Source organism: Micromonospora globbae, from assembly GCF_036184225.1.
GTDB classification, from domain to species: Bacteria; Actinomycetota; Actinomycetes; order Mycobacteriales; family Micromonosporaceae; genus Micromonospora; species Micromonospora globbae.
Genome location: NZ_CP108084.1, coordinates 2,579,533 through 2,635,189, shown reverse-complemented (window position 1 = coordinate 2,635,189; position 55,657 = coordinate 2,579,533). Strand labels below are relative to the sequence as shown.

Sequence of the window (55,657 nt, the reverse complement as noted above, 5' to 3'; positions counted from 1 at the left end):
GCCGGCAGTACCTGAAGGGAAGCCGCTGATGCGCCGGATGCACCTGTGGCACCTGCTGCTGATCCCGCTCTGCCTGGCCTGGATCTATCCCTTCGTCTGGATGATCTCCACGGCCTTCAAATCCGAGCGGGAGGTCTTCCTCGGCGGCCTGTCGGTGCTACCGAAGGAGTGGACCCTCGACAACTTCACCCGCGCCTGGGACACCGCCCACTTCGGCACCTACCTGTCCAACACCGTCGTCTTCTCGGTCACCACCGTCGCCATCGTCCTGCTGGTCTCCGCCACCTCCGGATACGCCCTCGGCCGCGGCAGCCTGCCGGGCAAGAAGGTCATCGTCGGACTGCTCATCGCCACCATGTTCATCCCGCACGGCTACACGATCATCCCGATCTTCAAACTGGTCGACGGGCTCGGACTGAACAACGGCCTGCTCGGCGCGGTACTGGCCACCGCGGGCCCCGCGCACGTCGTACCCATCCTGCTGTTCATGGGGTACTTCGCCGGGATGCCCCAGGAGCTGGAGGACGCCGCGCGCATGGACGGCGCCAGCTATCCGCGAATCTTCTTCCGCATCATGCTGCCGCTGGCCAAGCCGGTAATCGGCACCGTGGCGCTGTTCAACTTCATGGCCGCGTGGAACGCCTTCTTCATCCCCCTGGTGTTCACCCTGGGCCGACCGGAGCTGCGCACACTCGGCGTCGGCATGTACAGCTTCTTCGGACAGGAGGCGACCGACTGGGGCGGTCTGGCCGCCGCGGCAACGATCAGCCTGCTTCCGATCATCGCGATCTTCCTGTTCCTGCAACGCACGTTCGTCGAGGGGATCGCGGGTGCGGTCAAGTCCTGACATCCTGTGGGCGCGCCCGATCTCCGCCGAGCGCTACGAGCTCGGCGAGGGGCCGCGGCTGGACCCGCGTACCGGCGAACTGCTGTGGGTGGACATCCGCGTCGGCCGGTTGTGGCGGGGACGGCTCACCGCCGACCGCATCGACGTCCTGGCCGGCCACGACATCGGGGCGGCGACCGGGTCGGTGGCGCCGCTGGCCGCCGACGGCGCCGGCTGGATCGTCGCAGCCGGGCGCGGATTCCGGCACGTGACGGCCGACGGCCACGTACGCCCGCTCCGCGACGTCGCCGCGCCCGGCACCCAGATGAACGACGGCGCCTGTGACCCGTCCGGCCGGTTCCTCGCCGGCAGCCAGGTCATCGCCGGCGGCGAACCCTATTCCGGCGGGCTCTACCGACTGGAGCCCGACGGTGCCGTGGCGACGGTGCTGACCGGGATCGGCTGCGCGAACGGGCTCGGGTTCGACCCGGCCGGCCAGACGATGTACCACGTGGACAGCCGCCGACGGCGGCTCACCAGCTACCGCTACGACCAGGCCACCGGAGAGGCCGCAGACCCGCGCGTGCTGGTCGAGTTCGACGACGCCACCCCCGACGGACTCTGCGTCGACGCCGAAGGCTGCCTCTGGGTGGCGATGTGGGACGGCTGGAACGTCCGCCGGCTCACCCCCGACGGCGTCGAACTGGCCCGGGTCCAGCTGCCGGTACCCCGACCAACCGCCGTCTGCCTGGCAGCCGGCACCCTCCTGGTGACCACGGCCTGGATCGGACTGGACGAGGGCGCCCGCCGGGCCGCACCGGACAGCGGCCGCATCTTCGCCGCCGACGTCGGCGTCGACGCGGCCCCCACGCACACCTGGGGGACAGGATGAGGATTACCGGGCTGGAGCTGCTGACCGTGCCGCAGGGCGCGAGCGCCATGCTCCTGGTTCTCGTGCACACCGACGACGGGCAGTACGGCGTGGGCGAGGTCGGCATGCGCTCGCGGTGGCGCGCCGTCCGTGGCGCGGTGGAGGACTTCGCCGAGGAGTTGGCCGGCGCCGACCCGAGCCGCATCGAACATCTCGGACAGCTGCTCGCCCGGTCGGGATTCTTCCCGGCCACCGGCGTGCTCGCCGCCGTACGCGCCGCCATCGACGTGGCGCTGTGGGACCTGCGCGGCAAGGCACTGGGCGTCCCGCTCTACGAGGTGTTCGGCGGCGCCTCCCGCGACCACATCGAGTGCTACGTGCACGTGCCGGGCGACGCCGTCAGAGACCCGGAGGCGATGGTCGCCGCCGCCGAGCGGCTCGTCGCGGCCGGCTGGCGCTACCTGCGGGTACCGGCGAACAGCCCGAACGGCGCCGAGTACGACCAGCGCGCAGCCCTGCGGCACACCATCGCGACCATGGAGCGCCTCCGCACCGTACTCGGCGACGAGGTCGAGCTGCTGCTCGACGTACACACCCGGTTCGAACCCGCCCAGGCGGTGACGCTCTGCCGGGAACTGGAGCCGACGCGCCCCTACTTCGTCGAGGACCCGCTGCGCAGCGAGCACCTCGACGGCTACCGCACGCTGCGCCAGCGCACCGGCGTCCCGCTCGCCGCAGGCGAACAGCTCGGCACGAAGTGGGAGTTCCGGCCGCTGATCGAGGGGGAACTGATCGACCACGCCCGGATCGACGTGGCCAACACCGGACTGACCGAGGCCCGCAAGATCGCCGCGATGGCCGAGGTCCACCACATCAACCTGGCCACCCACAACCCGCTCGGACCGATCACCGCCGCCGCGTCCGCGCACCTGAACCTGGTCCTGCCCAACGTGTCCGTGCAGGAACAGCCCTGGCCGGAGCTGACACTCCCGCCCGTGATCACCGCCGGACCCGAGCTGACGCCCGGCCGGATCAGACCGGCCGAGCGACCCGGCCTCGGCATCGAACTGGACCTCGCCGCCGCGCGCCGGCTCGACCACCGCGGCCCGGCACCCCTGCCCCTCTATCACCGCCCCGACGGCTCCTTCACGAACTGGTGACCGGAATGCGCGTACTGGTAACCGGCGCCGCCGGCGGAGTCGGCACCCTGCTACTGCCGCAACTCGCCGGTGACCACCACCTCCGGCTGACCGACCTGCGACCGCCCGAACACGCCGAGGGACACGAGGTGATGCTCGGCGACCTCGCTGACCCGGCATTCACCGAGCGGCTCTGCACCGACGTAGACGCAGTCGTGCACCTCGCCGCGAACCCGCGCCCCGGAGACGACTGGGACCAGCTACTCGGCCCCAACCTCGACGTGCCAGCCCGCATCCTGTCCGCCGCCGCCCGGACGGGCGTACGTCGCGTCGTTCTCGCCAGCTCCGTCCACGCCCTCGGCGGCTACCACCCGCCGTCCGCCCGTCCCGACTGCGGCCCGATCCGCGACACGTGGCCACCCCACCCGTGCTGCCGCTACGGCGCCACCAAGGTCTTCGGTGAGGCGGCCGCCCGGGTGTACGCGGACTCCGGTGCCTTCTCCGTCGTCTGTCTGCGGCTCGGCGGCTGCCAGCCCGTGCCGCCGACGCGCGGCTGGTGCGACACCTGGCTGGGACCAGCAGACCTCGGGCAGGCGGTACGCCTGGCGTTGCGGGCCGACGTCCGGTTCGGCACGTACACGATCACCTCGGCGACCAGCGCGGCTGTCTTCGACCTCGACGCCGCCCGCCGCGACCTCGGCTACGCACCGATCCAGAGCTGCGACACCTACCGGGACGCCATTCCCGACGGCCCATCGACGATGTGCCGAGCTCGGCGTCCGTGACAGTTCGACGGCGTGATGGCGAGCTTGCCGGCGGTGCGGGTGCGGGCGCCCGCCCGGCGGCAACCGTCCGTCGCAGATCGCCTGCCGGAGGTGGGCGTGGAGCTGCGTGCTCAGGAGTGCGCCAGTCGGGGAGTGGCGACGGGGAAGGTATCGACGGGTAGCGAAGGCTGCCGCCCGGCCTGCTCCAGCCAGGTGGCGCCGTCCTGACGCTAGGGTAGGCCGGTGACGAGGCAGGCGTCCGATGCCGGTGTGGCACGAGCCAGCGCCCTGCTGGAAGTCGGCCGGATCGATGCCGCACGGCGGGAGATCGCGGCCGTGCTGGCCGACGATCCGGACAATGCCGAGGCGCTGTACGTCCTGGCCCGCTCGCATCAGGCGGAGGACGAGTTCGCCGCCATGTTGGACGCGGCGGCCCGGGCCGTCGCGGTCGCGCCCGGACAGCACGAGGGCCACGTGTTGCTCGCGTTCGCCCAGATCGGCGTGGGCAACCCGGCGGAGGCACGAGCCAGCGCGTGCGAGGCCGTCCGTCTCGCGCCCGAGGACTGGCGCGGGCACGCCGCGCTGGCGCTCGCCCGGCTCAACCTCGGACAGCCGCGCCGCGCGTTCCAGACGATCAAGCAGGCGGTGAATCTGGCCCCCGAGTCGGCCGGCCCGCACCACATCCGGGCACTCATGTTCCACTCAATCGGCTGGCACCTGTTCGCCACGCGGTCGTACCGTCGCGCGCTGACGCTCGACCCGGAGCACCGGCCGGCGCTCACCGGGCTCGGTAGCATCGCCGCCACCCGAGGGTGGCTGACAGCCGCCGCCGGACACCTCAGCGCGGTACTGACCGCGGAACCAACAAACCACGCGGCACGCACCGAACTGGATCGGGTGGTCATCGCCGGCGTCGGCGGTTGGGCGGTCATCTCGGTCTGGACGGCCGGCTTCCTCGGCATGTTCGCGATGCTTCCGTGGATGTGGCTGGTGGCGCTGCTGCCGCCCCCACTGTGGCTGCTGTGGGCCGCCCGGACCTGGCGCGCCCTCACCCCGGGCGCGCGGGTCTACGCCGGACACGTCGCCCGCACGGACACCCGCGCACGTGTGCGACTGTTCGGGCTGGCGCTGTGCACGCTCACCGCGACCGGGCTGGTCATCACCGCGCTGCGCCAGGATGCGGATCGGCCGCCGGCGGCCCCCATGGTGGTCATGATGGTGGCACACGTCGTTGCGCTGCTTGCCACCGCAGCGGCGATCGTCATCACCGATCGCAAGGCCACCAGCCCACGTGCCGCCGACCCCAGATCCTCCTCCGAGTAGGGCACTCCCCGCCGGGTCCACGTGGGGCAGGTCGCCCAGGGTTCGCGCAGCCTCCGCACTCGCCCCACCCCAGCGATCTCAGGGCGTCGCCCCCCGACGTGGTAACCGACGACAACATCTAGCGGTGAAGAACTGCCCCATGCAGGCCCCGGCCGACCAAGTGGCGGGCCAGGTAATGCCTGAGGTGGCGGCGGCAGGGTCAGAGATATGACCCTTGGGTGGTTATCGGCTGGATCGGGTGACAGTGATAAAGTCAGATCTTTAGTGCAAGCCGCGCCCGACATCAGGCCGCCCTGACGCGCATCGGCATCGGAGGAAAGCCGTGGGCTACAAGGAACGACGGGCCAAGATGATCGCCGAACAGGCGGCGCCGTATCTGGAGCCCGGCGAGCAAATCCAGACGGGATTCATCACGGTGACCGGTTCGGGGATCTTCACGGTGCCGGCGGAGACGATCGTGGTCACCGACCGCGCGATCCTCGTCGTGGGCCGCGGCAAGGTACAGCGCCATCCGCGTGACTTCTGGTTCGGCAAGCCGACCGGGCTGTACCACAAGATCGAACTCGACCGCACCTACAAGGTGCACCGGCAGTGGTACCAGGAAATCGCCGCCGCCGACGAGGCGCTGCGCGAAGCGCAGACCCACGACGACCCGGCGGTCGGCGAGCAGTGAACCAGGCGATAGCGTCGCCGCGGCTCGCTTGCGCCACCGCGGCAGTATCCAGGGCAGTCATCGCCTCGTTGCGCGAGGGCGCGGGGAGGTTCGCCACGGACCCCGACCACTACGACTGCGACTGCTGGCCGGCGAGGCAGGCGCGGCGCCCGCTCGACCCTCAGGCTGTGGCGGGGCCGTAGGCGGCGAGGAACACCTCGACGGCGGAGTGGGCGATACGCTTCAGCTCGCGCGCCGACGGCAGGCCATCCGACCCGGCGAACATCGCCTGGTTCATCGGCTGGTACATCACGAGGCCCGCGAACTGGTACGCCGCTCGCCGCGGGTCGTCGAGGGACCGCAACAGCCCACGGCCCGCCATCTCCTGTAGCGAGTCGCCGAGGATCACCAGCGCTCGATCGAACCCCCGCTCGAACCAGGCTCGCCCCACCTCAGGGAATCGGTCCGCCTCCGCGATGACGAGACGTCGCAGGCGGAGCACGTCCGCCGCGAGCAGCCCGCGCAGCCAGCCCTCCGCAACCATGCGCAACGCCGCCCGGGCGTCGTTCGACCGTTCGAGCAGGCTCACGGTGGACGCGAGCCGCTCGACCGTGCCCAGCGTCGTTTCCAGGATCACCTCGGCGAAGAGCTTCTGCTTGTCGCCGTACATCTTGTAGACCGTCTGCTTCGACACGGCCGCGAGCGCGGCGATCTCGTCCGTGGTCGCCCCGACGTAACCGTTGCGCATGAAGACGTCCGCGGCGGCAGTCATGATCGCCTGGCGCTGCCGGGTGGTCCGGTCGGGCACGGCGCGTTGCTTGGCCCCCATGTGGTCTCCAACTGTTCCGGGGCGGCGGGGTGGACACGCTCGCCCGTTTGCGCCTAGCGTACCAAGCAGTACTACGAGTACTGATCGGTACTATGGGCGGCGCTCGCGGTGCTGCACCGGGCCAACACCGTCCCTGCTGAACAGGAGATCCGCATGGGTGAGATCAAAGCTGGTCTGTTCGTGTCGCTCGACGGGGTCACCGAGGCTCCCGAGACATGGCACTTCCCGTACTTCGACGACGAGATGGGCGCGGCCGTCGGTGCGTTGATGGCCACCGACGCCACGCTCTTCGGCCGGGTGACCTACACCGAGATGGCCGAATACTGGCCGAACGCCGACCCCGCCGATCCGACGACGGCGATGATGAACGGCGCCCGCAAGTACGTCGTCTCCAACACCCTCACGTCCGCGGACTGGGAGAACACCACGCTGATTCGCGGGGACGCCGCCGCTGAGGAGCTCGCCAAGCTCAAGCAGGACAGCCGGATCGGTGTCACCGGAAGCGTCACTCTGGTGCGCTGGCTGCTCGAGCAGCGGCTCCTCGACGAACTTCACCTGCTGGTGCACCCGATCGTGGTCGGGCACGGGAAGCGGCTCTTCCAGGACGGCCCCACGGTTCCCCTGAAGCTGGTGTCGTCCACCGCGTTCGCCAGCGGTGTGCTCCACCTGGTCTACGCCGCCGCCGACGAACCGGCTGAGGGTTGAGCTTCGGCGACACAGCCCGCCCGCCGGGTCGGATTGAGACGCAAGCCGGCAAACCGGCCCGGCGAGCCGACGTGAGTGGGTGCGTTCGGCATCGCCAGCCTCGCGCGGAGGAATGCGTGGCGTGCGAGGTGGTGGTGTGGGTGGGGTGGTAGGACGCCCCTGGAGTACCTATAGGGGGTATGCCTCGCACCGCACCGTAGCATACCCCCGAGGGGTACGGTACCCTGGTGTCATGACCACACCCACTCCGATCCGCGGATACACCGCCAGCAAGGATCAGCTGCTCGCGCGGCTCCGCCGCGTCGAGGGGCAGGTCCGCGGCGTCGAGAAGATGGTCGACGACGACCGGTACTGCATCGACGTGCTCACCCAGATCTCCGCAATCCAGGCCGCCCTGGACAAGGTCGCCCTCGGACTGCTCGATGGGCACGCCCGGCACTGCATGCACGAAGGCGCCGCCGAGGGCCGCGCCGACGAGATGGCCACCGAAATGATGGCCGCCGTCGGCCGGCTCATGAAGCGAGGCTGACACAGCCGCCGGTGGATCGACCGGTGACCGTACGGATGCTGGCCGTCACGCCAGCCCAGCCCGGGGAGTCAGCTCCTGTGCCGCTTCCCCTTCTCGTCGGGCGACAGCCAGCGCAGCTCTGACCGGTGCGTGCGCCGGCCGCCTCACGCCTCGCACGCCCAGAACGACTCAATGCCGGCCGATCACGTATCGGCCGGCATTGCCGCATCAGCCCCGCCAAAACCCTCGGGCGGCCGGCTCCGGGACCGGCCGCCCGACGGCGGGTTCTCGTTGTCTGTCAGGTTGCGTCGCACCCCAGCCGTGGCGGTGTCCGCCTCGTCATGACGACTTGTCCCGATGGACATCGGGCTGACGTTCGGGGTTCGGTCCGCTCATGTCAGCCGACCTGGACGTTCTCGGGCTCCGTCGCGCTCTGTGCATCGGAGGTGCGGGTGCGCAGGGTTACCGCGGCGGTGACGGCTCCGATGGCGGCGATGGCCGCGGCGCCGACGAAGGCGGCGGAGAAGCCGTCGGTGAGCGCCGGCAGGTCACCGACCCGATCCGCGCCGTACGAGGCGGCGACCGCCGTCATCGCGGCCAGGCCCAGCGCGGAACCGACCTGATAGCTGGTGTTGACGATCCCGGACGCAAGGCCGCCCTCCTCGGGTCGGGCGCTGGAGATGGCCGTGCCCAGCGACGGGATGAACGCCAGTGACATACCCAGCGCCGCGACGAGCGATGCGGGCAGGACGTCCACGGCGTAGCTGCCGCCGGGCCGGACGAGGGCCAACCATCCCAGCCCTGCGGCCAGTACGGTGAGTCCCGCCACCACCATCGGCTTCGGGCCGAACCGGTTGATCGCGCGCGGCGCCAGTGCGACCATCCCCACCATGATGAGGACCGTCATCGGAAGCAGCGCAGCGCCGCTGGGGAAGGCGCTGTAGCCGAGCACCTGCTGCAGGTAGAGGTTGAGGTAGAACCACATCGGGATCCACGCCGCCCCCAGTAGGAGCTGAGCGACGTTGGCCGCGGCGAGATTCGGCGTGCGGAAGATCGACAGCCGCATCAGCGGATCCCTGCGGGCGGCCTGGATGGCCACGAACGCCACCAGTGCGGCGACCGCACCGGCCAGGACGAGCCAGGTCTGCCCGGAGGCCCACCCCACTTCGGGGGCCCGGACGATCGCGTAGACCGCCGCCGCGAGACCGGCGGTGACGGTGAGCGCCCCGGCGACGTCGAGGGAACCGCGGCGGGCGCCGCCGGCGGGCATCAGCGCCGGGGCGGCCAGTACCGCGATCAGAGCGATCGGGATGTTGATGTAGAACACCCACGGCCAGCTGAGGTACTCGGTGATGACCCCGCCGAGGAAGACGCCGGCAGTACCGCCCGCCGGTGCCGCCGCACCGTAGAGCGCGAGCGCCGTGGTTAGTTCTCGCGGCTGGGCGCCGAAGAGCATCATCAACAGCGTCAGCGCCGACGGTGCGATCAGGGCGGCGCCGGCGCCCTGCGCGGCGCGGGCAGCCAGTTCCACCGCGACGCTGTCAGCCAGCCCGGCGGCCGCTGATCCGGCCAGCAGGATCAGCCACCCGGCGGTGAAGACGCGCCGCGCGCCGAACAGGTCCGACAGCCGGCCGCCGAGCAACAGCAGTCCCCCGAAGGCCACGACGTAGGCGTTGAACACCCACGACAGGTTCTCGGGTGAGAACCCGAGGTCGTCCTGCATACGCGGAAGGGCCACGCCGATGATCGAGGTGTCCATGATGACCATGAACTGAGCGAGCGCGATGAGCCCGAGGCCCCACCAGCGCTTGGATCCCTGTGACATCTCCACCACTCCTAAATGCCCCTAGGGGGTATGGGTAAGTGGGAGAATGTGTACCCCCTAGGGGTATCGCCTGTCAAGGGAGACCCTTGGCCGGCCTTAGGCTTTCGCGCTCTCGTGCGCACCTCATTGATCCCTCTACCCCCTATGGGTATATTCATCGTCCATGGGGCCGCGCTGGCTCCCGGGCCAACCGGCTGCCTGCCGGTTCCGTCCGGCGCGGCAGGGCGCCAGCCAGCGCCCCCCTTGGTCGAGAGGAGAGAGTTCATGTGCACCACTGGGACCAGTTGCGGCTGCGGCACGGCCACGGCCGACAGCACGCCGGCCGCGGTTGAGGCCGTCGACGGCGTACGCACCACCTACACCGTGTCGGGTATGACCTGCACCGGCTGCGCCAACAACGTGAGCAAGCAGATCCGCACGGTCGAGGGCGTGACCGGCGTCGAGATCGACGTGGCCTCAGGCACCGTCGCGGTCTCCAGCGCCGCGCCGCTGGAGATCGCCGACGTCCGCGCGGCCGTCGAGAAGGCCGGTTACCAGCTCGTGAGCTGAGCGGAGGTGATCCGCCGCGACCGACCGGCGACTCTGGAGCGGTCGCGGCGGATCAGTTCTTGTCGGTGTCCCACCGCGCGGCCTGGTCGTTCTATTCGGCGACGCCTGGCCTGAAGGTGATCCAGCCGCAGCAGCACGTCCGCGCCCGCCATCGACAGGGCGCATTCCTGCGGCGCCAGCCGCCTTCACCGGGCACGACGATACGTTCTTCGTGGCCACCGCGGACGCCGCGCGCTGCCCAGCACCGGCGCCGGCCCCCGTCTGGGCAACCCGGGCGACCTGTCGCGGCCCTCGCCCAATCGGGGGCGCTCCTCGTGACAGGGAGACCTGCGATGCATCCACAGCTCCTCGGGGCAGGTGGTGGCGGCGGCCCGGGCTGGGCCGCCGCCACACCGTGTTCAGGTCCCCGGGGCCAGGCGGACCCGCCTCAGCAGCTGGGCGTTGAGCGCCACGACGATCGTGGAGACCGACATGAGCACTGCGCCGACGGCCGGGCTGAGGCTGATCCCCGCCCAGGCGAGGACGCCGGCGGCGAGCGGGATCGCCACGACGTTGTAGCCGGCGGCCCAGGCCAGGTTCTGGATCATCTTTCGGTACGAGGCCCGGGACAGGCGGATGACGCCGGTGACACCACGCGGGTCGGAGGAGGCGAGGATGACCCCGGCGGACTCGATCGCGACGTCCGTGCCGGCACCGATCGCCAGTCCGACGTCGGCGCGGGCCAGGGCCGGCGCGTCGTTGACCCCGTCGCCGACCATCGCGACCGTGTATCCGCGGGCCTGCAGGTCGGCCACCGCCTCGTCCTTGTCGGCGGGCAGCACCTCGGCGAAGACCTCGTCGACGCCGGGGCGGAAGCCAAGGTCCGCGGCGACGGCTTCGGCGACCGGCCGCGCGTCACCCGTGATCATGACGATCTTCCGCACGCCCTGCTCGCGCAGCACCGCGATGGCCTCCCGGGCCTCGGGACGGACCTCGTCCTCCAACGCGAACGCCCCGATCGCCTCCGCGTGCCCACCCCCGACGAGGCGGACCAGGTGGAGCACGGCAGCCCCGCGGGCCGACCAGACGTGCGCTGCCCGGACCAGTTCGTCCGGCACCGCCGCCGCCATTTCCCGCAGCAGAGCCGGCCCACCCACTGCGTAGGTCGTACCGTCGACGACAGCCTGCACGCCGCGACCGGTCAGCGAGCGGAAGTCGCGCGCGGTGGCCTGCAGTCCCCGATCCTGTGCGACGGCCACCAGCGCCTTGGCCAGAGGATGCTCGCTGTCCGCCTCGACCGCGCCGGCGACGCGCAACACCTCGTCCTCGGTGACGCCGGCCGCGGCGGCCATGTCGGTGACCGTGTGCGCGCCCTTGGTCAGCGTGCCGGTCTTGTCGAACAGCACCGCATCGACGATGCGCATCCGCTCCAGCGCGAGGCGGTCCTTGACGAGGACGCCCGCCTTCGCCGACACGGCGGTCGAGAGCGCGATCACCAGCGGGATGGCCAACCCGAGGGCGTGCGGGCAGGCGATCACGAGGACCGTCACCGTGCGGACGACCGACTGGTCGAGGTCACCGAGCGCCCACCAGGCGCCGAAGGTGACCACCGCGGCGGCAGCGGCGACGTAGAACAGCATCGCCGCGAACCGGTCGGCGAGCACCTGAGCCCTGCCGCTGGAGGCCTGCGCCTGGGCGACGAGCCGCCCGATGCCGGCCAGTGCGGTATCCTCGCCGACCGCGTCGACGCGTACCCGCAAGGCGGAGTCGGTCGCCACGGTGCCGGCCACCACGCGGTCTCCCACGCCGCGCGGGACCGGGCGGGATTCGCCCGTGATCATCGACTCGTCCAGTTCCGCGGCGCCGTCGACGACGCGCCCGTCGGCGGGCACCCGACCGCCGGAGCGGACCAGGACGACGTCGCCGACCCGCAGTTCGCCCACCGGCACGCGGTGCGGCTCACCGTTGTCGTCGAGCCGTTCGGCGTCGTCGGGCAACAGCGCCGCCAGCGCGGCGAGCGCGCCCTGGGCCTGGCCGATCGCCTTCATCTCCTGCCAGTGACCGAGCAGCATGATGGTCACCAGCGCGGCGAGCTCCCACCAGAAGTCCAGGTCGAACGCGCCGAAGCTGGTGGCCAGGGAAGCCAGGTACGCCACGGTGATCGCCATGGAGATCAGCAGCATCATCCCCGGCGCCCGGTCGCGGACCTCGCGGACGCCGCCGACCAGGAACGGCCAGCCGCCGTAGAAGAAGACCACCGATCCGAGGACCGGACCGACCAGGCCCCTGCCCGGGAAGTCCAGGGAGTAACCGAACCAGTCCATCACCATGTGACTGGTCGCCACGATCGGCAGTGTCAGGGCGAGGCTGAGCCAGAACTTGCGGCGGAACTGCTCAGGATCATGTCCGGCGTGCTTGTCGTGCCCACCGTGTCCCCCGTGACCCGCGTGGTCGCCGTGGCCTGGGTGGTGGTGACCGCTAGCAGCCTCACCGCGCCGGCCCTGGTGCGCCGCACCGGCGTGGGAGGCGTCGTGTTCGTGGTGCTCTGCCGGGGGTTTTGGCGTGGACGGGCCCGGGGCCGGACCGTGGTGTGGTGCCCTATGGTCGTGGCCCTCGTGGGAGTGCGGTGGCACCGCCGCCTCGCCCATGCCGTTCGCCTTCTCGTGTGCCGTGTGGTTGTTGCTCATACCGTCCACCTCCACACAGCACCATATACCCCCCGGGGGTACATGACAAACCTCTACCCCGAACCGGTATAGCTCGTGACGCGGGCGTTCATGGGGCCCATGATCAGCCGTGCCGGTTGCGGGGTGCGGTCGCGGGCGGCCGGTAAGGAGTGGCCTCCGCCAGCCGAGACGAACCGGGGGCCATCCAACCAAGCGGGCGACGGCTACGGCACCACACGGGCGCGGACAGCTACACGGTCCACGCCCACCTCGGCCAATACGTTCGTTGCGGGATCGGTGCGGTCACCATCCAGGAGCCCGGCCAGCAGGTGGACGACGGCGATCCGACGTGCGCCGGTGCGTCGGGCTACGGCGAGGGCCCTGGACAGGGTGGCCTTCGCGCCGGACGTGAACGGCAACCGTGTCGACGATTCCGTGATCGTGGCCCGCTCGACGCCACGGGCGTCGATGCCGATGGCGGCAAGGGCCGCCTCGTCCAGAGCGGCGAGCGCGGACCGTGCTGTCTCGATGTCGACGCCGAGCGTCTGGGCCGCCTCTACGTCATGCAGCACGCCGAGGAGCAGATGCTCCGTGCCGACGCGCCGGTCGCCGCGCCTCCGCGCCTCCGTCGGTGCGTGCACCGTAACCGCGGCTCGGGCGCCAGCCGTGAATCGTTCGAACATGGCGACTCACTTTCCATGCTTGGTGTGGGCGGACTGGCGGGAGACACCGAGCGCGTCGCCGATCTGCTCCCAGGTCCAACCTTCGGCTCGGGCGCGGGCCACCGCCGCAGCCTCGACCTGCTCGGCGAGCCGGTGCAGGGCACCGACGGCGCGAAGCAACACGGCCGGATCATGCGACCGCAACCGCGCGACCAGTGGGGACTCCTCCATGCCTGTCAGTTTGGGTTGACAAGCACCCCTTGTCAACCCAGACTGACAGCCCTCGACGACGCTGGAGGTCTCCATGTCCAAGGCCCCACTCATCTGCGGTACCGCCGCCGGCCCGCTGTTCGTGCTCAGCCTCCTGATCCAGGGCGCCACCCGCGACGGTTACGATCCGCTGCGCCATCCGGTCAGTTCCCTCGCCCTCGGCCACCACGGCTGGGTGCAGACCGCAACGTTCCTGGTCGCCGGCGTGTTGACCGCCGTACTCGCCGTCGGGCTCCGGCGGACTCTGCCCCGAGGACCCGGCCGGCTGTGGGGCCCGCTGTTCGTCGGCGTGTGGGCGCTCGGCCTCGTCGGCGCCGGCCTCTTCACCACCGACCCGGTCAGCGGTTACCCACCCGGCAGCCCGGACCGGTTGCCTGCCTACAGCAGCACCCACGCGGCCCTGCACGACGGCGTATCACTGCTCGCCTTCATCGCAATCATGGGAGCCTGCATCGTGTTCACCCTTCGGTTCGTCGCCGGCAACCAGTGGCGCTGGGCGTTCTACTCGGCCACGACCGCCGCCGTCGTCCTCGTCGCGCTCGGGCTGTCGAACGCCGCCTTCGCCCAATCGCAGAACCTCGTAGCGTTCGGTGGCCTGTTTCAGCGGATCATGATCGTCGTTGCCTGGTTGTGGCTGACCCTGCTCGCCTGGAAGACGTACCGCAGCGACGAGCGGTCAAGGCCAGGCGCCCGCGTCGGCTAGTACCGCACCGGCAGTTGTGGATGGCCTGTAGTGGTCCCGGCGGGCAGAGCCATGGGCTCCAGTGCGCCACTCCCTGTCCTCGGGCTGCCGCCGGGTTCCCAGGGTTACCGGGACGCGAGTCGGGCCTGTCGGAGCAGGTATTCGCGTTCGGGGACGCTCGCCGTCTGCTGTGCGGCGGCGTGGTACTGGGCGGCGGCTGCCTGGTGATCACCGGCTTGGTCGAGGAGGTGGGCGCGTACGGCGGCGAGGCGGTGGTTGCCCGTCATCCGAGGGTCGGAGTCGAGCGTTTCCAGCAGTGCCAGGCCGGCCCGGGGTCCGTGGACCATGGCGGTGGCGACGGCGCGGTTGAGGGTGACGACGGGGGTGTCGTCGAGACGCTGGAGCATGTCGTACAGGTTGAGGATGTGCCGCCAGTCGGTGTCCTCGGCGCGGGCGGCCTGGTCGTGCGCCGCGGCGATCGCCGCCTGGATCTGGTAGGGGCCCGGTCGACGGCGCGCCAGTGCGGCGGTGAGCAGCGTGATGCCTTGGTGGATGAGGCGGCGATCCCACCGGCCACGGTCTTGCTCTGCCAGCGGCACCAGTTCACCGGAGGGGCCGGTGCGCGCTGCCCGGCGGGCGTCGGTGAGGAGCAGCAGGGCGAGCAGGCCGGCGGCCTCGGCGTCGTCGGGGCGAGCCTGGTGGAGGGTACGGGCGAGCCGGATCGCCTCGGCGGCCAGATCCGTACGCTGGAGGGCGACGCCCGAGCTCGCCGTGTGGCCTTCGTTGAAGATGAGGTAGAGCACGTGCAGTACCGCCCGCAACCGACGGTCGTAGTCGTCCGGGGTGGGGGGTTCGAATCTGGCGCCGGCGTCCTTGATGCGCTGCTTGGCGCGGCTGATCCGCTGTGCCAGCGTCGCCTCGGGCACGAGCAGCGCGTGGGCGATCTCCGCCGTGGTCAGTCCGCCCACCGCTCGCAGTGTCAGCGCGATCTGCGAGGCCGCGGTGAGCGCGGGATGACAGCACAGGAACAGCAGCGTCAGGGTGTCGTCGGACGGCGTGTCGCCGATGTCGGCTGGCGGAGCCAACCAGTCCGCGGGCGGTACCTGCGCCGCGAGCGCCGTCTCGCGGCGCAGACGGGACTGCTCGCTGCGCAGGTGGTCGATCAGGCGTCGGGAGGCGACGCGGATCAGCCAGCCGCGCGGGTTGTCTGGTACGCCCTCGGCGGGCCACTGCGTGCTCGCGGCCAACAGGGCCTCCTGGGTGGCGTCCTCGGCCTCGTCGAAGTGCCCGTAGCGGCGCGTCACCGCGGCCAGGACCTTGGGCGCCAGTTCGCGCAGCAGGTCGGCGCTCATCCGTACACGGGTCGTAGTTCGACGCGGGTGGACACGACGCCGGCGAACCGGGCTGCCAACTCGATCGCCCGTTCGTGGGTCGCCACGTCGATGATGCCGAACCCGGCGAGGAACTCCTTGGTCTCGGCGTAGGGCCCGTCGGAGACCACGGGAGTGCCGCCGTGGATGTCGACCGTCTGCGCGGATGCCGGCTCGGACAGCCCGAAGGCGGTGACCAGCTCGCCGGTGGCGGCCAGTTCCTCGTGCAGCGCCTGCATCGCTTCGAAGTGAGCGGCGATCTCCGCGGGTGACATCGCGTTCGGGCCGGTACCGGCCAGCGCTTCCCAGTCCGATGGGCCGCCGTAGGTCATCACCATGTACTTCACCGTCACCTCCGCGTCCGCCCGGTCGGACATTGATACCAGATGACAGGAGCCGGTTCCGTCCGGCGACCGCGACGTGCCGTCATCGCGGAGCAGCAAAAAATCTTCAAAAGAATCTCGACCGGCGTGTAGAGAGCCGGTGGTCGGCTCCGACGTCTCGGGCACAGCAACGACGATCCGACGAGGAGAGCCCGATGACCGCCACCGTCACCACCCGTTCCACCAGCCGCTCGACCGCGCTGCGCCGCGCCGCATCGATGGGCCGATGGGTACTGCAGGTGTTCCTCGCCGTGCAGATCGCCTCGGGCGGGGTGCTCAAGCTCATCGGCGACGCGCGAATGGTCGACCTGTTCACCGACATCGGGATGGGGCAGTGGCTGCGCTACCTCGTCGGCGTCTGCGAGGTGGCCGCCGCCGTCGGCCTGCTGGTTCCGCGGCTGGCCGCGCTGGCCGCTCTCAGCCTCAGTGGGCTCATGGCCGGGGCCGTGGTCACCAACCTGCTCATCGGTGTCAACCCCGCGATGCCAGCCGCGTTCCTGCTGGTCGCCGGCGTGATCGTCTACAGCCGCCGCACCCAGCTGCGCCCACTCGTCACCCGCACCCGCTGACAACCCGACCGCTCACCCACCTCATTCGCTGAAGGGAACCACCACCATGACCGACGAGATCCTCGGCGGCGCCCCGTCCGCCAACACCCCCCACCCGGCCCTGAGGACCCTCGACGTGCTGGTCGGCACGTGGCACGTGTCCGGGCCCGGACACCACGGCACCGTCACCTACGAGTGGATGCCGGGCGGTCACTTCCTGGTCCAGCACGTCGACCTGAGCCAGGACGGCGGGTCCACCACCGGCGTCGAGTACATCGGATACGACGCCGACAGCGGCACCCTGAGATCACACTTCTTCGGCAGTACGGGAGACATCCTGGAGTACGTGTACGAAGTGGTCGACCGGGAGTTGACCATCTGGTTCGGCCAGCCGGGCTCGCCGGCCCGGTACCGCGGCACCTTCGACGCGCAGGGCACCAGCGCCACCGGGGCGTGGGCGTGGCCCGGCGGCGGCTACGAGTCCACCATGACCCGCGTCCGGCCCTGAACCCCGGCAACGCTCGGCGGCTCGACACCCTGCCCGGGTGTCGAGCCGCCACGTGGCGGAAGACCGACGCGCCCCACCCACGTCGTATGCCGCCGGCCGTCCACGGACGCGGGCCCGGTTTAGGAATGCTCGTTCTTGACTGATCGTTCCTAAACCGGTTACGGTCTTCCGGTGGGTCGACCGAGAGCGTTCGACGAGACCGCGGTGATCAAGGCTGCGGCGAGCCTGTTCGCCAGCCGGGCGTACGACGGCATCTCCGTCGACGACCTGGTGACGCACCTCGGCGTGCACCGCAACAGCCTGTACAAGGTCTTCGGCAGCAAGCGCGGGCTGTACCTGGCCGCCCTGCGGTGGCACCTGGAGCATCAGGTCCGGCCACTGCTGGCGAAGATCAACGCGGCCCCCGACCCGACACGGGCATTGAGGGACATGTTCGTGGCCGACACCGCCGGCCACGACCTGGATTTGCTGCTCCTGGCCGTGGCCGAACGCGCGCCCGTGGACTCCGAGGTGGCTGAGGAAGTGGCTCGCACCATGCGCGACTTCGACACGGCCATCGCTCGCACCTTGGGCGGCGGTGCGGCGACCGCCGACGACGGGCCGTCGCCCCTGGCCTACGCGCTCACCTCGGCGATCCTCGGCCTGCGCCTGCGCATCCGCACCGGCGTCGAGGCCGTCGACGCCGGCACGGTCCTGTTCGAGCGGATCCACCAACCGCGACACTGAGGGAGCCCTGATGGCGAAGGTACGCGTCGACAACGACAGGCTCATCGTCGAGATCGAAGGACTGGACAAGCTCTGGGCCCTCCGGAGCCGCCTGGAGGTTCCGCTGCTCAACGTCCGGGGCATCACCGCCGACCCCGGCATCGTCAAGGAGCCCAAGGGCATCCGCGCGCCCGGCACCCACCTACCCGGCGTCATCACCGCCGGCACTTTCCACATCGACGGCGAGCGTGTCTTCTGGGACGTCCGCGACCCCGCAAAGGCCGTCGTCATCGAGCTACGCGACGAGCGCTACGCCCGTGTCGTCGTCCAGGTCGCGGACCCCCGGGCCACCGTAACCCTCGTCGAGCGCGCCATCGCCCGCTCCGCCGCCTGATCCAACGGCAGCCACCGCCGCGGCATGATGATGGGCGGCCAGTTGTCTCCCCCCCAACCGGTCTACCGGAGCGCCCGCACGTGCAGGGGGCAGCCGAGCCCGTCGCCGGGGTCGATCCGCCGGTACGGCTCGCCCCGCATTCGGGGCGAGCCGTACCAGCGTCCCGCAGCGCGGCCGAGAGGTCTGCGGTCGCTCTCGCACGTGCAGGGCGCGCGGGCGGCGTAGCGCCCCCGGCTCCACACCACCCATCACCAGGTTGACCAACGTCCCTCGGCAGTAAGCGAGGTCCAGTCCGGTGGATCATGTTCGGGGAGGGCTCGGTAGGTTGGCGGCATGCCATCTGCACTAGTTGTCGGTTACGACCCGCAAGCGATACCTGGCGTCGACACGGAGGCGCTTCGTGCGGCGCTCGATGCGGATCTGGCCCGGTTCGGTGAGCAGGGCATCGACGCGGCCATGACGCTGATCGTGTTCGACGGGACGGCCGAATCCACCCTCGTCGCATCGCTGACCAAGCAGCCGTGGGATGTCGTGGTCGTCGGCGCCGGGATCCGCAAGACCGAGTCGCTGCTTCCGCTCTTCGAACAGATCGTGAACCTGATCCGGCGCCATGCGCCCCAGGCCGCGATCGCGTTCAACACCAGTGTCGGAGACAGCGTCGAGGCGGCACAGCGGTGGCTCTGAATCGCGGCTGCCTGATCACGTCCTGAGCCACAGTCGGATCACGGCAGTGGGCGTCCTGGTGGACCTTGCTGGGATCCACGCTCGGATCCCACACCAGCGTAGGTGGGCTTCGAGACACTGCCTGGGTTCCGGCGGTGGCGGCTGGATCCACCGGCATACGCCGCGGTGCCTTCCCCGGACGCCATCGACGGGTGGCAGCCGTTGAAGGCACCGCGGAGTGGGCTGGGTGGCCTACCGCGCCTGGCGTCCGGGTAGACGGAACGCGAGGAGGGCGCCGGCGCCGACCACGGCTGCTCCGGTGGCGACCGCGGGCACCATGCCGTCGGTGAAGGCGGTCCCGCTGCTGTAGTCGCCGTTGCCCGCGAAGACTGAGGCGAGCACCGCGACCCCGATCGCGACGCCGAGCTCGCGGAGGGTGTTGAGGGTGCCGGAGGCGACGCCCTGGGATTCCATCGACACGCTGGCCAGAGCGACGGTGCTGGTGGGGGCGAAGGTCAGGCCCATGCCGACACCGGCGAGCAGGAACGGGGGGACCATCGAGGAGTAGGCGACGTCAGCGGTGCTGATCAGCGCCATCCAGCCCAGGGCGGTGGCGAGCAGGGCCTGCCCGGTGACGATCAGGGCGCGGGCGCCGATCCGGTTGATGATGAGGCCGGCGATGGGGGCGACCACCATCGGTGCCATGGTCCAGGGCATGGTGCGCAGTCCGGACCCCAGCGGGCTCTGCCCCTGGACGATCTGGAAGAACTGCGCGAGCAGGAAGACCGAGCCGAATACGCCGACCGAGAAGGCCAGGGTCACTGCGTTGACGTTGCGGAAGGCCCGGGAGCGGAACAGCCGCATCGGGAGCATGGGGGAGGTGGTGTGTCGCTCCCAGGCGACGAACAGCGCGAGCAGCACACCGGCCCCGATCAGCATCGTCAGGGTCAGTCCGGTCGTCCATCCGTGGTCCTGACCCCGGATGACCCCCCAGACCAGGGCGAGGACCCCGGACGCGGAGAGGAGGAGCCCCAGAGGATCCAGCCGGGTCTCGTCGCGTCGCGACTCGCGAAGAACGCCCGTGGCGAGCACGATCGCGATCAGCCCGATCGGCACGTTCAGCCAGAAAATCCAGGACCAGTGCAGGCCCTCCACCACGGCGCCGCCGACGAGCGGGCCGACGGCGACCCCGAGACCACTGATCCCACCCCAGATCCCGATCGCCGCGGGACGTAGCCGACCGGGTACGGCCGCGGCGAGCAGGGTGAGCGACAGGGGCATCACGGCGGCGCCACCAACGCCCTGCAGCGCCCGCGCGGCGATCAGCATCCAGGGTGCGGTCGCCATCGCGCACGCCGCGGAGGCGAGAGTGAACAGGGCGATCCCGGCGACGAAGAGCCTGCGGCGGCCGATCCGGTCGCCGAGCGCGGCGGCGGTGAGCAGCAGCGCGGCGAACGGGAGCGTGTACGCGTTGACGAACCACTGCAGGTGACTCAACGAGGCACCGAGCTCGTGCCTGATCACCGGCAGTGCCGTCGTGACGACCAGGTTGTCCAGCGTGACCATGAACATCGGGATGCTGACTGCCGCGAGTACGGCCGCGAGCGGTCGGTTCGGCTGCAGAACCGGCCGCGGGGCCAGGGGAGGTCCGGGTCGGGCATCGAGGATGGTCATGGATGTCTCCTTCAGGCAGGCCTCGGCTAGTTGCTATCGACTGATAACTAGCTACCACTGTACGCTAGTTATCGACTGATAACTTGTCCAGAAGGAGGGCGCGCATGGCGCGAACCCGGCTGACCGCCAGCGAACGGGGTGCACAACTGGTCGCCGCCGCCGTCCAGGCGTTCGCCGCCACCGGCTACGCCGGCACCAGCACCGACGACGTGGCCCGCCTCGCGGGAGTGTCGCAGCCCTACGTCATTCGACTCTTCGGCTCCAAGCAGCGACTCTTCATCGCCGCGATCGAGCACGCCACCGACCAGATCGAGACCATCTTCCGCGAGGCCGCGGCGCAGCAGGCCGCCCTGTCCGCCCTGGGTGACGCCTACGACCGGCTCCTCGCTCGGCGCGATCTGCCTGTCCTGCTGCTGCAGGGCTTCGCTGCGAGCAGCGACCCGGCGATCGGCGTGGTGGTCCGCGAGCGCTTCGGCCGGATATATCAGTTGGTTCGAGAGCTCACCGGCGCCGACCCGAGCGCCGCGAGGCACTTCCTGGGCCAGGGGATGCTCCTGACCGTACTGGCCGCGATGCGGGCCCTCGAACCCGGCGCCGCGCCCCAGGAAGCCTGGGTGGCCGAGATCGCCGACGCCATCAAGGGTCAGTAGCTGCTGGAGGGTTCGCGCTGTTGCCAGCGGCGGTCCCAGGTCGATGGTTGGCCGTCGGTGACGTGGGCGCTGTCAACCAGGATCGAGCTACTCCCGTTCTGCCGAGGTGCGTCGGTAGCTGGCCGTCCCGGAGACGAGCGCAGGCGCACCGAGGACAATGACCTGCGCCGCACGTATGGTCAGGGCCGGTCAGGTTGGGTCGAGCGGGCCATGGGGGAGTCGACGCGGCGATCCTGGCGTCAGGACCGCCCATGGTGGGCCGACGACAGTTTGCCGCCGGCCCACCATGCGTCCTGGCTACCGAACCCGCAGATGCTGGTGGACTGCCGCGTCGGGAGCGTAGGTCGGGTCACCGGAGTACGCGACGTGAACGGGGTACACCCCTGAGGCCAGTCCGGCGGTCGGCAGCGTGACGACCGCCGTGCCGTCGGTCAGCGACACCACCTGCGTGGTGCCGCCGAAGGTGACGGCGATCTCACCGGTCACCGTCGGAGCCGTCCGGTGCTGGGACTGTGCCCTCACGTCGACGTTCAGCGTGAACGTGCCACCACCGACGATCGACGCCGGTGCGGCGTTCGCCTTCACCACGGTTCGTGCCGTGCCCGCAGGCGTCAGGGCGACCTGGGCCGAGCCTGCCTTGGTCGGGTCGACCACCGACGTCGCCACGACGGTGAGCGACGACGCGGTCTCGTCAGCGGCCACCGAGAGCCGACCATCCGCGGAGATGGTCGTGCCCGCCGAGGTCGCACCCTTGACCGCCCACGTCACCGCCTTGCTGACGCCGTCGTTCGTGGTCACGTCGGCGCGGAACTGCCTCACCCAGTTCCAGCCCTGCGTGAGGTTCGCGGACGCAGGCGTCACCGACACGGAGTCGACGCCCGTCCACAGGTGGTCCCGGGCGAAGATCGTGAACAGCTGACCCGCCGTCATCGAGTCGTGCGCGCCGGGGACCTGGGTCGTCTCGGCGGCGAACCCTCGGGCCCTGAAGTTGTTCGCGATGGTGTTCTGGGCGTTGAGGTTGCCTTCGAAGACACCGTTGCCGAGAAACACGAAGAGGTCGTCGTCGCCGACCGCGGCTGCGATGTTGTCGTAGTCCTGGGTGGTGAGGGACGGATTGCCGGAGAAGTGTGCGTAGAACCCGAACGTAGTCGGGTAGTTCCGGATGACGACGCCGCCCGTCATGCCGCCGTACGAGAACCCGCCGTAGGCGCGGCCCTCGCGCGTGGTGGAGACGTTGTAGTTCTTCTCGATGAAGGGGAGGATGACCTGGACCAGGTTGTTGGCGGCGTTGGTCTGGTTGTAGGAGGCGGCGCCGAGGCTGGTGCCCGTGAAGTGGTTCCCCATGGTGACGACCACGGTCGGCTCGATCTCACCCTTGGCGATCATGTTGTCGAGGATGTTCGGGACGTTTCCGGGAACCATGAAGTCGGTCTCGTCGCCGAAGATGCCGTGGGCGAGGTACACGACCTTGTAGGGCTCGGCGCGGTCGGGGTCGTAGTTGGCCGGCAGGTAGACGCCGAGGTAGTGGCCACTGTCGCCCAGGATCGTGGTGTAGGGCACGTACTGGACGGTGCCCCGCTGCGACGGGTCCGCCACGGGTAGCTCGTACTCCGCGCGGGCCTTCAGCACCGGGTCGTTCTGCTTCTCGGCGTACGGCACGTAGACGGCGTCGAGAACGTCGTTGTTCCTGACGCGGAACGAGGACTGGCCGGCGGGTCGAGGCTTCGTCGACGCGGGATCCCAGATGCGCTTGTTCACCCAGCCCTGCGTCGGGTCCCAGACCCGGTACCAGTAGCTGAGGCCTCCGGCGTGGAGCGGAAGCGAGATGGACCAGTATCCATTCGAATCCTTCGTCATGTCCCTGAGGAACTCGGTACCTCCAGAGTGGTACCGCCCCGTCTGCCACGCTTCCGGCTGATACCGCGTGGTGCCGGTATCGACGTCGAGCAGAGTCAGGTCTCCGGCGAGGCGGACCTGAGTGGCATTGGGATTGCGGTAGACAAACGTGACGGTGTATCCGGTCGGCGAGTCGTTATCCGCCGTGACGGTCGCACCTTCCACGATCGCGGGTTCGGCCGCCACGGCGGCTGGTGCGGAGACGACGGCGCCCATACCGAGTGACATGAACGCGAGCAACGAGATCGTACGCCTGAGCCTGCGCCTTACGATCGCCTTCGTCATCTGACGATGCTCTCCCTTGGTTTCCTTGTCGTGGATTCACTAGGGCTGCCGGCTCCTATTCGGACGCCGGCAACTGAGGTGCCTCCGAGCCTGCGTGGGTTTGACGGTCAGTGGGTCAAGGTCACTGGGACAGAAGCCACTGCAGGATGGTCTTGTCCTCGTAGGTGGGGGCCGCGGCGAGGTGGCGGTCCGGTTCGTAGAAGGCCGAGTCGGCGTACTCGGTGTACTTGACCAGAGCGTTCGCCTGGGCGGGGGTTTTCCCGAGCGCCATGTAGGCGTTCCAGATGCGGTTGTAGGAGGTCTGGCCGGTGGTGACCACGTTGAGGAGGTGGTCACCGGTGCCGTGGGTGATCCATACCGGCGTCCCGGAGGCGGCGATGGCGGTTGCCTGTGCTGCGCTGGCGGCGAAGCCTCCGGTGATCAGGGCGCCGTCGAAGAGTCCGGGGTGGGTGGCGAGTGCGGCCCAGGCGAGCGTCGAGCCGTACGAGACAGTGGATGCGTAGATCCTGTCCTGGTCCACCGAGAATTCGCGCGCGAACGCATTCAGGAGCTCGACCATGACGTCCGCCTGCGCGGCCGCGGTACCGACCCGCTGGTTCTGGGGGGCCAGGACGATCACGTCCTCGTCGGTGCCCGTCCACTTCGGCTGCAGCCATGCGGTCGCGGGGATGTCCGCCGCTACCTGCACCCCTTCGTTGGAGCCGTTGAATCCCATGCCCTGTCCGGGCAGGATCACGACGACGGGGTACTTCTTGGCGGCGTCGTAGCCGTCGGGCAGGTGGTAGGCGTAGGGGATCATCGTGCCGGTGGTCGTCGTGAACCTCTTGTACACGAAGTCGTCGACCAGGAGGTTGACCGCGGGCTTGGTGGGCCGGTACGCCTCGTCGGACGCGGCGGCCAACCGGGGGCCGCGGCCTTGTCCCTTCCCGGGCTGGGCGTAGACGTCCTCGTTCTGCACGACCTGCGTCTGCAGGTCAGGGTTGACGGTGACGTAGTTGCCCGTGGCCATGACGGTGTTGCCGCCGGGATCCCTCGGATCGAGTTCGATGATGACGAAGGTGCCCGGGTCGGACTGCTTGGTCGCGTTAAGGGCCGGCGCATCGTTGGTGTAGACCGCGGTGACGGTCCGGTTGGCTCGTTTCGTCGGGTCGGTGATGTCGCCGACCGGGTTGAAGCGGAAGTTGTAGAGGCTGTCCGAGACCGTGTAGGTATCGCGGTCCAGAGTCCGCGGGTTCACCTCTGACGAGTACTCGACGGCCACGGCCGTGACCTTCTGCCCGAAGGCCAACACCTGCGTGATCGGGATGACGTTCTGGACTCCACCGCCACCGGGCGGCTCGGCGGTGGCGGGGCCAGGGGCGATCAAGACCGCGCCGATGAGGACGGCCGCCGCGGCCAGGGATGTTCGCTTCGACACTGGTTGTCCCTCCGATCGGTGCGCGCCGCGTCACCAGCGGGCGCCCTGGCACGGACGCTACGCAACGCCCCTGAAACAATCAATAGACGAAAACAAGCCAGCCCAGTACGGTCTTTATGACCAGTCCGGCGTAAATCCAGGTCCACATTGCGCTGACGCAGTCCCGACACCGACGGAGGAGCTCCGCCTCTGGCGCGGTTATGACAAAACAGCTATAAATAACGGCCATGTCCACGACTGCCGACCCTGGCCTCGACAGTGGTCTCACCGGCACAGAGCGAGCCGTCCTCCGGGCCCTGTCCGATGGTCAGCGGCGTACCGTCGCCGAGGTCTGCGCCGAGCTGTCAGCGGCTCGCAGCAGCGTCGTGCACGCGCTGAACCGCCTCCGGGCCGCGGGCGTCGTCGTGGAACATCCCTCACAGCGTTCGGCGAGGGGGAGGCCGGCCCGGGGTTGGTCTCTCACGGCGTCGCCCGGCCTGCTCGCCGTGGTCGTGGCTGCGGCCCATGGCCTCCTCGCCGGCGTGGTACGACCCGACGGCGAGATCCTGGCAGCGGTGCACGGCACAACGGACGTCACCGCACCCACCGGGGCCTTGGCGCTGCTCGATCGTGCGACCGCCCAAGCCGAGGTGACCCACCGGGACATCGAACTCGCCGTCCTCGGGCTGCCGGGCCCATCCCTGTTCGCGCGAACTCCCGGCCCAGACTCACTCGGAGGGTCACATCTGCGGCGGTTCCGGGAATGGGACGGGCGACCGGCCGCAGACGTCGTGGGCGAGCATCTCGATCGCCCCGTCTTCTGCGAGAACGACGCGAATCTGGCAGCGCTCGGCGAGGCCGTCTACGGGAACGCGGCCGATGCCGCAACCGTGCTCCACGTATCCCTCACGCACGGGACCGGCGCCGGCCTGGTCATCGGTGGCAAACTCCACCGTGGCGGCTCACGGCTGGCGGGCGAGATCGGACACCTCCATGTGGACGACGGGGGACAGCTCTGCGAGTGCGGCGCGCGCGGCTGCTTCTGGCAGACCACGAGCATCCCGGCGCTGCTCGACGAACTGGCCATGGCTCACGGAAGGACCTTCAGCGTGAGCGACCTCGACGCTGCGGCCGCCTCTGGCGAGCTCGAGATCATACGCGCACTCAGCGGATTCGGCCGCTCCCTCGGCCGTCGCATCGCCGACTTCGTCGTGTTCTTCGACCCCCAGGCCATCGTCGTGGACTCCACACTCGGCGCCGCCTCCCACGTCATCGCAGACGGCATTCGCGCGGCGGTCGACCAGTACGCCCCGCCGCAACTGGCGGCATCGGTCCAGATCTCGTCCGGATCCCTCGGTGTGTCGGCACATCTGAAGGGGGCGGCAGCCCTGGTCCGCTCGGAGAACCTCCTCGACGACGTCAGGCATGGCTCGAGCACACTCCACCTCAGCGGCGCGGGCCTGAGGTGAACCTCTGCCGCCTCACCCACCGCTGCATCTGCCATCCGATCATCTGCCGAACGTCAGGCGGTGCTCAACCTGGGCGGCGTCCCCATGCCGAGATCAGCGGCGCGAGGGTGAGGTCGAGCTCGCCGGCATCGAGGGCGGCCAGATGCGCGTCGATCTCGATGTCGCTGGCCAGCCCCGCGGCGAGCAACTCGGCGCGGACCATGCGCACCGTGGCGGTCTCCAGCCGGTCGCAGGCCACCCCGCCGACCGGGAAGTAGCCGGCCGCCGCGACATCGACCAGGCCCGCCGCGCGCAACGCCCGCGGCAGCGTACGTCCGTAGCGCAGATCGGCGCCGCGACGGGTCATCAACTCCCGAACGGCCTGCCGGAGCCGATTGGCGCGCCGCTGCGCCGGGCCAACCTCATCGAGGCAGGCCAGCGGCTGCAGCTCGGTGTCGGCATCCTCCACCAACAGCCAGCCGCCGGGCCGGAGCGCCGCCACCATCGTCGCCAACGCCCGGGCACGGTCGGGCACGTGAACGAGCACGAGCCGCGCGTGTACCAGGTCGAACGTGCCTGGCTGCGGCGGCGGGTCCCCGACGATGTCGTGCCGGAGCACCTCGTACTCGCCGTGCGGGTCCAACCAGGCCGGATTGATGTCCGTGGCCAGCACGTAACCGGTTGGTCCGACGGCCGTGGCGAGTGCCTCGGGAATGCTGGGGCCTCCGGCCCCGACTTCCCAGCAGCGCCAGCCCGCCTGCACTCCGAGTCGGTCGACGTGCCCGCGCGTGACACCGTCGAACAGCTCGGCCAGCCAGGTGAACCGCTCACCGGCCTCCACCCGGGCGTTGTCGAGCAGGTAGCCGTGTTCCGGCGAAGATCCGGGGGAGTCCGGCGATGGGTGCCCGGACCGCGGGGTGTTCACCGATCCGCCCGTGGTCGGGTCCGGCTCGGGCCCGGGGTCGGCGCCGGGCCGCGATGAACTCATGCCCACATCCTCACGCCCGACCGCGCGCTGTGTCAGCGCGACACGGGATGAAACCGGACACAGCCCTGGTTCCCGCCAACCATGCCGACCCTGCGCGCTCGACACGATGACGTCGAGCTGCTAGACGATGTTCGCCGATGCCGCCGAGAGGTCGCGCAGTTCGTTCAGGACGACCTGGCTCGCGGCGGTGAGGGTCGAGCGGCTGCGGACGGCCGCGTAGATGTGACGGGTCAACGGCCGGCGCAGCGGCCGGGTGGTGACGCGGTAGCGGCGGTCCACGGCCAGTTCGGGCAGGAGTGACACGGACAGTCCGGCCTCGACATGCGCCAGAAGCACCTCGTAACTGGCGAAGCGGCCGGCCACGACCGGCTCGAAGCCGGCCTGCCGACAGGTGCTCGTCACCAGGTTCGACAGGTACGTGCCGGGCATGTCGATGGACCAGGCCGCCTCGGCGAAGTCGGCCAGGTCCGCCGGTGTCTCCGACCCGGTCTGTGACCGCGGCGTCACGAGCACGATGTCGTCGGTGAGCAGGGGGATGGTCTGCACGTCGGGGTGCAGCGGCATGGACCCGTCGATGAAGTCCGCGGTCACGATGATGTCGTAGTCGCCGCGGCGCAGGGCCGGAAGGCTGGCCTGCGGGTCCAGTTCGGCGACCTCGAGGGCGATCCCTGGATGCGCCGTGCGCAGCCGCGCGGCGAGCGGGATGACGGCGGCGCGGACGGCGCTGGAGAAGGCCGCGAGGCGTACCGGACCCGTTGCCCGCCCGGAGAGGCCCCGCAGGTCCGCCTCGGCGGCCCTGATCTGGTCGAGGATGACGCGGGCGTGCCGGGCGAGGGTACGCCCAGCGGTCGTGAGCTGGACGCGGCGGCCGGTACGCCGCAGGAGCTCGGTGCGGGTCTCCGCCTCCAGGACCGCCAGCTGCGCCGAGACTGCCGACGGGCTCAGGTGCAGGGCCGTGGCGACCGCGCGCATGGTGCCGAGGCTGTCCAGCAGGCTGAGCATCTCCAGGCGTGCGGTGTTCAGCCGCATCGCAACCCTCCTGTGCAGGATTTCCGCACAGCGTAGCCACAAACTTCAGCTTTTCGTGCACTCCGAAGCGGGCCTACCGTGAGGCGCATGACGTTGACTACCGAGCAGAGCACCGCTGGGCAGTTCTGGTCTGACGTCGACCGCCATCTGGTGCGCTACGGCGGCTGGTTCACGCCCGAGATCATCGACCGCGCGGCGGGCAGCTTCGTGTACACCGCCGACGGCCGGCAGATCCTGGACTTCACCTCAGGCCAGATGAGCGCCATTCTCGGGCACTGCCATCCCGCGATCGTCGCCACGGTTCAGCGGGAGATCGCGAGGCTGGATCACCTGTTCAGCGGCATGCTGTCGCGCTCGGTCGTCGACCTCGCGCGCCGGCTCGCCGAGTCGCTGCCCGCGCCGCTGGAGAAGGCGCTGCTGCTGACCACCGGCGCCGAGTCGAACGAGGCGGCCATCCGGATGGCCAAGCTCGTGACGGGCCGGCACGAGATCGTCGCCTTCGCCCGGTCGTGGCACGGCATGACCCACGCCGCGGCCGCCGCGACGTACAGCGCCGGCCACCACGGCTACGGGCCCACGCCGCCGGGAAACTTCGCGATCCCCACGCCCAACCCGTACCGCCCCGACTTCACCACCCCGGACGGCGAGCTGGACTGGCAGCGGCAGCTCGACTACGCGTTCGCCCTCGTCGACGCACAGTCGTCGGGGAGTCTCGCGGCATGCATCGTCGAGCCGATCCTCAGCTCGGGCGGCATCATCGAGCCACCGCCGGGCTACTTCGCCGCGCTGGCGGCCAAGTGCCGCGAACGCGGCATGCTGCTGATCGTCGACGAGGCGCAGACCGGCCTGTGCCGCACCGGCACCTGGTACGCCTTCCAACGCGACGGCATCGTGCCCGACATCCTCACGCTCTCCAAGACGCTGGGCGCCGGCCTCCCACTCGCCGCGGTGATCACGACCGCGGAGATCGAGCAACGGGCCCACGAGCGGGGGTACCTCTTCTACACCACCCACGTGTCCGACCCCCTCGTCGCCGCCGTCGGCAACACCGTGCTCGACGTCCTCCAGCAGGAGCAGATGGACGTACGGGCACGGGAACTGGGCGACGTCCTGCGAGCGGGCCTGCTCGACATCAAGGACCGGCACGACGTGGTGGGAGACGTACGAGGACGCGGCCTGATGCAGGGGATCGAACTCGTCCTCGACCGCACGACACGAGAAGGCGCTGACGCCCTCGGCGCCCAGGTCACCCGCCGCTGCCTCGAACTCGGCCTCCATATGAACGTCGTGCAGCTGCCCGGCATGGGAAGCACCTTCCGGATCGCACCACCTCTCACCATCACGCGAGAGGAACTAGCCCTCGGCCTGGAGATCCTCGACCAGGCGATCGGCGAAGCGGCGCCGGCCTGATCGGCATCGTCGAGGTCTCCGGTAGAGGGTTCATCGACCAAGAAGAACCTGACTACCGGGGGTCTCGCGGCCACCACAGCGGTGACGAGGCGGCACGACGGCCCAGGTCACCGAGGCGAACGCGCTTCGTTCCGGCCCGGCGACGAAAGAGAAGAGCCGGCCGCTGGCCATCTAGGTGCTGCCGATCGTGCGGGTGTGGCCGGTCGCCGGCGTCCAGGTCAGACTCTGGCCGGAGGTGTGGCTGGGGACGACGTGACCGCGCGCAGCTCGGCGGCCGTCTCGGCGATCAGATCGGCGAGGGAGGCGTCGTTGCCGGGCGCGACCCATCGGGCGAACGCCACCCGGAAGACCGTGACGCCTGACTCGGTGGCGAGGGTGGCGGTGGTCTCGCCGACGCCCTTGGCGCGCAGGGCCGCGGCGACCGTGGCCGCCAGCCCGTTCGTCTTACGCAGTTCCCGTTCCTGCAGTTCGGGGCTGGCGTCGATGATGGTTTGGCGCACCCGGACCAGGTCGAGGCGGTCGGCGAAGATCTCGTCCGCCACCTGGCGGAACGCGGTGACGACCGTCTCGAAGGGGTCGGCGTCCGTCTCGGCGACCGCCTTGACCAGGACCTCCTCCAACCGGCTGCCGCCGCTGAACAGCACCTCGCGCTTGTCGCCGAAGAGCCGGTAGAACGTGCGCTTGTCGAGGCCGGCGCGGGCCGCGATGTCGGTGACGGTCGTCTGCTCGAAGCCGCGCTCGTTGAACAGCGCCAGGGCGGCCGCCTCCAGGCGGCCGCGTGCGTCCGGTTGCCAGCGGGCCATGGGGGCAATGCTATCCGATGTCACTGAGTGACATGTCACGAGCGAGGTCATGTCGCATGGTGACATCAGAGGTGTACGGTGATGTCACACGATGACATCGGCCCTTGGGAAGGAACCACGATGCGTGTATTCGTCACCGGCGCCTCCGGCCACCTCGGCTCCGCGGTCGTACCGGAACTGCTCTCCGCCGGACACCGGGTCGTCGGCCTGGCCCGCTCCGAGACCTCGGCCGCCGCGGTGGAGAAGCTCGGCGCCCAGGTACGCCGCGGCGACCTGTCCGACCTCGCCGTGCTGCGCGAGGAGGCGGCCGCCTCCGACGGCGTGATCCACCTCGCGTACCGCCACGACCTCCTGCTGACCGGCGACCTGGCCGCTGCCGCGGAGGCCGACCTGGTCGCCCTCAAAGCGCTGGCCGACGGCCTGGTCGGCAGCGGAAAGCCGCTGGTCGGCACCAGCGGGACGCTCGCCCTCGCCATGGGCGGCGTCGTCGGCCGCCCCGGCACCGAACGGGACGTGTTCCCGGGCGGCCACCGGATCGACGCGGAGAACTTCGTGGCCGACCTCGCCTCGCGCGGCGTGCGCTCCTCGATCGTCCGCCTCACGCCCACGGTGCACAGCTCGCTCGATCACCAGGGCTTCATCACGGCCATCATCGCGGCCGCCCGGCGGCACGGGTACGCCGCATACGTCGGCGACGGCGCCAACCGGTGGCCCGCCGTGCACACCCTCGACGCAGCCACCCTCTACCGGCTGGCTCTCGAGAAGGCGCCGGCCGGGTCCCGCCTGCACGCGGTCGCCGACGAGGGTGTCCCGTTCGCCGAGATCGCCACCGCCATCGGCCGCAACCTGGGCGTCCCGGTCCGGAGCATCAGCCCCGAGGCGGCGGACGACCACTTCGGCTTCCTCGGGCCGCTGGTGCAGATGGACAACCCGGCGTCGGCGGACATCACCCGCGAACTGCTCGGCTGGACCCCGGTCCACCCCGGCCTGATCGCCGACCTGGACGAGGGGCACTACTTCCAGGCGTGAATCACGCGTGGCGACCCGAGAACGGACCCCGGCGTGCGCGCATCGCCGCGCATGCCGTGGGTCTGGGGTCCCCGGAGCCCTTGGCCACCGTGGCGTTCCTGGCGGATCTGTGGGAGGACGATGCGGACGCACCCGGCCGAGTCGAGGCAGGACGGCTCTGGCGCGACAGCCCGGTCAGCGCCGGCCACCAGACGCTTCGACCGTCGGTCTGTCCACCGGTGTCAGGCAAGCCCTCGGTGGCCGTTCATCGCTGTTTGCCGTTGCGGAAGAGGTCGATGGCCTTCTCGATGCGCCGTTGGCGCGTCTGGTCGGTCTTGGCGGCGTTGATGTTGTCGACGTGGTAGCGCCGCAGGCTGTTGGAGAGGTTCGCGAAGAACCTCGCCGCCGGTTCGTCCGCGGCGAGAGCGGCGGCGAAGTCGGGCGGGAGTTCCACCTCGCGTGGGGTGTCCGCGACGGTGAGGGTGACGCGGACCGGGTCCCCGCCCTTCAGGCCGGTGGCCTTGCGGACCGCGGCGCTGATGCTGACCATCGACTTGCCGCCCATCACGCCCACGGTGTTGCGGTACTCGTAGCCGTTGAGATTGACAAGCACCGGTGGCCGCTTGCCGGCCGCGAGTTGCTCCATCACCTCGACCGGCACGACGATGCCGGTGTTGTTGCCGGTGGCGGCCACGGTGGTGTCGAACGTGACGCTGTTCGGTCCGGTCGTCTCCACGTGCTTTCTCTCCTCCTTGTCGACCGTCATCGGTAGGGGAAGCGGGTGGCGCCGGGGCGTGCCGACGGCCCGCCCCGGTGCCCTCATGCGGCTGGGTCGCTCGGCTGCCTGGGGTGGGGTGTGCGCCGGTAGAGGTGTATGCAGACGGCGGCGATCCACCCCCAGCCGGTGACCACGCCGATCCACAGCCCGAGGACGGCGAGGGAGGACGCCGATCCGGTAGCCACGCCGAGGAAGCCGGCCAGCACAACCAGGCCGACCCAGAGCGAGGCCCAGGCCCAGCCGCGCCGGCTGGTGCGGGCGAAGAAGCGGGCGAGGACGAACGCGGCCGCGACGAGAGCGGCGAATCCGACCCCGCCGGCCGCGATGTGCAGGACGCCGTGCGGCGTCACCTCGGTGGGCGGACCGTCCGGCGTGCCCACCGGGAAGCCGTTCATGGGGTCGGCGACGAAGACGCCGGCCGCGACGAGCGCCAGGCCGTACGCCGCCAGCAGGCTCGCCGCCCACGTGGTAGCGCGGCCCCGCGGCAGCGCGCGGAACACCCCGATGGCGGAGGCGACCGTCATCAGGCCGGTGAGCATCAGGGTGAGGATGTGGATCCACCCGAGCGGCCCGTTGGCGAGCAGGCTCAGGTCGTGCCGGCGCAGGTCGAAGCCGTCGCGGGTCAACGCCTGGGCCAGTCCGGAGGCCAGGTAGCAGGCGCCGGCGAGCGGGCCGTAACCGAGCAGGGAGCGGGTCACGGCGGCAGGGCGGTTGAACGCCTGGTTGGCCCCGGTGCCGGGGGCGGAGCCGATCGCGTTTTCGGTGGTCATGGCGCATCCCTCTCTCGGATACTACACTGAACAGTACCGCTTGGTACTGATCAGTGCAAGAAGTCGAGGGGCGGGGAGGACATGACTGGATCCGAGGCGAACAGTGACGACCTGCTGGTGCGGGTGTCGTTGCGGCCACCGCACCAGGCGCCCACGCCGGACGGGTCGGCGCGAGATGACCGCTCGCAGGATCCGCGAGCGCTCCGCAGCCGGGCCGCCATCGTGCAGGCCGCCACGACCCTGTTCCTGGAACGGGGGTACGTCGACACCAGCGTCGACGACATCGCCGCCCGGGCCGCGGTGTCGAAGAGAACCGTCTACAACAACTTCGCCGACAAGGAGCGGCTGTTCACCGAGATCGTGCTCGGGGTCACCGCCACCGCGGAGCAGTTCGCCGACGAGCTCATCGCGCCACTCCGCCAAGCCGACGACCTTCCCGCGGCGCTACGCGAGCTGGCTCGCCGGCACCTGGCGGCGGTGACCCGGCTCCCCGTGGTGCGCCTGCGCCGCCTGATCAGCGCGGAGTCGGCACGATTTCCCGACCTGGCCCGCGAGTACCACCGGCGAGCACCGGGCCGCGTGCTCACGGCCCTCGCGGCAGCATTCGCCGACCTTGCCGCTCAAGGTCGGCTACGCATCGGCGACGCCGAAACGGCGGCCCAGCACTTCGCCTTCCTCGTCGTCGGCGCGACGCTCGACCGGGTCATGTTCGAAGGCGAAGCAGCCATTCCCTCCGGCCCCGAACTGGATCGGCTTGCAGACGGCGGCGTCGAGGCGTTCCTCGCAGCGTACCCACCCGACGAACGTCCATAGCCGTGCCGACTCCCTGACGACATGACGCCCCGCCCTCGCGCGAACCCGCGGCGGTGCAGGCCGCCCAGCGGGCGTCCGCCCGACCCATCCTGGTCCGCCATCGACCCTGACCACCGCGGCCGCCTCCTCACCCAGATCGCCGACATCTTCGAACAGTGCGGCGAGGAGTTGGCGAACAGGCCCGCAAGAGGCCGGCGGACGGCAGGGGAGTGGGTGGGATGTCGACCGGGCTCCGCTGACAACACCGCCACCCGCCGGGCCAGCCCGTGAAGGGTCCGCCGCTGGGCCTTGATGTCGACTCGGAGGTCCCCGACGTTCGATCCTGGGGCTAGCACTACCTCAAACCAGCGGGTAGACCCCAATGTGACTGCCGTAATGCGCCATTAGCCTCATGATCATGACGATAGTTAAGCAGGCGGCAGGCGTGGTGGCCGGATCCGCACTCGTGTGCCTGTCGCTGCCCGTCGCACCGGTAGCTGCGGCACCGGACGTGGCACCATCGGGTTCGCCGCCATCTCGGTCAACGTTGCTGCAACAGGCGGGCCGGGTCGTCGCGGCCGGCGTACCTGGCGTCACCATCGAGACGCGCGATGATCGTGGTACCCGGTCTGTCGTGGCCGGGGTAGGGAATCTTCGCACCAACAAACCGCCAAGCCCCTCCGGCCAGTTCCGGATTGGCAGCATCACCAAGTCGTTCACGTCGACTCTGGTGCTCAGCCTCGTCGCGGACGGGAAGATCGACCTCGATGCTCCGATCGACCACTACCTGCCGGGGCTGCTGCCTTACCCCGAACCGATCACCGTCCGCCAGCTGCTGCAGCACCGAAGCGGTCTGTACGACTACGCGAACGTCCTGTGGCCGAATCCAAAGGTGATGGCCGAGTCGCGACACCTCGACTATGCCCCGGCAGATCTCGTACGCATCGCCATCGCCGCGCAGGAGACGCTGCCGTTCACCCCCGGCGAACAGTTCCTCTACTCCAACACCGACTACGTCATCCTCGGCATGCTCGTGGAAAAGGTCACCGGCGACAGCTACGCACACGAACTGTCCCGACGCGTCCTGGGACCAGCCGGGTTGCGGGACACCTACCTCCCCGGACACCACCCGCGCCTGCGGCAACCGTCGGCACGCGGATACGAGGCCGTGGATTCGTCCGGCCGGTTGACCGACCTCACCACCTACAACATGTCCGTAGCGTGGGCGAGCGGCGACCTCGTGTCCACCACCCACGACCTGAACCTCTTCTACTCGGCATTGTTCGGCGGGCGACTGTTGCCCCTCCCACTGCTGCGCCAGATGCAGCAATCCGACGACGCTTTCCCCGGCTTCGAATACGGGCTCGGCCTCGGGCACACCGAGATGTGCGGCCAGCAGGTCTGGGGCCACCAGGGAGGCGTACCCGGGTACGGCACCTACAGCTTCACCAGTCCGCAGAGCGCACGCCAGATTACGATCTCGGTCAACCGCAGCCTCACGCTGAGCCCAGCTGCCGAAGACGCGATCAACGCGCTCATCGCCGTTGAGTTCTGCGGCGACCCAGCCGAGGGATAAGGCGACGGCAATCGAAAGGGCCTGACCTGCGGAAAGCGGGTCAGGTTCTTCCCTTGTTCGTCCCTCTTGTACACGTGGCTGCCGGAGCTCGCCGAAAACGCGGGCGGCTGGCGATGACGCGCCGTTGCAACAGTCCGAACGAGGTACGCGCCCGGCTGACCTCCCAGGCCAACCTCGCCTCCTACTGCTGCCGCGGCTTTCTTGGCGCCGCACGAGTCTGCGGCCTGGGCCCCGCCCACCACCCGCCAGACCAAGGCCCCTCGCCGGGCATCCGACGTCGCGGACTCGCCATGGCCCCACCGACACCATAGGCGCCGCGGGGTAGACGGCCCGGCGATGCGGTGCGACCACCAATGCATTCGTTGTCGCAGATCTTCGCCCGGGGTGAGCTGGTTCCCGCCCACGATGACGTGGGGGGCAAAGATGAGAAGGGCTCATGGACGGGGCTGGAGGTGAGCGCCGGCCCGGCGCGGGAGGGAACGGCGGCAGGGGCGGTGCTGCGCAGGCCGGTCGCGCCGATGCTCGCCGCACCAGTCGATGCCGTGCCCGAGCGTCCGGGCCTGATCCACGAGCCGAAGTGGGACGGGTGGCGGGTGATCGCCTTCCGCGGCACCGACGGGGTGTACCTGCAGTCGCGGGCCGGCCGGAACCTGACCACCTACTTCCCGAACCCTCGGGAATTGCATCGGATGAGCTCGTTCCATCGTGAGCTGCTAGTCCTGGAGCCTACCTGCGACCGATTACGCCCTCGACCAGAGGGCCGGTGAGCTGCGCTTCTGGACTACCTATCCCGCCTGATGCATGATTCACCCGTCATACGGGCTCGGGGAGGGTGAGTGGGGCGGGCTAACCTCGCGGGTTCGGCGGGTCTGGAGCTGGTCGCCGGTGTGGTGCAGCTGCGGCCTCAGGAGGCGATGGTGGAGGCGATGCTGCGGGGCTGGCGGGCGCAGCAGACGGCGCGGGGGCTGCGAGAGGACACGATCGCGCAGCGGGAGCATCTGGTCCGGGGTTTTCTGGCCTTCACGAATGAGTTTCCCTGGGCGTGGTCGGCCTCCCATGTGGACGAGTGGTCGCTGTCGTTGACCAGCGAGAAGCATCTACGGCCGTCGACGATCCGCAGCTACCAGGGCCAGTTGCGGTTGTTCACCGAGTTCCTGACCGATGGCCGGTATGGCTGGGTAGCGGCGTGTCAGGAGGCGTTCGGAACGCATCCTGTCCCGGTTTGTCATGAGTGGAACACGCTGTCGCATCTGGATGACTACGAGGGCGATCCCGAGGCGCGTGCTTTCACTCGGGAGGAGCTGCAGCGGTTCCTGGACTATGCCGATGATCAGGTCGGCCGGGCGGTTCGGGCCGGGCGCAAGGGGGCGCTGGCCGCGTATCGCGATGCCACCTTGTTCAAGGTGATCTACGGGTGGGGGCTGCGGCGCACAGAGACCGCGAAGCTGGACCTGCTCGACTGGGGCCGCAACCCGGCGGCTCCGGAGTTCGACCGGTTCGGGATGCTGCATGTGCGTTACGGCAAGGCCAAACGGGGCCAGCAGCCGCGTCGGCGGAACGTCGCCTCGGTGATGGGATGGGCGGTGGAGGCGGTGGCCGACTACGTGCACAACATCCGGCCGCGGTTCGGTTCAGAGGAGCACCCGGGCATGTGGGTCACTGAGCGGGGTGGCCGCATCAAGCCGGCCGAGATCAACGCCCGCTTCGGTGCTTACCGTGAGGCGTTGGGGATGTCGAAGGCACTGACGGTGCACTCGCTGCGCCACTCGTATGTGACACACCTGACGGAGGACGGTGTGGACCGGCGATTCGTTCAGCAGCAGGTGGGGCATGAGCGCGACAGCTCAACAGCGGTGTATACCCACGTCAGCGACGACTTCATGAGTACGGCGTTGCGTAGGGCGCTGTCGCCGGCCTTCACCGGCGGGGGCATCGGAGCCGAGGAGGGGCGTTGAGCGGCGCCAAGCTGGATTACCGGTGGCATCTACGTCAGGTGATGGCCAGCCGCGGCATGTTCGCCACCACCGACCTGCTCGGGCCCTTGGCCGAGCGAGGTGTCCGGCTGTCCTCCAGTCAGGTCTACCGGCTGGTCGTCGAGCGGCCGGAGCGCTTGAGCTTGAAGGTCTTGATGGCGTTGCTGGACATCCTCGACTGCCGGATGGACGACCTGGTCGAGCCCGTCGCCGCCGAGGCGGCCGCCCGGCCACGCAAGGCGGCCGCCGCTGGGCAGGCGGGGGTCGGGGATCTGCGGCCCAAACGGGCCCGGATCACGGGTGTCGAGAAGTGACCGCTGCGGACAGCGGAACCGAGCTTGACCTGCTGCTGCCCGTCGTGGAGGCCATCACCCGGGTTGACCCCACGGTCGACGCCGCGCTGGTGCGGGCCACGGTCGCCGGGGTGGCGGGCGGCCACGCCGCCAAGCGCCGTCGGCTGGTGCAGGCGATTTTCGAGCGACCGCAGGTGCTCGTCGACGGCCAATCACCGGCTCCTTCCGTCGTGGGTCAGCTCCTTCTGGCGTTACGCGAGGCGGGCGTGGCGCAGGTGTCGGCGCCGCGCTGCGCGGGCTGCGGCAAGGGCCTGGTGAGGAATATGTGGCGACGCGGCGGGCAGTGGTACTGCTCGGTGTGCGCCGAGCGACGGGAGCCCTGTGCTTCCTGTGAGCGGATCACGAAGGCGCACAGCCGGGACCGGGACGGGCGCGCGCTGTGTGCCCGCTGCACGCCGGCAGACGGCGCCGCGTGTTTGCAGGCGGTCGCCGCGGCCGTCGCCGCGGCGGACCCCGGCATACCCGCTCACCTGATCGAGGAAGCCGTGCGTGAGTCGGCGCCCAAGCCTCAGCAGCTGCGACGGCTCGCCTGGGCCGTTACAGAACGCCCAGACCTGCTCACCGGATCAGGGCACGACGCTCCGACCCACACGGTGCTGCTGCTCATCGACCACCTCCGCGCATGGGGCGCTACCCGCATTCAACCGCCCAGTTGCCCCGGTTGCCGGCGCACTGTTGCGCTGGTCGAGTACCGCGACCGAGCGCGAGTCTGCCACACCTGCGCCGGCAAGTCCCGCGAGGTGGAATGCAGCCGCTGCGGTAAGGTTCGCGAACCGTCCGCCCGCGATCTGCAGGGACGTCCGCTGTGCCGGTACTGCAACGCGACCAACCCGGCGAACCTGAAGCCGTGCGTACGCTGCGGCCGGCGCCGTCGTGTCTACGCCCGCAGCGACGACGGGCCGGTCTGCGAGGCGTGCCGGACACCGCCACCGATACAGGCGTGCTCCATCTGCGGACGGCTCGCGCACTGCGAAACCTCGAAAGCCACTGGCTTGCCCTGGTGTGTGCGCTGCCGAAGCAGGCGGGCGAGGTGCGCCGGCTGCAGCCACGTCCGGCTCGTGCGCAGCGGCACGATCGACCGGCCGTTGTGCGCTGCCTGCACCCGGGCCGAACCTGGGTTCTGGCTGTGCTGTCCCCGCTGCGGCGTCTCCGGCCAACTCGCGGCCACCGTGTGCAAGCGCTGCACGCTCGGCGACCGGCTTGACCAACTCCTGGCCGACCACACCGGCGCGATCTCCGCCCCGATGCAGGCACTACGTGACTTCCTCGTGGCCGGCGACCGGCCCCAGAACGTGTCGGCCTGGCTGAATCGCCAGCCCCGTGCCCGCTCCCTGCTGTCCGACCTCGCCACCGGCCGCATCCCGCTCACGCACGACACCTTCGACGCGCTGGAGCCCGACAAAGCCGGGCGGTACCTGCGAGAACTACTCGTCGGCGCGGGAGTGCTGCCGCCCCGCGACGAACTCCTGGCCCGGCTGGAACGGTGGCTGCACGCCACCATCGACGCCATCCCCGACCCGGCACAGCGGCACCTCGTGCGGCAATACACGGTATGGCACCTGCTCAGACGGCTCCGCCGTCGCGTCGCCGGCACCCATGCCAACTCCAACCAGTGCGGCGCGGTGCGGGACCAGACCCGCGCCGTCATCAGCTTCCTCGACCTGCTCAGCGCCAACCACCTGACGTTAACCACCTGCTCCCACACCCACGTCGACCGGTGGCTCGCCGTCGGCCAGATCCGCAACAGCAAGGCAGTCGGCGCCTTCCTCCGCTGGGCGACCACCAACAAGCTGACAACGGTCTACCTACCAGTCCAGCAATGGGGCGGACCAGGTGCACACATCGACGGCGATCGCCGGTGGGAGATCGCCCGCCGGCTCCTTCATGACCACACCATCGGCCTGGCCGACCGCGTCGCCGGGCTGCTCGTGGTCCTCTACGCCCAGAACGCCGCCGACGTCAGCCGGCTCACTTTCGGCCACGTGCAGGTCACCGACGACAGCGTGCGGATACGACTCGGCGACCGGCCCATCGAGATACCCGAACCGCTCGCCACTCTGACCCGCGAACTCGTCACCGCCAGAACCCACTCTCGCAGCCACGTGGGCAGCCAGACGTGGCTGTTCCCCGGCCGGCTCGCCGGGTGCCCCATCACCGACGGCGCGCTCCGTGATCGCCTGGCGCGGATCGGCATTCACGCCAGGGAAACGCGAACCGCGGCACTGTTCCAGCTCGCCACCGAACTGCCCGCTGCGATCCTGGCACGCGTACTCGGCATCGACATCAAGGGTGCAGTCAGATGGCAACGAGCCTGCGCCGGAGACTGGACCACCTACGCAGCCGACGTCAGCCGCCGACGCTGACCTCGAAAACACCGAGGTCAATGCGATGCCGCTTGGCGTCACACCTTGATCGAGGACAGGACCAACAGCCCGGCCAGCACCGGCACCAAGATGGCGTTCGAGACGACAGCCAGGAGCAGGCCCGCGACCGTGCCGGTAATCGAGCCAAAAGCGAGGCCTCCAGCCAGACGCGCGCGGCGCAGCACGGGAAGCTGCCGTCGCAGCTACAGCTGTCGGCGCACTGGTCTGAACGCAGAGACAGGTACGGCGGCTTGACGCGCAGACCTTGCAAGGCATCAGTTGCCGGCGATGTTCGTCAGTGCCAACTGCGATGGGCGTGGCGGCATCCCCGGCCGATAACGTCGTGTACCGAGTAGCCGCCATCGGGGCAACCGTGCCGCGTCTGCTGTGGCCGATGGAGGGTGCGTGGCGGCTTTCGCCGACACGCACCCCGCTTATCGGACTTCGATGATGACCTTCCCGAACGGGCTGGTCGATTCGTAGTAGCGGAACGCCGCACCGGCTTCCTCGAACGGGAACACTCGGTCGATGACGGGCCGAAGCTGGTGGGCGGTGATGATCTCGTTCAGACGGATGAACTGGGCGTAGCTTCCGACGGCCAACGCCCGGATCGTCGCGGCGACACCGAACACCAGGCGAGGGTCGAGTGGCGGCCATTCACCGGAACGGGACCCTACGAACGCGACGTGCCCGTTGATGGCGAGCGACTTCAGTGACTGCTCCAGTGTGCCGGCGGTGTCGACTACCCGGTCGACGCCCCGCCCACCGGTGATGTCGCGGACCGCGGTGTGCCAGTCGGGAACGGCACGGTAGTTGACGACCTCATCAGCACCCAAGGCACGAAGGCGCTGCTCCTTCTCCCTCCGGCCAGTTGTGGCGATCACTCTCGCACCGAGAAGCTTGGCCAGTTGTACCGCGAACAGTGATACGCCGCCCGAGCCGGTCGTCAGTACCGTGTGCCCCGGCTGGATCCCAGGACCGTCCCCGGTTAGGGCGTTCCACGCCGTGACCGCGGCGCACGGCAACGTCGCGGCTTCGGCGTAGGAGAGGTGTTCGGGGATCGGGACGAGGGCCTGCTCCGGGAGGATGGCTAGTTCGGTGAGCATGCCGTCGAGGGAGCCTCCCAGTTGTGGCAGGTGTGACGGTTGCAGGGGGCCGTCCCGCCATTGCGGGAACAGCGTGGCGGTGATCCGGTCGCCCGGTCGCACCCGCTGGACACCCGGGCCCACGGCAATGACCTGCCCGGCCCCGTCCGAGACTGGGATGACGTCCGGCTTTACGGGCAATACGTACTGCCCGCGCAGAACCAACAGTTCGCGGAAGCTGAGCGAGACGGCGTGTACCGCAACCGCGACCTCGCCGATGCCTGGCGTGCGCGGTTCGTGGCTGCGCAGCGACAGGTCGTCGATGCCGTCGCCGCTGGCGACGTGGTAGCTCCGTACAGGCCGGGGCAGTGTCGCGGTCATCGTGGTCATCCCTCGATGAACTGGTAGTCGCGGACGATGCGACCGTCCGCGCCGAAGATGAGGATCTCCAGCCCGACACCGGCCACGTCGCCACCGGCGCGAGGCACCATCTCCCAGTGGAACTTGACCACGTCGTGGAGCCGGTCGGCGTCGCCGCGGGACCGGAACACGAAGGTGCCCGGGGCGACGAACTCCTCATAGGCTCGCGTCACCCGCAACTCCAGCGCGTCATGCCCGCGTGCCTCCAGGACGAGGCGATCGAACCCCAGCCCTTCAGCGCGCTGTCTCATCTCCTGAGGAGGCTGCAGGACATGGACCGCGTCGGCCGACCACAGCTCGCGAATGGCGGCGCGGCGACGTTCCGGGTCGGGTTCACCCCACACCGCGACGTAGCGGTCGGTGAGATCCTGCAGGTCGATGTCAGCCATGATGATCCTTTGATCGTGGTGATCGTTTACGACCACGACTGTCCTGCGCCGAGAGCGCCGCCACAATTCCCCGAAGGGAATCGCCGATCGGCACCGCAACGGCTACACAGGAGGAGTGATCACCGAGTCAACCAAGGGCGGAATCGCCGACGCGCTTCGGCGATGGCGCACCCACCGACGCGTCAGCCAACTCGAACTGGCGGTGCGCGCCAGTACCACCCAACGGCACGTCAGCTTCATCGAAAGCGGACGTTCGACCCCTGGCCGGGCGATGATCATACGGCTGGCCGAGTCGCTGGAGGTGCCGATCCGCGAGCGCAACGAACTACTCCTGGCCGCAGGATTCGCGCCCGCGTACCCGCACACCGACCTGGACGACCCCCGACTGGCTCCGGTCCGGACCGCCCTTGATCGCGTCCTGCACGGCCACCTGCCGTACCCGGCCGTGATCGTCGACCGCTACGGCGACCTCGTCTCGGCCAACGCCGGGTTCCACATGATCACCCGGGGAGTCGACTCAGACCTGCTCGCCCCACCGACGAGCGTTCCCAGGGTCCTACTGCATCCCCGGGGTCTCGCGCCGCGCATCGTCAACCTCGACGAGTGGGCATGGCACATCATCGACCGCGTCCAAGCCGAGAGTCTGCGCAACCCGAGCGACCGGCTCCGCCGCCTCGCTGCGGAACTCGTCGACGTGGCGCCTCCGCGTCCACGGCAACTCCCGTCACATCACCTCGGCTTCGCGGTGCCGCTGCAGCTCCGCACGAGTGAGCCGGACAATCGGCAACTCCGGCTCATCACCACCCTCACTCACTTCGGTACCGCCACCGACGTCACCATCGCAGAACTGCGACTGGAAGCATTTCTACCGGCCGACGAAGCGACCAGCGCCGCACTGACCGAGCTCGTTACGTGGTAAACACCATCCGCTCATGGCCGCAGACCGCGCCCAAGGGCAGCGCGCCGCTGAACTACGTGTCACGCGAGCACTGGCTCCATGCAATTTAGGTCAGGAACCCCCTGGGCTCGCGACCACACGCGGCTTGCCTCGGCACCTCCTGTCCACGACTACGCCGCCTCGACACCTCTTCGTCGAGCATCGTCAGGCGACACGAAGGCCAGCATTCGGACAGTTCTGATATCCCACATCGCCAGCAGACATCACCCGCGCGATCCGGGCGGCCATCCCACCAGGGGCAGTGCTCGACGGTGAGCTGATCGTCTTCGAGCGCGGCCGGACGAACTTCGCGCAGCTGCAGCGGCGCGTCACCGCCGGCCGCGACCTGCCGCGCATGGCGCGCGAGTGCCCTGCCCACTACGTGCTGTTCGACCTGCTCGCCGACGGCGGAGGGCAGGTGATCCTGGACCTGCCGTTGTCGGAGCGACGGGCCCGGCTGGAACGGTTGCTCGCCGGCGCACCGGCGCAGTTGACCCTGACTCCGCAGACGTCGGACATGCGGCAGGTGGCCGACTGGCTGCTGAACTGGACCGTCGCGGCGGGCATCGAGGGCGTGGTGAGCAAGCGCCTGGACGGTCGGTACGAGCCGGGCCGGCGCGGCTGGTGGAAGTTCCGGTCCCGGATGGTCACGGAGGCCGTCGTCGGTGGGGTGACCGGCAGCATCAGCCGCCCGGAGACCGTACTGCTGGGCCGGTTCGACCAGCGGGGCCGGCTGCGGTACACCGGCCGCTCCCACCCGCTGACCACCGGTCAGGCGGTCGATCTGGCGTCGCTGCTGTCACTGCCGCGGCTACCACGGCGCGCAGCGGCGGCCCACCCGTGGCCGCAGCCGCTGCCCGCATCGTGGTCGGGCCAGCTGGACCGGCCGGAGCCGCTGCCGTACGTGCAGGTGGAGCCGACGGTGGTGGCGGAGGTCGACGCTGACGTGGCGTTCGAACGCGGACGCTGGCGCCACCGGGTGCGCTACGCGAGGGCCCGGACCGACATGTCGGTCTTCGACGTGCCGCTGCTCCTCGGCGAGGGGGAAGACCCGTCGGGGGCGTCACCGCCCGCCGCACCGCGAAACGGCACGGCGGGCGGGCCGGTCAGCGGTGCCAGGGGCCCGTGATGGCGAAGGTGGTGCCGGGGTTGTAGCAGTTCACGTACAGGGTCCTGCCCCGGTCGTCGAAGACCACGCCGGCGAACTCGCCGTACGAGGGGTCGTCGGCGGTGCCGACGTTCTGGCGGTTCCTGGCGAAGACGAACGGGTCGCCGTCGGCGGTGACACCGAGCAGGTGCTGTTCCCCGTCGCCGTCCTCGCAGATCATGAGGCCGCCGTACGGGGACAGGCAGATGTTGTCGGGCGCCTGGTACAGCTTGTCGTCGGGGGTGGCCGAGTCGCGGGTGAACACGACCTCCAGCCGGAGGCGGTTGCGCACCGGGTCGTACCGCCACACCTGGCCGTCGTGATCCACCGTGGAGCCTTCGTCGGCCCGGGAGTACGACGACACGAAGTAGGCGGCGCCGTTGCCCCAGTAGCAACCCTCGAGCTTCTGCGCATGGGTGATGCCGGCCGGCCCGTAGTCCTGCTCGCGGGTCGGCTCCGAGGTGGCGAGCGGGTCGGGCACCGTGACCCACTCGATCCCGCCGAACTCGGTACCCGGTTCCTGCACGGCGGACAGGTCCGCCACACCCGGCACGCGCATGGCCTGCAACAGGCCACCGGCGCGCAGGCTGCCGTACCCGCCGAGGGGCCGGTTGGGCCTGAAGCGGTAGAAGCAGCCGAACGGGAACGCGAACGCGTCCTCGGTCTCGTACACGATGCCGGTGCGCGGGTCGACGCAGATCGCCTCGTGCTGGAAGCGCCCCATGGCCGTCAACGGGGTCGGGGTGGCGTTCGCGGTGTTGTGGAACGGGTCCACCTCGAAGATGAACCCGTGGTCCTTCTCGTACCCGTTGGTGCCGGCGCGGCTCTCGTTCTCCTCACAGGAGAGCCAGGTCTGCCACGGCGTGATGCCGCCGGCGCAGTTCACCGCGGTCCCGCCGAGGCTGACGCGCTCCTCGATCAGGCCGTTGCCGGCGTCGAGGACGAGGGTGGTGGTGCCGCCGAAACCGCCCGGGTCGTACTTGTACTCCGGGGGCGCGGGCACCGGGTTTCGGGCGGTCGGGGAGTTCTCGTGGTTGCGCACCAGCACCCCGCGCCCACCACGGCCGCGGAAGTAACCCATGCCGTCGAAGCGGCTCGGCACGGCGCCGCCACCGGACTTCAGTGGCTCACCCTCCCGGCTCACCACCCGGTAGCGGAAACCGCGCGGCAGGTCCAGCAGCCCGGCGGGATCCGGCACGAGCGGTCCGTAGCCGGCCCGCGGCACCACCCCCGCGGCGCCGACCGCCATGTCCGCGCTGACCAGGGCGCCGACGGTGCCGGCGAAGGTCACCGCGACGCCGGCGGCGCCGGCACGGGTGAGAAGCTCCCGGCGGGAGAGCGTCGCTGGGCTGTCGTCAGATGGGGTCATGAAACTTCCCTTCAACGAAGTCCTTCCATCTGCCACTAAACACCAGCCGCACGCTCGGAGGATAGATGCTGTTCACTTGTTGTTTCACCGATGGCCATCTTTGCGCGACGTCATCCGTTGAGCCGGTGCGGGTCGCGCTACCACCAGCCGGTGGCGCCGAGTGTGGACGCGAGCGCCCCGCCGACGAGCCCGCCGAGTGGGACGGCTACCCAGGCCGCCGCTCGCGCCGAGAACACGCGCGCAGGCCGGCCGGGTGCTCTACCGCTGAGGCGTCGCAGCGAGCGACGTTGCGCCTCGCGGTGCGGTGCGGTGACGACGACTGCCCACTTGGGGCGGCGAACGCCGGATACTGTGTTATGGTTGCCCAGTTGCAGTTTTGATTTCCGTAGACGTCTCGGCGCCTGATGGGTCAACCAAAACCCGTCCAGGTGCCTTTTTCGTTTCGTGTCGCTTCCGACGCGGGTGATCAACGCGGCGGCGCGCGAGTCCGCACAGTGCGGTCTCCATCAGCCTGCGGAGGAGCAGACATGGCTACAGGTACCGTGAAGTGGTTCAACGGCGACAAGGGATTCGGCTTCATCACCCCGGACGGCGGCGGCGCGGACGTCTTCGCCCATTTCTCGGCGATTTCGGCGAGCGGCTTCCGGAGTCTCGATGAGAACCAGCGGGTGGAGTTCGACATCACCCAGGGCCCGAAGGGCCCGCAGGCGTCGGACATCCGCTCGCTCTGATCCACGCTTCGCCGAACGGCGGCCCGACTGGTTCAGCGGGCCGCCGTTCGGCGTATCGTCCGTCATTTCCTTAGTTCCCGAGCAGTACCAATGCGGTACGGGGCGTGGGCGGGCAGATGATGACCATCCACCCGCCCACGGCACCCCGTCAGAGGACCCGGACTCTTACCGCCGGCGGCGGCTGGCCTCGGGGATGTTCGCCTCGATCTCCTCGTGACGGACCTGCTCGTCAATCGGCTGGTCCTCGACCACCTCGTTCTTGGCGAGGTGGACACGCTCGACCGGCACCCGGTCCTTGGCCACCACGGGACGTTCGGCGCGGAGCTGCATTTCCTGCTCGGCCTCGCCCATCTCGGCGCGAACGTTACGCGCGTCAGCCGCGTTGATCGGCTCGCGCTCGACGTACACCTCGTCGTGCTCGACCGGTACGGTGGTGTGCACGTTCTCGGTGACCACATGCTTGCGCAGTACCGCCTTGCCAGCAGGCTGGCTCTCCGTGCCCACCCGGAGCCGCTCCTCGGAGCGGATCAGTTCCTCGCGGCTCTCCGGGGCCTGATGCGGCTGCATCCGGTAGTACGTATACAACTGGGCGGTCTGCTCCGCGTTCAGCGGCGTAGTCGTGCCGCGCGGCACGGCCGGGGCGTTCTGAACGGTTGCCTTGTCGTAGGCGACCTTCAGCCGTCCGCCCTGCATCTGTGCGTTGGCCAGCGGAGCCATCGGCTCCTGACCGCCACCAGTCTGCACGCTGACCCAGGCCGGGTCGCCCGCAGTGGCCCAAACCTGGCCGACGCTGCCGATCTTGGCACCCGACTGGTCCTGGACGTCCTGATCAAACAGCGAACGCACCTGCTGTTCAGTGAATCGCATGGGTCGTCCTCATCTCGCGTGTAACCTCCGCGTACCCGAGGCGTCCCCGGCCATTCGTCGATCCGGGAGCCCGCAGGGGTTGCCATACGAGTGCACCGACAGGCCCAGCTCTTCTCCTCGCTGGACGGTAACGGGACGTTCCCGCCCACGCCCAGGGTGAGCACTGTGGCGACCTTGACGTTCGTCACGATAATTCGGATGTGCCGACCCAGCGGAAGCGTCTCCTGTCGAATCCGACGATCATCGGCGCGGTGATCGCGGCCTCGGCGACAGTCCTCGCCGCAGCCGTTCCCGTCGTGATCGAGCTCTCCAAGAACCGTCCAGCCGCTGATCCCCCGACCATGCCCGCGGCCACCGCCCCGGCGGTCGCCACAGAGACGGCGACGGCGCCGACAGTCAGCCCCACTCCCTCCCACACGGCAGAGACCGGGCACCAGTCACTGGTCAGCATGCCGGAGACAGACGACCTCGAAGGCTGGACGCAAGAGCCGCAACTGGTGGCCGGTCAAACGCGGGATGTCGTTCTCGCCGCCTCTCCCTGCTGGCTCAACGACGACTTCACCGCCACGTTCGTGGTGAGCCGACGCTTCTCGACCCCTCAGGGCGAGTGTGGGCATCGCGGACGACTCCCCGGTGGCGTTGCCGCTCCTGTTCACCGTCCTGGCCGATGGCAAAGCCGTCTTCACCGCCAAGGTCGGACTCGGGAAGGTGCGGCCCGTCAACGTCGACATCAGCACGGCGACACAAGTGTCCCTCCGGGTCAGCACCACGAGCACCAATCAGTGCCATGGAGGCACCACCGGAGTCTGGATAGCACCCGAGGTGCGGCACTGATCCCGTCGACGATCAGGACCACCGGAACGCCCGGCCTGTTCTGCGGTCAGCCGGGCGTGTCCGCGCGGCTCGCCTTCGCCGCGCGGCCGAGGCGGAGGGCCGAGATGAGGAAGAAGATGGCGCCGGGGATGGCGTAGCCGATCGCGTTGGTCAGTGCCGGGTCGTCCGCGGAGGCGGCCGCGACGAACGACCCGCCGGCGAGCACGGAGAGCCCACCGCTGATGATCATCGGCCACTGGCCGCCCATCGCGCGGCGGGTGACGCCCACGACCAGCTGCACCAGCCCGGCCACGACCGCCCAGGCGCCCCACACCCGCAGCATCGCCGGGATGCCGGACGTGCCGGCGACGGCCAGGCCGATCGCGGCGAGCAGGCTGACCGCGATGTTCACGTACAGCAGGGTGGGTGATCCGGTGGCGCGCGAGGCGCGGGCGTCGACGACGGCCGCGGCGACGTCGAACAGCGGGTAGATCACGAAGAGGGTGACGGCGAGAGCGTCGAGGTCGCCGGCGATCGCAAACGTGACGCCGGCCCAGACGATGGCGAAGGCGAAGCGGACGACGTACAGCCGCCGCAGGGCGGACGCCGTCGTCGAGATACCGGGTGCGGCAAGGGTGGTCATGGTCATCCTTTCGGTGGGCCCTGAGGGGACCGCGAGGGGCTGCCGCAGGGACAGCCGCAGTAGAACGAACGTTCTGTCTCGCGCTGACGGTAGGGGGCCGTGCGCCGCCATGTCAAGACAGAACGTTCTACCTACTCGTCGGTTGGTCGGCCGCCCGCTGCCGGCCCCGCACCCGGACCGCCCGTGGGCCGAGGCGCGGCACGCTCGCGCCGCTCCCGGCGGCGGGCGGGCTCGTTCATGAAGACGGCGGCATGCGGTGCCGGTCGTCGCCCTCAGGGACCGAACGTTCTGTCCACTACCATGGGTTCATGGCACGTAGCGAAACGGGCGTCCGGCCGTCCGAGGCGCGACAGCGGCTCCTCGACACGGCGACCAGGATCTTCTACGGGGAGGGAATCCACTCGGTCGGCGTCGATCGGATCATCGCCGAGGCGAAGGTGACCCGGGCCACGTTCTACCGGCACTTCCCGGGCAAGGAAGACCTCGTTGTCGCGTACCTGCAGACGGCCGATCAGGCCATCCGCGACCAACTGGACGTGGCCGTCGCCGCCGGCCTTCCCGCGCCCGAAGCCCTCCGGGCCGTCGCGGAGTCGATCGCGCGGGACATCCAGTCCGCCGGATTCCGCGGCTGCGCGTTCCTCAACGCCGTGGCGGAGTATCCCGACCCTGACCACCCCGTGCACCAGGCCGTCCTCGCGCACCGGCAGTGGTTCCTGGACACGATCCAGGCCCTGCTGGCACGCATCGAGGAGACCGAGGCCGAGTCCGCCGCGCGGCACTTCGTCATGCTCCGCGACGGCGCCATGGCGGCCGGCTGCCTCTTCGACCCGGTGCTGATCTCCGAGACCTTCCTGCGCGCCGTCGAGGAACTCGTCCGCACCCACGCCGCACGCCGGCCATCCCGGACCGCATCCCAGAACTCCTGACGTCCGAGCTCCGGGGCTGGCGAGAGGTGCTGCCGTGGGAGACGTGGCGGTAGATCCTTCGTGAAGCGGGTCAAGCCGGTCACGCCGACGTCAGTACGCCGCGCGTGGACCGGACGCCGGGGCATCGGGACGGCCTCGCCTAGGATCAGCTCATCGTGGACGCGGGCGCGGAGAGTGTGATGGTTGCTGTCGCGCCGGGGCAGGTGATCCTGTCGGACCGGCGGACGCAGCGCACGTGGTCGGTGGAGGTCGAGCCTTTCCAGATCGGCGCGTTTCCGGTCACCCAGGCGGAGTACGCCATGGTTCTCGGCGAGCGTCCGAGCGCGGTTCGCGGGGATCGGTTGCCGGTCGAGGGAGTCTCGTGGTGGGACGCCGTCCGGTTCTGTAACGCCCTGTCCCGACGGGAAGGGCTGGTGCCGGCCTACCAACTCGATAGCGACGGTGAGGGCATCGAATGGGATCGGTCCGCTGACGGGTACCGGCTGCCGACCGAGGCTGAGTGGGAGTACGCGTGCCGCGCCGGCACGACCGGCCCGCGATACGGACCGCTGGACGAGGTCGCGTGGTACCGCGCCAACTCTGGCGGGCGCGTCCACAAGGTCGGTGGCCGGCAGCCGAACGCCTGGGGCCTGTACGACATGCTGGGAAACGTGTGGGACTGGTGCTGGGACGTCTACGACGCCGAGGTCTACGGCACCTACCGGGTACTCCGCGGCGGCGGTTGGTTCGATGAGCACTGGAGTTGCCGCGCGTCCGTGCGCCGTCGCAGCCATCCGGCCTACCGCGTCGATGACGTGGGGTTCCGCCTCGCCCGTTCCGCTCCGCACTGAGGGGGCCGCTCTCAGCGGAACAGCCTCTGCTTCACGTCAGCCGTCGAGCAGCCGCCATACGGTGAGGGCGAGCCGCGCCCGCATCAGTCCGGTGGGCTCGGTGAGGTCGATGCCGAGGGTCTTCGCGATCTGGTCGACGCGGCGGGCCACGCTGCTGTGGTGCAGGTGGAGACGCTCGGCGGCGCCGCGAAGGGAGCCGGTGGTGCAATAGGCGTCCAGGGTCTCCAGGTCTTCCGGGTGGCCGGCCATTCGGGCGATCGCGGCCACGTCGGCGTTGTCGCGCGCGGCGTCCTGACGTATTTCGGCCAGCAGCGTCAGCGCGCCCAGATCGTCGTGATGGACGATCGGTTGGCGTGGGGTGGTGAAACGCAGAGCGGTACGGGCTTGGAGCCAGGAACGGTCAGGGCGGTCGACGGCGCCGATGCCCGCGCGCACGCCCGCCGGAAATCGTGCCGGGTCCACGTTGCCCGCCAGGATCACGCCGACGTCGGCGAGTGGTGCCGCCTTGACCAGGCGGGCCGGGCAGATCAGGCTGCCAACCTGGTCGAGCGGAAGCCGTGACCGTACGGCCACGACGCGGACGGGCAGGTCGGCGGGGAAGCCCAGCAGCCGCATCGCCCGGGCTCTGGCCGCTTCGTCGCTGTCGGCGCTGATGACCAGTTCGACCAGTGCGGGGTCGGCCATGGTGGTGTGCGCCGGGCCGTATCGCTCGAGGACCGCCGCGACGGCGATGGCGAGCCGCTCCAGCAGCGCTTCGTCGAGCAGGCTCGGCGGCCCGGGGCGTTCCAGCCATACCGTGCCGATCTCTTCCTCGTCGAGGATGATCGGCCCTTCGCTGGACGCCGGTGACGGCGGGCCGGACGCCTTCCTGCCGTCAGGCGTCACGCGAATCACCCGCCCGGTGCCGGTCAGTCGGATCCCGACCACGCACTCGGCCAGGCCCGCCGAGGCCCGGGCGAGCGCCGGCAGATCCACCCGCCGACGCATCAGCGTGTCGTAGAACATCACGACGCGGATCGCGCCGCCGAGATGCGGATCCAGTCCCGACAGTCGTTCCACCAACGCTTCCATGACGCAAGCGTAGGCGCCAATCGGTGCGCGATTCGCGGCGAACGCCCGACGGATGGCGGGTGATCCGGCAGGGGAGGGCCGTGAGGATGGATCGCATGGATCCCGAGCTGGAAGCATTCATCCCGCTACTGCCGTCCGTCGACCTGACCGACCCGGTCGCCGCCCGCGAGGCGCTCGCCAGAGCCGCGATGAGGCCGATGCCGGACACCGTGGGGATCGAGGTGGTGGACCGCACGGTGCCCGCCGCTCCTGACGTGCCGATTCGCATCTACCGCCCCGCCCGGGCGCAGGGCGCCGTCGTCTGGCTGCACGGCGGCGGAGGCGTCTTCGGCAGCCTGGACACCGAGCACACGCAAGCCCTCCGGATCGCCGAGGGCTCCGGCGCGGTGGTGATCTCGGTGGGCTACCGCCTGGCGCCAGAGAATCCGTTCCCGGCCGCCTTCGACGACGCCTACGCGGTGCTCGCGTGGACGGCCGCACACGCCGCCGAGCTCGGTGTCGACCCAGAACGAATCGCGGTCGGCGGCCACAGCGCCGGCGCGGCGCTCGCGGCCGGGCTGGCGATGCGGGCCCGCGAGGAGCAGGGCCCTCCGATCCGCTTCCAACTGCTCAACCAGCCGATGCTCGACGACCGGCAGCAGACCTGGTCGCAGCAGACCTTCACCGACACACCCTGGATGAGCCGCGACAAGATCGCCGCAGTGTGGCGGCACTACCTGGGCTCCGCGCCCGCCACGCCCTACGCCGCTCCGGCGCGGGCCACCGACCTGTCCGGCCTGCCGTCCGCCTACATCGCCACGGCCGAGTTCGACCCGCTGCGTGACGAAGCCATCGAGTACGCGCTGCGCCTGCTGCAGGCAGGTGTCTCGGTCGAGCTGCACCAGTGGCCTGGCACCTTCCACGGGTCGCAGGCCCTTCCCGCCGAGGTGTCGCAGCGGCAGCTCGCCGAACTGGGCACCGTGCTGCGCCGCGCTCTGGCGACGTGATCGGCCGGGCCGGGCCGGCCTCGCTGAGTTCTGGAGACCGCGCCGGTCAGTTCTGTGTCGTCCCGGGCCATCCACGGGCCATGAACCGTGCCACCACCACACCACGCCGCTGGCGGTCTGGCAGTCTGTGCCGATGCGACAGGTCACCGTGCTCGGCAGTTGTGGCGCCTTTCCCGAGCCGGGCCGTGCCTGTAGCGGTTTCGCGGTGGACTGGGACGGCTACCGCCTGGTGCTCGACCTGGGCTACGCCACGCTGCCGCGGTTGCTCCGGCACTGGCCCGATGGTGCGGTGGACGCGGTGGTCATCACTCACGAGCATCCCGACCACTGCATCGACCTGCACGGGCTGTTCCGTATGCGGTTCTACGGTGAGTCTTCGGGACCACGGCTGCCGTTGTACTGCCCGCCAGGCGTGCTCGACCGGATCGGCGGCTTGGAGCCCGACGTCGATCTGCATGCGGTCTTCGACCTGCGCCCGCTGCCGGGTAGCTACCGGGTCGGGCCGTTCGACCTCACCGGACTGTCACTGCCGCACTACGTGCCCAACGCGGGCATCCGCCTACAGGCCGACAAGATGGCGTTGGCCTACTCCGGGGACACCGGCCCGACCCCGGCTCTCGCGGAACTGGGCCGTGACGCCGACCTGTTCATCGTCGAGGCCACCGACCGCGACGGCGAGACAAGTCGCCCCACACGCAATCTCATGACCTCCACCGAGGCCGGTCTCTGGGCTCGGCGGGCCGGCGCCCGCCGACTCATGCTCACCCACTTCTGGCCCGGCAACGACCGGGCAGCGGCAGTGGCCGCGGCGCAGGTGGAGTTCGACGGTCCGGTGCTGGCGGCCGAAGAAGACCTCACCCTCGAACTGGGGAGGCCAGATCGCTGACCGCCTCGCGACGGCGCGCCCGAACGGCCGGGGCAGTGGTGGGCAGCGGCGAAACCCGAGGTGTCACGGCGTCGAAGTCCACGGTGCGGCCATGTTCCGTAGGTGGGTGGCCCCCCGTCGTACAGCCGGGTCCGGGTCTTCGCCGAGTTCGTCGCAGAGGTCGCGGAACTCGGCGACCGGGCCGTCGGGCAGGAGGTGCTGTGTGACCGCGTCGTGCAGGTGATCGGCGTACTCGCTGTCATGTGCGGCGGCGAGAGCGCGGGCGATGACGCGCAGGCCGTGCACGTCGTGGCGTTGCAGCAGCGCTCGGCTGGTGGCGTCGGTGACGGCGGTGTCGTGGCGGTCGAGGACCAGGCGTAGCAGGACCTCGCCGACGTCGCCACGGTGTGCCCAACCAGCCAGGTCGCGGCCCGCCTGCGCGCGCACCTGCCAGTCCGGGGAGGAGGCAGCGGCGGTCACTACAGCGAGGTCAGCATCGGGAAGCGGCACAGGGGTCAGGCTCTCATGGTGTCGATCGGATGCGGGCCAGCCCTGAACCTGACGCGCCTGATGGCCGTGCCGCAACGGCTCACGCCGGGCGGCCCGCGTCGTAACGCGCCACCAGCAGTACCGCGCGTCCGGCCTGGAACGTGTGGGTCTGCCGCACCTCGTAACGCTCGCTGATGTACGTGATCTTCGGGCCGGGCGCGGACAGCGGATCCTGCGGCGTACCGAAGACTCCGGCGGCCGGGCCGATGAGCCAGATGCGGCGGGCGCCGGCCAGCTTTCCACGGATGTCTCCGAACTCGGTCGCCTCCAACGTCCCGTTGGCGGCCGCCGTCCGCCGCACCAGGACGTCCGGCGGCTGCGCGGTACGCGACCACTCCAACTCGCCGAGGTAGTGGGTGAGCGTCGGCCGCATCGACCAGGCGTAGTCGGTGTAGACGATCACATCACCGGCGGCCGCGTTCTCGTGGATGGCGGCGGCCATGGTGCGGGTGTTCGGCGCGTTGCGCGTCTGCCGGAGCGAGATCTGCGCGGGCAGCGAGAGGAACGCCAGCGCCCCGACGATCGTCACGGCACGCACGAGCCGTGACACGCCGGCCGCCGGTACCCGTTCAGCGGTGATGGTGGCGGCGGCCAGGACCGCCGTGGGCGCGAGAAGGAAGATGCCGTAACGGGGCACCCACACCGGAGCGACCAGCGAGACCCCGATGACCGCGACGACCGGCACCGCGGCGAGGGCGACGAGTTCGGCGTATCTGCGCGCGGGCAGGGCGGCGTACGCGGTGACCGCGAGCCCCACCAGCACGTACCCCACGGCCGCGCTGAACGTGATGTCACCCGGCAGCGCGACGACCGTCTTCCAGGTGGGTGTCGCCACCCAGTGGAGTTGGCCGGACCGCTGGCCCTTGCCCCACCACACGAGCGGCGCCACGACCACCAGCGCGGCGCCGATCGCGGGAATCGCCGGCCAGAGCGTGCGGTCGCGTTCCTTCCACCACGTCATCGCCAGAATCACCACATGTGCGCCGAGCACCGAGAGCGCGACCAGATGGAAGACCCCGGTGAGGGCCAGGCACAGGCCGTATGCCGTCCAACGCCACCAGGCGGGTGCCCGTACGGCCGTCAGCAACAGCAGGGACGACAGGGTCGCGAACAGGAACGCGAACGCGTACGGCCGCGCCGTCTGGGCGAACGACACCAGGCTGGGCACCGCCGAACAGATGAGGCCCGCCACGACCCCGGCTGCCTGCCCCGCCGCGCGCCGGCCCAGCTCTGCGGTCACCCCGGCGCCCGCCGCCATCGCCAGGAGCGAGGGCAGGCGCAGGACCACATCGGACTCCCCGAAGATCCTGACCATGCCCCCGAGCACCAGATAGAAGGGAGCGATGACCGCGTCCTTGTGGGCGGCCAGGTGGACAAGGTCACCCGGCGACCGGGTCGCGGCGGAGAGCGTGGCGCCCTCGTCCCAACTCAACGGCACACTGGTCAACGACGTCCCGGCAACCGCGAGCATGACGACGAAGCCGACGCCGAACGGAACGAGCACGCTCTTGCTGCGGCTCACGACATCTCCTACCCCCGTAGGTGCAGCGGTAGGCTAGCCGGCGTCCGCCGTCGATGTGGACCCGTACCTGCGGGCCCGACGCTCACGCCGCTGTCCGACCGGCGGCCGGGACGTGCCGGGGAGGGCGGAGGGCCATGGGTACGCCATCAGCACGCAACGTCGACCAGGCGGCGCTCCTGGGTGTCGCGCTCGCGGCCACGGTGAGCATCAGCGCCGCCGAAGGCCCGTGGGAACCCATCGAGACGGTCGTCGGGCTCGTGCTGATTTCGGTGGTGGCGGCGTACTACGACTTCTCGACATCGCTGCGGGAATGGTCGTGGGCCCGGTCCACAGCTCTGGCCTCGGTGATCGCCCTCTGCTGGTGCCTGACCGTGGCGTGGCCGCTTCAGAGCGTCGGCCTCAACCCGTACTGGTGGTTGCCGATCGTGTGGATCCTCACGGCGGGGGCCGTCCTCGGGTGGCTGCGGAGGCGGCGACACGGTCGCCGGTCGAGG

At 69.9% G+C, this 55,657-nt stretch carries 59 protein-coding genes and 1 pseudogene (2 of these 60 running past the window's edge); 37 read left to right on the top strand and 23 right to left on the bottom strand.

What is annotated here, in order from left to right; all coding sequences use genetic code 11:
* From OG994_RS11625 to OG994_RS11595, 7 genes are all read left to right on the top strand, one after another.
* Window positions 1-29 carry the 3' portion of a carbohydrate ABC transporter permease gene (locus OG994_RS11625; protein WP_204985307.1) on the top strand. Its footprint begins 964 nt before the window's first position, so only the last 29 of its 993 coding nucleotides appear in the window; its start codon lies beyond the left edge, outside the window; the stop codon is at window positions 27-29.
* Entirely contained in the window at window positions 29-847 is an 819-nt protein-coding gene (locus tag OG994_RS11620; protein WP_120331641.1) for a carbohydrate ABC transporter permease, read from the top strand. Before OG994_RS11625 ends, OG994_RS11620 begins: the two co-directional genes overlap by 1 nt.
* Entirely contained in the window at window positions 831-1,718 is an 888-nt protein-coding gene (locus OG994_RS11615; RefSeq protein ID WP_328853185.1) for an SMP-30/gluconolactonase/LRE family protein, read from the top strand. The genes OG994_RS11620 and OG994_RS11615 overlap by 17 nt, the downstream gene beginning before the upstream one ends.
* Window positions 1,715-2,857, top strand: a complete 1,143-nt coding sequence (locus OG994_RS11610) for a mandelate racemase/muconate lactonizing enzyme family protein (RefSeq protein WP_328853184.1) — start codon at window positions 1,715-1,717, stop codon at window positions 2,855-2,857. The genes OG994_RS11615 and OG994_RS11610 overlap by 4 nt, the downstream gene beginning before the upstream one ends.
* Window positions 2,858-2,862: 5 nt before the next feature.
* Window positions 2,863-3,621, top strand: coding sequence for an NAD-dependent epimerase/dehydratase family protein (locus OG994_RS11605; protein WP_328853183.1), 759 nt, complete (start codon window positions 2,863-2,865; stop codon window positions 3,619-3,621).
* Window positions 3,622-3,843: 222 nt separating this feature from the next.
* The gene (locus OG994_RS11600) at window positions 3,844-4,923 is read left to right on the top strand and encodes a tetratricopeptide repeat protein (RefSeq protein WP_328853182.1); all 1,080 of its coding nucleotides are present in this window, start codon (window positions 3,844-3,846) and stop codon (window positions 4,921-4,923) included.
* Window positions 4,924-5,245: 322 nt separating this feature from the next.
* Entirely contained in the window at window positions 5,246-5,596 is a 351-nt protein-coding gene (locus tag OG994_RS11595; protein WP_328853181.1) for a hypothetical protein, read from the top strand.
* 160 nt (window positions 5,597-5,756) lie between these two features.
* On the opposite strand, the gene OG994_RS11590 is transcribed toward OG994_RS11595, so the two are convergent.
* Window positions 5,757-6,404 (bottom strand): TetR/AcrR family transcriptional regulator, encoded by a 648-nt coding sequence (locus OG994_RS11590; protein WP_120331634.1) that lies wholly within the window; start codon window positions 6,402-6,404, stop codon window positions 5,757-5,759.
* A 153-nt stretch (window positions 6,405-6,557) separates the two neighbouring features.
* Between OG994_RS11590 and OG994_RS11585 the strand changes: the two genes are divergently transcribed.
* A complete protein-coding gene (locus tag OG994_RS11585; RefSeq protein ID WP_328853180.1) occupies window positions 6,558-7,109 on the top strand; it encodes a dihydrofolate reductase family protein in 552 nt (183 codons plus the stop codon).
* Window positions 7,110-7,341: 232 nt separating this feature from the next.
* Window positions 7,342-7,638: a metal-sensitive transcriptional regulator gene (locus tag OG994_RS11580; RefSeq protein WP_074311710.1), complete on the top strand. Its 297-nt coding sequence runs from the start codon at window positions 7,342-7,344 to the stop codon at window positions 7,636-7,638.
* Window positions 7,639-8,014: 376 nt separating this feature from the next.
* On the opposite strand, the gene OG994_RS11575 is transcribed toward OG994_RS11580, so the two are convergent.
* Window positions 8,015-9,442, bottom strand: coding sequence for an MFS transporter (locus tag OG994_RS11575; RefSeq protein ID WP_328853179.1), 1,428 nt, complete (start codon window positions 9,440-9,442; stop codon window positions 8,015-8,017).
* A 264-nt stretch (window positions 9,443-9,706) separates the two neighbouring features.
* On the opposite strand from OG994_RS11575, the gene OG994_RS11570 reads away from it, so the two are divergent.
* Window positions 9,707-9,991, top strand: a complete 285-nt coding sequence (locus OG994_RS11570) for a heavy-metal-associated domain-containing protein (RefSeq protein ID WP_407942580.1) — start codon at window positions 9,707-9,709, stop codon at window positions 9,989-9,991.
* 398 nt (window positions 9,992-10,389) lie between these two features.
* On the opposite strand, the gene OG994_RS11565 is transcribed toward OG994_RS11570, so the two are convergent.
* From OG994_RS11565 to OG994_RS11555, 3 genes are all read right to left on the bottom strand, one after another.
* Window positions 10,390-12,657 carry a heavy metal translocating P-type ATPase gene (locus OG994_RS11565; RefSeq protein ID WP_328853178.1) on the bottom strand — a complete coding sequence of 756 codons (2,268 nt, stop codon included), beginning with the start codon at window positions 12,655-12,657 and terminating at the stop codon, window positions 10,390-10,392.
* Between the two features lie 203 nt (window positions 12,658-12,860).
* Window positions 12,861-13,319, bottom strand: coding sequence for a Clp protease N-terminal domain-containing protein (locus OG994_RS11560; RefSeq protein WP_328853177.1), 459 nt, complete (start codon window positions 13,317-13,319; stop codon window positions 12,861-12,863).
* A 6-nt stretch (window positions 13,320-13,325) separates the two neighbouring features.
* On the bottom strand, window positions 13,326-13,529 hold the full coding sequence (locus OG994_RS11555; protein ID WP_120331630.1) for a helix-turn-helix domain-containing protein: 204 nt from the start codon (window positions 13,527-13,529) through the stop codon (window positions 13,326-13,328).
* Window positions 13,530-13,602: 73 nt separating this feature from the next.
* On the opposite strand from OG994_RS11555, the gene OG994_RS11550 reads away from it, so the two are divergent.
* Complete coding sequence (locus tag OG994_RS11550) at window positions 13,603-14,271, top strand: DUF998 domain-containing protein (protein ID WP_120331629.1); 669 nt, start codon at window positions 13,603-13,605, stop codon at window positions 14,269-14,271.
* Between the two features lie 104 nt (window positions 14,272-14,375).
* Here OG994_RS11550 and OG994_RS11545 read toward each other — a convergent pair whose 3' ends face one another.
* Window positions 14,376-15,602, bottom strand: a complete 1,227-nt coding sequence (locus tag OG994_RS11545) for an RNA polymerase sigma factor (RefSeq protein WP_328853176.1) — start codon at window positions 15,600-15,602, stop codon at window positions 14,376-14,378.
* Window positions 15,599-16,129, bottom strand: coding sequence for a YciI family protein (locus OG994_RS11540; RefSeq protein ID WP_328853175.1), 531 nt, complete (start codon window positions 16,127-16,129; stop codon window positions 15,599-15,601). Before OG994_RS11540 ends, OG994_RS11545 begins: the two co-directional genes overlap by 4 nt.
* A gap of 29 nt (window positions 16,130-16,158) precedes the next feature.
* Here OG994_RS11540 and OG994_RS11535 point away from each other — a divergent pair, with 29 nt between their 5' ends.
* The 5 genes from OG994_RS11535 to OG994_RS11515 all read left to right on the top strand — a co-directional run bounded on the left by OG994_RS11535 (window position 16,159) and on the right by OG994_RS11515 (window position 18,842).
* Complete coding sequence (locus tag OG994_RS11535) at window positions 16,159-16,572, top strand: DoxX family protein (protein ID WP_328853174.1); 414 nt, start codon at window positions 16,159-16,161, stop codon at window positions 16,570-16,572.
* A gap of 46 nt (window positions 16,573-16,618) precedes the next feature.
* Window positions 16,619-17,059, top strand: coding sequence for a hypothetical protein (locus tag OG994_RS11530; protein WP_328853173.1), 441 nt, complete (start codon window positions 16,619-16,621; stop codon window positions 17,057-17,059).
* Window positions 17,060-17,230: 171 nt separating this feature from the next.
* Window positions 17,231-17,785, top strand: a complete 555-nt coding sequence (locus OG994_RS11525; RefSeq protein WP_328853172.1) for a TetR/AcrR family transcriptional regulator — start codon at window positions 17,231-17,233, stop codon at window positions 17,783-17,785.
* A gap of 10 nt (window positions 17,786-17,795) precedes the next feature.
* Window positions 17,796-18,158 (top strand): hypothetical protein, encoded by a 363-nt coding sequence (locus OG994_RS11520; RefSeq protein ID WP_328853171.1) that lies wholly within the window; start codon window positions 17,796-17,798, stop codon window positions 18,156-18,158.
* A 333-nt stretch (window positions 18,159-18,491) separates the two neighbouring features.
* The gene (locus OG994_RS11515; RefSeq protein WP_328853170.1) at window positions 18,492-18,842 is read left to right on the top strand and encodes a hypothetical protein; all 351 of its coding nucleotides are present in this window, start codon (window positions 18,492-18,494) and stop codon (window positions 18,840-18,842) included.
* A gap of 231 nt (window positions 18,843-19,073) precedes the next feature.
* Here OG994_RS11515 and OG994_RS11510 read toward each other — a convergent pair whose 3' ends face one another.
* The gene (locus OG994_RS11510; protein WP_328853169.1) at window positions 19,074-20,495 is read right to left on the bottom strand and encodes a DHA2 family efflux MFS transporter permease subunit; all 1,422 of its coding nucleotides are present in this window, start codon (window positions 20,493-20,495) and stop codon (window positions 19,074-19,076) included.
* Window positions 20,496-20,599: 104 nt separating this feature from the next.
* On the opposite strand from OG994_RS11510, the gene OG994_RS11505 reads away from it, so the two are divergent.
* On the top strand, window positions 20,600-21,145 hold the full coding sequence (locus OG994_RS11505) for a TetR/AcrR family transcriptional regulator (protein ID WP_328853168.1): 546 nt from the start codon (window positions 20,600-20,602) through the stop codon (window positions 21,143-21,145).
* Between the two features lie 297 nt (window positions 21,146-21,442).
* Here the strand turns inward: OG994_RS11505 and OG994_RS11500 are convergent, their stop codons facing one another.
* Window positions 21,443-23,002 (bottom strand): alpha/beta hydrolase-fold protein, encoded by a 1,560-nt coding sequence (locus tag OG994_RS11500; protein WP_328853167.1) that lies wholly within the window; start codon window positions 23,000-23,002, stop codon window positions 21,443-21,445.
* Window positions 23,003-23,150: 148 nt separating this feature from the next.
* Between OG994_RS11500 and OG994_RS11495 the strand changes: the two genes are divergently transcribed.
* Window positions 23,151-23,330, top strand: a complete 180-nt coding sequence (locus tag OG994_RS11495; RefSeq protein ID WP_328853166.1) for a hypothetical protein — start codon at window positions 23,151-23,153, stop codon at window positions 23,328-23,330.
* A gap of 117 nt (window positions 23,331-23,447) precedes the next feature.
* On the opposite strand, the gene OG994_RS11490 is transcribed toward OG994_RS11495, so the two are convergent.
* Window positions 23,448-24,743, bottom strand: coding sequence for a hypothetical protein (locus tag OG994_RS11490; protein ID WP_328853165.1), 1,296 nt, complete (start codon window positions 24,741-24,743; stop codon window positions 23,448-23,450).
* Window positions 24,744-24,970: 227 nt separating this feature from the next.
* Here OG994_RS11490 and OG994_RS11485 point away from each other — a divergent pair, with 227 nt between their 5' ends.
* Complete coding sequence (locus OG994_RS11485) at window positions 24,971-26,191, top strand: ROK family transcriptional regulator (protein WP_328853164.1); 1,221 nt, start codon at window positions 24,971-24,973, stop codon at window positions 26,189-26,191.
* A gap of 64 nt (window positions 26,192-26,255) precedes the next feature.
* On the opposite strand, the gene OG994_RS11480 is transcribed toward OG994_RS11485, so the two are convergent.
* Window positions 26,256-27,011, bottom strand: a complete 756-nt coding sequence (locus tag OG994_RS11480) for a methyltransferase domain-containing protein (RefSeq protein ID WP_328853163.1) — start codon at window positions 27,009-27,011, stop codon at window positions 26,256-26,258.
* A 267-nt stretch (window positions 27,012-27,278) separates the two neighbouring features.
* On the bottom strand, window positions 27,279-28,187 hold the full coding sequence (locus OG994_RS11475) for a LysR substrate-binding domain-containing protein (protein ID WP_328853162.1): 909 nt from the start codon (window positions 28,185-28,187) through the stop codon (window positions 27,279-27,281).
* An 87-nt stretch (window positions 28,188-28,274) separates the two neighbouring features.
* On the opposite strand from OG994_RS11475, the gene OG994_RS11470 reads away from it, so the two are divergent.
* Window positions 28,275-29,597, top strand: a complete 1,323-nt coding sequence (locus OG994_RS11470; RefSeq protein WP_328853161.1) for an aspartate aminotransferase family protein — start codon at window positions 28,275-28,277, stop codon at window positions 29,595-29,597.
* 218 nt (window positions 29,598-29,815) lie between these two features.
* Here OG994_RS11470 and OG994_RS11465 read toward each other — a convergent pair whose 3' ends face one another.
* The gene (locus OG994_RS11465) at window positions 29,816-30,400 is read right to left on the bottom strand and encodes a TetR family transcriptional regulator (RefSeq protein WP_120331619.1); all 585 of its coding nucleotides are present in this window, start codon (window positions 30,398-30,400) and stop codon (window positions 29,816-29,818) included.
* A gap of 120 nt (window positions 30,401-30,520) precedes the next feature.
* Between OG994_RS11465 and OG994_RS11460 the strand changes: the two genes are divergently transcribed.
* Window positions 30,521-31,429, top strand: a complete 909-nt coding sequence (locus OG994_RS11460) for an SDR family oxidoreductase (protein WP_328853160.1) — start codon at window positions 30,521-30,523, stop codon at window positions 31,427-31,429.
* A 244-nt stretch (window positions 31,430-31,673) separates the two neighbouring features.
* On the opposite strand, the gene OG994_RS11455 is transcribed toward OG994_RS11460, so the two are convergent.
* Complete coding sequence (locus OG994_RS11455; RefSeq protein WP_328853159.1) at window positions 31,674-32,144, bottom strand: YdeI/OmpD-associated family protein; 471 nt, start codon at window positions 32,142-32,144, stop codon at window positions 31,674-31,676.
* Window positions 32,145-32,227: 83 nt separating this feature from the next.
* Complete coding sequence (locus tag OG994_RS11450; RefSeq protein WP_328853158.1) at window positions 32,228-32,956, bottom strand: DUF998 domain-containing protein; 729 nt, start codon at window positions 32,954-32,956, stop codon at window positions 32,228-32,230.
* 81 nt (window positions 32,957-33,037) lie between these two features.
* Here OG994_RS11450 and OG994_RS11445 point away from each other — a divergent pair, with 81 nt between their 5' ends.
* The 6 genes from OG994_RS11445 to OG994_RS11420 all read left to right on the top strand — a co-directional run bounded on the left by OG994_RS11445 (window position 33,038) and on the right by OG994_RS11420 (window position 40,013).
* Window positions 33,038-33,769, top strand: a complete 732-nt coding sequence (locus OG994_RS11445) for a TetR/AcrR family transcriptional regulator (protein WP_328853157.1) — start codon at window positions 33,038-33,040, stop codon at window positions 33,767-33,769.
* Window positions 33,770-34,166: 397 nt separating this feature from the next.
* Window positions 34,167-35,324, top strand: coding sequence for a serine hydrolase domain-containing protein (locus OG994_RS11440; protein WP_328853156.1), 1,158 nt, complete (start codon window positions 34,167-34,169; stop codon window positions 35,322-35,324).
* 362 nt (window positions 35,325-35,686) lie between these two features.
* On the top strand, window positions 35,687-36,091 hold the full coding sequence (locus tag OG994_RS11435) for an ATP-dependent DNA ligase (RefSeq protein ID WP_328853155.1): 405 nt from the start codon (window positions 35,687-35,689) through the stop codon (window positions 36,089-36,091).
* Between the two features lie 69 nt (window positions 36,092-36,160).
* Complete coding sequence (locus OG994_RS11430; protein WP_328853154.1) at window positions 36,161-37,279, top strand: tyrosine-type recombinase/integrase; 1,119 nt, start codon at window positions 36,161-36,163, stop codon at window positions 37,277-37,279.
* On the top strand, window positions 37,276-37,611 hold the full coding sequence (locus OG994_RS11425) for a helix-turn-helix domain-containing protein (RefSeq protein WP_328853153.1): 336 nt from the start codon (window positions 37,276-37,278) through the stop codon (window positions 37,609-37,611). The genes OG994_RS11430 and OG994_RS11425 overlap by 4 nt, the downstream gene beginning before the upstream one ends.
* Window positions 37,608-40,013 (top strand): hypothetical protein, encoded by a 2,406-nt coding sequence (locus tag OG994_RS11420; protein WP_328853152.1) that lies wholly within the window; start codon window positions 37,608-37,610, stop codon window positions 40,011-40,013. Before OG994_RS11425 ends, OG994_RS11420 begins: the two co-directional genes overlap by 4 nt.
* A 38-nt stretch (window positions 40,014-40,051) precedes the next feature.
* Here the strand turns inward: OG994_RS11420 and OG994_RS11415 are convergent, their stop codons facing one another.
* The 3 genes from OG994_RS11415 to OG994_RS11405 form a co-directional block, all read right to left on the bottom strand.
* The gene (locus tag OG994_RS11415) at window positions 40,052-40,198 is read right to left on the bottom strand and encodes a hypothetical protein (protein WP_328853151.1); all 147 of its coding nucleotides are present in this window, start codon (window positions 40,196-40,198) and stop codon (window positions 40,052-40,054) included.
* Between the two features lie 249 nt (window positions 40,199-40,447).
* The gene (locus OG994_RS11410; protein ID WP_328853150.1) at window positions 40,448-41,479 is read right to left on the bottom strand and encodes a zinc-dependent alcohol dehydrogenase family protein; all 1,032 of its coding nucleotides are present in this window, start codon (window positions 41,477-41,479) and stop codon (window positions 40,448-40,450) included.
* Window positions 41,480-41,484: 5 nt separating this feature from the next.
* Window positions 41,485-41,907 carry a hypothetical protein gene (locus tag OG994_RS11405; protein ID WP_328853149.1) on the bottom strand — a complete coding sequence of 141 codons (423 nt, stop codon included), beginning with the start codon at window positions 41,905-41,907 and terminating at the stop codon, window positions 41,485-41,487.
* A 115-nt stretch (window positions 41,908-42,022) separates the two neighbouring features.
* On the opposite strand from OG994_RS11405, the gene OG994_RS11400 reads away from it, so the two are divergent.
* Window positions 42,023-42,826: a helix-turn-helix domain-containing protein gene (locus OG994_RS11400; protein ID WP_328853148.1), complete on the top strand. Its 804-nt coding sequence runs from the start codon at window positions 42,023-42,025 to the stop codon at window positions 42,824-42,826.
* Between the two features lie 241 nt (window positions 42,827-43,067).
* A pseudogene (locus OG994_RS31560) lies at window positions 43,068-43,466 on the top strand (ATP-dependent DNA ligase); the annotation flags it as partial.
* Between the two features lie 484 nt (window positions 43,467-43,950).
* Here the strand turns inward: OG994_RS31560 and OG994_RS11390 are convergent.
* Window positions 43,951-45,360 carry an alkaline phosphatase PhoX gene (locus OG994_RS11390; RefSeq protein WP_328853147.1) on the bottom strand — a complete coding sequence of 470 codons (1,410 nt, stop codon included), beginning with the start codon at window positions 45,358-45,360 and terminating at the stop codon, window positions 43,951-43,953.
* Window positions 45,361-45,887: 527 nt separating this feature from the next.
* On the opposite strand from OG994_RS11390, the gene OG994_RS11385 reads away from it, so the two are divergent.
* Window positions 45,888-46,091, top strand: a complete 204-nt coding sequence (locus OG994_RS11385) for a cold-shock protein (RefSeq protein WP_120330954.1) — start codon at window positions 45,888-45,890, stop codon at window positions 46,089-46,091.
* Window positions 46,092-46,256: 165 nt separating this feature from the next.
* Here the strand turns inward: OG994_RS11385 and OG994_RS11380 are convergent, their stop codons facing one another.
* Window positions 46,257-46,958, bottom strand: coding sequence for a YsnF/AvaK domain-containing protein (locus tag OG994_RS11380; RefSeq protein WP_328853146.1), 702 nt, complete (start codon window positions 46,956-46,958; stop codon window positions 46,257-46,259).
* 609 nt (window positions 46,959-47,567) lie between these two features.
* Between OG994_RS11380 and OG994_RS31555 the strand changes: the two genes are divergently transcribed.
* Window positions 47,568-47,792 (top strand): NPCBM/NEW2 domain-containing protein, encoded by a 225-nt coding sequence (locus OG994_RS31555; RefSeq protein WP_407942579.1) that lies wholly within the window; start codon window positions 47,568-47,570, stop codon window positions 47,790-47,792.
* Between the two features lie 46 nt (window positions 47,793-47,838).
* On the opposite strand, the gene OG994_RS11375 is transcribed toward OG994_RS31555, so the two are convergent.
* Window positions 47,839-48,414, bottom strand: coding sequence for a hypothetical protein (locus tag OG994_RS11375; RefSeq protein ID WP_328853145.1), 576 nt, complete (start codon window positions 48,412-48,414; stop codon window positions 47,839-47,841).
* A 308-nt stretch (window positions 48,415-48,722) separates the two neighbouring features.
* On the opposite strand from OG994_RS11375, the gene OG994_RS11370 reads away from it, so the two are divergent.
* Both OG994_RS11370 and OG994_RS11365 read left to right on the top strand, forming a co-directional pair.
* Window positions 48,723-49,340, top strand: coding sequence for a TetR/AcrR family transcriptional regulator (locus tag OG994_RS11370; RefSeq protein ID WP_328853144.1), 618 nt, complete (start codon window positions 48,723-48,725; stop codon window positions 49,338-49,340).
* 179 nt (window positions 49,341-49,519) lie between these two features.
* Window positions 49,520-50,170: a formylglycine-generating enzyme family protein gene (locus OG994_RS11365; RefSeq protein WP_407942603.1), complete on the top strand. Its 651-nt coding sequence runs from the start codon at window positions 49,520-49,522 to the stop codon at window positions 50,168-50,170.
* Window positions 50,171-50,206: 36 nt separating this feature from the next.
* Here OG994_RS11365 and OG994_RS11360 read toward each other — a convergent pair whose 3' ends face one another.
* Window positions 50,207-51,241, bottom strand: a complete 1,035-nt coding sequence (locus OG994_RS11360; RefSeq protein ID WP_328853142.1) for a PucR family transcriptional regulator — start codon at window positions 51,239-51,241, stop codon at window positions 50,207-50,209.
* Window positions 51,242-51,336: 95 nt separating this feature from the next.
* Here OG994_RS11360 and OG994_RS11355 point away from each other — a divergent pair, with 95 nt between their 5' ends.
* The 3 genes from OG994_RS11355 to OG994_RS11345 all read left to right on the top strand — a co-directional run bounded on the left by OG994_RS11355 (window position 51,337) and on the right by OG994_RS11345 (window position 53,473).
* Window positions 51,337-52,227, top strand: coding sequence for an alpha/beta hydrolase (locus OG994_RS11355; protein ID WP_328853141.1), 891 nt, complete (start codon window positions 51,337-51,339; stop codon window positions 52,225-52,227).
* Window positions 52,228-52,360: 133 nt separating this feature from the next.
* A complete protein-coding gene (locus OG994_RS11350; protein WP_120330968.1) occupies window positions 52,361-53,113 on the top strand; it encodes an MBL fold metallo-hydrolase in 753 nt (250 codons plus the stop codon).
* A 102-nt stretch (window positions 53,114-53,215) separates the two neighbouring features.
* Window positions 53,216-53,473: a hypothetical protein gene (locus OG994_RS11345; RefSeq protein WP_328853140.1), complete on the top strand. Its 258-nt coding sequence runs from the start codon at window positions 53,216-53,218 to the stop codon at window positions 53,471-53,473.
* A 208-nt stretch (window positions 53,474-53,681) separates the two neighbouring features.
* On the opposite strand, the gene OG994_RS11340 is transcribed toward OG994_RS11345, so the two are convergent.
* Window positions 53,682-55,163: a glycosyltransferase family 39 protein gene (locus tag OG994_RS11340; protein ID WP_328853139.1), complete on the bottom strand. Its 1,482-nt coding sequence runs from the start codon at window positions 55,161-55,163 to the stop codon at window positions 53,682-53,684.
* 134 nt (window positions 55,164-55,297) lie between these two features.
* Between OG994_RS11340 and OG994_RS11335 the strand changes: the two genes are divergently transcribed.
* Window positions 55,298-55,657: the 5' portion of a hypothetical protein gene (locus tag OG994_RS11335; protein WP_328853138.1), read on the top strand. It continues 60 nt past the right edge of the window; the window shows 360 of its 420 coding nt (coding positions 1-360); its start codon is at window positions 55,298-55,300; its stop codon lies beyond the right edge, outside the window.

Coding starts and splice junctions, on each gene's coding strand:
- OG994_RS11590 (WP_120331634.1), bottom strand. CDS start 6,404: ATGGGGGCCAAGCAACGCGCCGTGCCCGACCGGACCACCCGGCAGCGC.
- OG994_RS11550 (WP_120331629.1), top strand. CDS start 13,603: ATGTCCAAGGCCCCACTCATCTGCGGTACCGCCGCCGGCCCGCTGTTC.
- OG994_RS11380 (WP_328853146.1), bottom strand. CDS start 46,958: ATGCGATTCACTGAACAGCAGGTGCGTTCGCTGTTTGATCAGGACGTC.
- OG994_RS11565 (WP_328853178.1), bottom strand. CDS start 12,657: ATGAGCAACAACCACACGGCACACGAGAAGGCGAACGGCATGGGCGAG.
- OG994_RS11350 (WP_120330968.1), top strand. CDS start 52,361: ATGCGACAGGTCACCGTGCTCGGCAGTTGTGGCGCCTTTCCCGAGCCG.
- OG994_RS11610 (WP_328853184.1), top strand. CDS start 1,715: ATGAGGATTACCGGGCTGGAGCTGCTGACCGTGCCGCAGGGCGCGAGC.
- OG994_RS11580 (WP_074311710.1), top strand. CDS start 7,342: ATGACCACACCCACTCCGATCCGCGGATACACCGCCAGCAAGGATCAG.
- OG994_RS11530 (WP_328853173.1), top strand. CDS start 16,619: ATGACCGACGAGATCCTCGGCGGCGCCCCGTCCGCCAACACCCCCCAC.
- OG994_RS11370 (WP_328853144.1), top strand. CDS start 48,723: ATGGCACGTAGCGAAACGGGCGTCCGGCCGTCCGAGGCGCGACAGCGG.
- OG994_RS11475 (WP_328853162.1), bottom strand. CDS start 28,187: ATGCGGCTGAACACCGCACGCCTGGAGATGCTCAGCCTGCTGGACAGC.
- OG994_RS11450 (WP_328853158.1), bottom strand. CDS start 32,956: ATGACCACCGAAAACGCGATCGGCTCCGCCCCCGGCACCGGGGCCAAC.
- OG994_RS11470 (WP_328853161.1), top strand. CDS start 28,275: ATGACGTTGACTACCGAGCAGAGCACCGCTGGGCAGTTCTGGTCTGAC.
- OG994_RS11385 (WP_120330954.1), top strand. CDS start 45,888: ATGGCTACAGGTACCGTGAAGTGGTTCAACGGCGACAAGGGATTCGGC.
- OG994_RS11545 (WP_328853176.1), bottom strand. CDS start 15,602: ATGAGCGCCGACCTGCTGCGCGAACTGGCGCCCAAGGTCCTGGCCGCG.
- OG994_RS11560 (WP_328853177.1), bottom strand. CDS start 13,319: ATGTTCGAACGATTCACGGCTGGCGCCCGAGCCGCGGTTACGGTGCAC.
- OG994_RS11410 (WP_328853150.1), bottom strand. CDS start 41,479: ATGACCGCGACACTGCCCCGGCCTGTACGGAGCTACCACGTCGCCAGC.
- OG994_RS11585 (WP_328853180.1), top strand. CDS start 6,558: ATGGGTGAGATCAAAGCTGGTCTGTTCGTGTCGCTCGACGGGGTCACC.
- OG994_RS11440 (WP_328853156.1), top strand. CDS start 34,167: ATGACGATAGTTAAGCAGGCGGCAGGCGTGGTGGCCGGATCCGCACTC.
- OG994_RS11485 (WP_328853164.1), top strand. CDS start 24,971: ATGTCCACGACTGCCGACCCTGGCCTCGACAGTGGTCTCACCGGCACA.
- OG994_RS11505 (WP_328853168.1), top strand. CDS start 20,600: ATGGCGCGAACCCGGCTGACCGCCAGCGAACGGGGTGCACAACTGGTC.
- OG994_RS11535 (WP_328853174.1), top strand. CDS start 16,159: ATGACCGCCACCGTCACCACCCGTTCCACCAGCCGCTCGACCGCGCTG.
- OG994_RS11365 (WP_407942603.1), top strand. CDS start 49,520: ATGGTTGCTGTCGCGCCGGGGCAGGTGATCCTGTCGGACCGGCGGACG.
- OG994_RS11375 (WP_328853145.1), bottom strand. CDS start 48,414: ATGACCACCCTTGCCGCACCCGGTATCTCGACGACGGCGTCCGCCCTG.
- OG994_RS11605 (WP_328853183.1), top strand. CDS start 2,863: ATGCGCGTACTGGTAACCGGCGCCGCCGGCGGAGTCGGCACCCTGCTA.
- OG994_RS11405 (WP_328853149.1), bottom strand. CDS start 41,907: ATGGCTGACATCGACCTGCAGGATCTCACCGACCGCTACGTCGCGGTG.
- OG994_RS11570 (WP_407942580.1), top strand. CDS start 9,707: ATGTGCACCACTGGGACCAGTTGCGGCTGCGGCACGGCCACGGCCGAC.
- OG994_RS11515 (WP_328853170.1), top strand. CDS start 18,492: ATGCCATCTGCACTAGTTGTCGGTTACGACCCGCAAGCGATACCTGGC.
- OG994_RS11620 (WP_120331641.1), top strand. CDS start 29: ATGCGCCGGATGCACCTGTGGCACCTGCTGCTGATCCCGCTCTGCCTG.
- OG994_RS11390 (WP_328853147.1), bottom strand. CDS start 45,360: ATGACCCCATCTGACGACAGCCCAGCGACGCTCTCCCGCCGGGAGCTT.
- OG994_RS11465 (WP_120331619.1), bottom strand. CDS start 30,400: ATGGCCCGCTGGCAACCGGACGCACGCGGCCGCCTGGAGGCGGCCGCC.
- OG994_RS11445 (WP_328853157.1), top strand. CDS start 33,038: ATGACTGGATCCGAGGCGAACAGTGACGACCTGCTGGTGCGGGTGTCG.
- OG994_RS11575 (WP_328853179.1), bottom strand. CDS start 9,442: ATGTCACAGGGATCCAAGCGCTGGTGGGGCCTCGGGCTCATCGCGCTC.
- OG994_RS11360 (WP_328853142.1), bottom strand. CDS start 51,241: ATGGAAGCGTTGGTGGAACGACTGTCGGGACTGGATCCGCATCTCGGC.
- OG994_RS11555 (WP_120331630.1), bottom strand. CDS start 13,529: ATGGAGGAGTCCCCACTGGTCGCGCGGTTGCGGTCGCATGATCCGGCC.
- OG994_RS11510 (WP_328853169.1), bottom strand. CDS start 20,495: ATGACCATCCTCGATGCCCGACCCGGACCTCCCCTGGCCCCGCGGCCG.
- OG994_RS11520 (WP_328853171.1), top strand. CDS start 17,796: ATGGCGAAGGTACGCGTCGACAACGACAGGCTCATCGTCGAGATCGAA.
- OG994_RS11500 (WP_328853167.1), bottom strand. CDS start 23,002: ATGACGAAGGATTCGAATGGATACTGGTCCATCTCGCTTCCGCTCCAC.
- OG994_RS11460 (WP_328853160.1), top strand. CDS start 30,521: ATGCGTGTATTCGTCACCGGCGCCTCCGGCCACCTCGGCTCCGCGGTC.
- OG994_RS11355 (WP_328853141.1), top strand. CDS start 51,337: ATGGATCCCGAGCTGGAAGCATTCATCCCGCTACTGCCGTCCGTCGAC.